Annotated in this window: 55 protein-coding genes and 1 tRNA gene (1 of these 56 running past the window's edge); 22 read left to right on the top strand and 34 right to left on the bottom strand. The window is 71.5% G+C overall.

Going from position 1 to position 54748, the window contains the following annotated elements:
- Positions 1-360, top strand: partial view of a VOC family protein gene (locus tag ACFXKZ_RS40515; RefSeq protein ID WP_380009039.1) — the 3' portion only. Its footprint begins 51 nt before the window's first position; 360 of the gene's 411 nt are visible here — the last part of the coding sequence; its start codon lies beyond the left edge, outside the window; the stop codon is at positions 358-360.
- A gap of 44 nt (positions 361-404) precedes the next feature.
- Here the strand turns inward: ACFXKZ_RS40515 and ACFXKZ_RS40510 are convergent, their stop codons facing one another.
- From ACFXKZ_RS40510 to tgmA, 7 genes are all read right to left on the bottom strand, one after another.
- On the bottom strand, positions 405-797 hold the full coding sequence (locus tag ACFXKZ_RS40510; RefSeq protein WP_380009036.1) for a helix-turn-helix domain-containing protein: 393 nt from the start codon (positions 795-797) through the stop codon (positions 405-407).
- A 115-nt stretch (positions 798-912) separates the two neighbouring features.
- Positions 913-1677: an SDR family oxidoreductase gene (locus tag ACFXKZ_RS40505; RefSeq protein WP_380009033.1), complete on the bottom strand. Its 765-nt coding sequence runs from the start codon at positions 1675-1677 to the stop codon at positions 913-915.
- A 200-nt stretch (positions 1678-1877) separates the two neighbouring features.
- A complete protein-coding gene (locus ACFXKZ_RS40500) occupies positions 1878-2507 on the bottom strand; it encodes a phosphotransferase (protein WP_380009030.1) in 630 nt (209 codons plus the stop codon).
- A 143-nt stretch (positions 2508-2650) separates the two neighbouring features.
- Positions 2651-2857, bottom strand: coding sequence for a hypothetical protein (locus ACFXKZ_RS40495; RefSeq protein ID WP_380009027.1), 207 nt, complete (start codon positions 2855-2857; stop codon positions 2651-2653).
- Between the two features lie 218 nt (positions 2858-3075).
- On the bottom strand, positions 3076-4197 hold the full coding sequence (gene tgmC, locus ACFXKZ_RS40490; protein ID WP_380009024.1) for an ATP-grasp peptide maturase system methyltransferase: 1122 nt from the start codon (positions 4195-4197) through the stop codon (positions 3076-3078).
- Entirely contained in the window at positions 4194-5129 is a 936-nt protein-coding gene (gene tgmB / locus ACFXKZ_RS40485) for an ATP-grasp ribosomal peptide maturase (protein WP_380009021.1), read from the bottom strand. Before tgmB ends, tgmC begins: the two co-directional genes overlap by 4 nt.
- 24 nt (positions 5130-5153) lie before the next feature.
- On the bottom strand, positions 5154-5414 hold the full coding sequence (gene tgmA, locus ACFXKZ_RS40480; RefSeq protein WP_380009018.1) for a putative ATP-grasp-modified RiPP: 261 nt from the start codon (positions 5412-5414) through the stop codon (positions 5154-5156).
- Positions 5415-5592: 178 nt separating this feature from the next.
- Between tgmA and ACFXKZ_RS40475 the strand changes: the two genes are divergently transcribed.
- Positions 5593-7176 (top strand): hypothetical protein, encoded by a 1584-nt coding sequence (locus ACFXKZ_RS40475; RefSeq protein ID WP_380009015.1) that lies wholly within the window; start codon positions 5593-5595, stop codon positions 7174-7176.
- On the top strand, positions 7177-7536 hold the full coding sequence (locus ACFXKZ_RS40470; protein WP_380009012.1) for a signal peptidase I: 360 nt from the start codon (positions 7177-7179) through the stop codon (positions 7534-7536).
- Positions 7537-7636: 100 nt separating this feature from the next.
- Here ACFXKZ_RS40470 and ACFXKZ_RS40465 read toward each other — a convergent pair whose 3' ends face one another.
- Positions 7637-8212, bottom strand: coding sequence for a TerD family protein (locus ACFXKZ_RS40465; RefSeq protein ID WP_380009009.1), 576 nt, complete (start codon positions 8210-8212; stop codon positions 7637-7639).
- A 252-nt stretch (positions 8213-8464) separates the two neighbouring features.
- Here ACFXKZ_RS40465 and ACFXKZ_RS40460 point away from each other — a divergent pair, with 252 nt between their 5' ends.
- On the top strand, positions 8465-8965 hold the full coding sequence (locus ACFXKZ_RS40460) for a flavin reductase family protein (RefSeq protein ID WP_380009007.1): 501 nt from the start codon (positions 8465-8467) through the stop codon (positions 8963-8965).
- Between the two features lie 16 nt (positions 8966-8981).
- On the opposite strand, the gene ACFXKZ_RS40455 is transcribed toward ACFXKZ_RS40460, so the two are convergent.
- From ACFXKZ_RS40455 to ACFXKZ_RS40440, 4 genes are read right to left on the bottom strand one after another with little or no spacing between them, the layout of a single operon-like run.
- Positions 8982-9614: a response regulator gene (locus tag ACFXKZ_RS40455; RefSeq protein WP_380009004.1), complete on the bottom strand. Its 633-nt coding sequence runs from the start codon at positions 9612-9614 to the stop codon at positions 8982-8984.
- A complete protein-coding gene (locus tag ACFXKZ_RS40450; protein ID WP_380009001.1) occupies positions 9611-10801 on the bottom strand; it encodes a sensor histidine kinase in 1191 nt (396 codons plus the stop codon). Before ACFXKZ_RS40450 ends, ACFXKZ_RS40455 begins: the two co-directional genes overlap by 4 nt.
- A 2-nt stretch (positions 10802-10803) precedes the next feature.
- Positions 10804-11574, bottom strand: coding sequence for an ABC transporter permease (locus ACFXKZ_RS40445; RefSeq protein ID WP_380008998.1), 771 nt, complete (start codon positions 11572-11574; stop codon positions 10804-10806).
- 23 nt (positions 11575-11597) lie between these two features.
- Positions 11598-12482 carry an ABC transporter ATP-binding protein gene (locus ACFXKZ_RS40440; protein WP_380008995.1) on the bottom strand — a complete coding sequence of 295 codons (885 nt, stop codon included), beginning with the start codon at positions 12480-12482 and terminating at the stop codon, positions 11598-11600.
- A 276-nt stretch (positions 12483-12758) separates the two neighbouring features.
- Here ACFXKZ_RS40440 and ACFXKZ_RS40435 point away from each other — a divergent pair, with 276 nt between their 5' ends.
- On the top strand, positions 12759-13814 hold the full coding sequence (locus ACFXKZ_RS40435) for a cupin (protein ID WP_380008992.1): 1056 nt from the start codon (positions 12759-12761) through the stop codon (positions 13812-13814).
- Positions 13815-14073: 259 nt separating this feature from the next.
- A complete protein-coding gene (locus ACFXKZ_RS40430) occupies positions 14074-14892 on the top strand; it encodes a BTAD domain-containing putative transcriptional regulator (RefSeq protein WP_380008989.1) in 819 nt (272 codons plus the stop codon).
- A gap of 113 nt (positions 14893-15005) precedes the next feature.
- Here ACFXKZ_RS40430 and ACFXKZ_RS40425 read toward each other — a convergent pair whose 3' ends face one another.
- Together ACFXKZ_RS40425 and ACFXKZ_RS40420 are read right to left on the bottom strand one after the other, a co-directional pair.
- Positions 15006-15710 carry an L-2-amino-thiazoline-4-carboxylic acid hydrolase gene (locus ACFXKZ_RS40425; RefSeq protein WP_380008986.1) on the bottom strand — a complete coding sequence of 235 codons (705 nt, stop codon included), beginning with the start codon at positions 15708-15710 and terminating at the stop codon, positions 15006-15008.
- A 183-nt stretch (positions 15711-15893) separates the two neighbouring features.
- The gene (locus ACFXKZ_RS40420; RefSeq protein WP_380008983.1) at positions 15894-17069 is read right to left on the bottom strand and encodes a 4-hydroxybenzoate 3-monooxygenase; all 1176 of its coding nucleotides are present in this window, start codon (positions 17067-17069) and stop codon (positions 15894-15896) included.
- A gap of 233 nt (positions 17070-17302) precedes the next feature.
- On the opposite strand from ACFXKZ_RS40420, the gene ACFXKZ_RS40415 reads away from it, so the two are divergent.
- Positions 17303-18007: a hypothetical protein gene (locus ACFXKZ_RS40415; RefSeq protein ID WP_380008980.1), complete on the top strand. Its 705-nt coding sequence runs from the start codon at positions 17303-17305 to the stop codon at positions 18005-18007.
- 137 nt (positions 18008-18144) lie between these two features.
- The gene (locus ACFXKZ_RS40410) at positions 18145-18747 is read left to right on the top strand and encodes a hypothetical protein (RefSeq protein WP_380008977.1); all 603 of its coding nucleotides are present in this window, start codon (positions 18145-18147) and stop codon (positions 18745-18747) included.
- Positions 18748-18771: 24 nt separating this feature from the next.
- On the opposite strand, the gene ACFXKZ_RS40405 is transcribed toward ACFXKZ_RS40410, so the two are convergent.
- From ACFXKZ_RS40405 to ACFXKZ_RS40375, 7 genes are read right to left on the bottom strand one after another with little or no spacing between them, the layout of a single operon-like run.
- Positions 18772-19581 (bottom strand): IclR family transcriptional regulator, encoded by an 810-nt coding sequence (locus ACFXKZ_RS40405; RefSeq protein ID WP_380008974.1) that lies wholly within the window; start codon positions 19579-19581, stop codon positions 18772-18774.
- 13 nt (positions 19582-19594) lie between these two features.
- The gene (gene pcaC, locus ACFXKZ_RS40400) at positions 19595-19963 is read right to left on the bottom strand and encodes a 4-carboxymuconolactone decarboxylase (RefSeq protein ID WP_380008971.1); all 369 of its coding nucleotides are present in this window, start codon (positions 19961-19963) and stop codon (positions 19595-19597) included.
- Positions 19960-20739, bottom strand: a complete 780-nt coding sequence (gene pcaD / locus ACFXKZ_RS40395; protein ID WP_380008968.1) for a 3-oxoadipate enol-lactonase — start codon at positions 20737-20739, stop codon at positions 19960-19962. The genes pcaC and pcaD overlap by 4 nt, the downstream gene beginning before the upstream one ends.
- Positions 20736-22124: a 3-carboxy-cis,cis-muconate cycloisomerase gene (pcaB, locus tag ACFXKZ_RS40390; protein ID WP_380008966.1), complete on the bottom strand. Its 1389-nt coding sequence runs from the start codon at positions 22122-22124 to the stop codon at positions 20736-20738. The genes pcaD and pcaB overlap by 4 nt, the downstream gene beginning before the upstream one ends.
- A gap of 10 nt (positions 22125-22134) precedes the next feature.
- Positions 22135-22719: a protocatechuate 3,4-dioxygenase subunit alpha gene (gene pcaG / locus ACFXKZ_RS40385; protein ID WP_380009226.1), complete on the bottom strand. Its 585-nt coding sequence runs from the start codon at positions 22717-22719 to the stop codon at positions 22135-22137.
- Positions 22720-22760: 41 nt separating this feature from the next.
- On the bottom strand, positions 22761-23492 hold the full coding sequence (gene pcaH / locus ACFXKZ_RS40380; RefSeq protein WP_380008963.1) for a protocatechuate 3,4-dioxygenase subunit beta: 732 nt from the start codon (positions 23490-23492) through the stop codon (positions 22761-22763).
- A 13-nt stretch (positions 23493-23505) separates the two neighbouring features.
- Entirely contained in the window at positions 23506-24693 is a 1188-nt protein-coding gene (locus ACFXKZ_RS40375; protein ID WP_380008960.1) for a thiolase family protein, read from the bottom strand.
- Between the two features lie 210 nt (positions 24694-24903).
- On the opposite strand from ACFXKZ_RS40375, the gene ACFXKZ_RS40370 reads away from it, so the two are divergent.
- Positions 24904-25569 (top strand): hypothetical protein, encoded by a 666-nt coding sequence (locus ACFXKZ_RS40370; protein ID WP_380008957.1) that lies wholly within the window; start codon positions 24904-24906, stop codon positions 25567-25569.
- Between the two features lie 57 nt (positions 25570-25626).
- On the opposite strand, the gene ACFXKZ_RS40365 is transcribed toward ACFXKZ_RS40370, so the two are convergent.
- Complete coding sequence (locus tag ACFXKZ_RS40365; RefSeq protein ID WP_380008954.1) at positions 25627-26613, bottom strand: zinc-binding alcohol dehydrogenase family protein; 987 nt, start codon at positions 26611-26613, stop codon at positions 25627-25629.
- A gap of 141 nt (positions 26614-26754) precedes the next feature.
- Between ACFXKZ_RS40365 and ACFXKZ_RS40360 the strand changes: the two genes are divergently transcribed.
- Complete coding sequence (locus ACFXKZ_RS40360; protein ID WP_380008951.1) at positions 26755-27099, top strand: ArsR/SmtB family transcription factor; 345 nt, start codon at positions 26755-26757, stop codon at positions 27097-27099.
- Between the two features lie 62 nt (positions 27100-27161).
- Here the strand turns inward: ACFXKZ_RS40360 and ACFXKZ_RS40355 are convergent, their stop codons facing one another.
- The 3 genes from ACFXKZ_RS40355 to ACFXKZ_RS40345 all read right to left on the bottom strand — a co-directional run bounded on the left by ACFXKZ_RS40355 (position 27162) and on the right by ACFXKZ_RS40345 (position 30278).
- The gene (locus ACFXKZ_RS40355) at positions 27162-27740 is read right to left on the bottom strand and encodes a pyridoxamine 5'-phosphate oxidase family protein (RefSeq protein WP_380008948.1); all 579 of its coding nucleotides are present in this window, start codon (positions 27738-27740) and stop codon (positions 27162-27164) included.
- Between the two features lie 152 nt (positions 27741-27892).
- The gene (locus ACFXKZ_RS40350; protein ID WP_380008945.1) at positions 27893-29422 is read right to left on the bottom strand and encodes a putative PEP-binding protein; all 1530 of its coding nucleotides are present in this window, start codon (positions 29420-29422) and stop codon (positions 27893-27895) included.
- A 352-nt stretch (positions 29423-29774) separates the two neighbouring features.
- Positions 29775-30278, bottom strand: coding sequence for a MarR family winged helix-turn-helix transcriptional regulator (locus tag ACFXKZ_RS40345; RefSeq protein ID WP_380008942.1), 504 nt, complete (start codon positions 30276-30278; stop codon positions 29775-29777).
- A 212-nt stretch (positions 30279-30490) separates the two neighbouring features.
- On the opposite strand from ACFXKZ_RS40345, the gene ACFXKZ_RS40340 reads away from it, so the two are divergent.
- Entirely contained in the window at positions 30491-31252 is a 762-nt protein-coding gene (locus ACFXKZ_RS40340; RefSeq protein WP_380008939.1) for an SDR family NAD(P)-dependent oxidoreductase, read from the top strand.
- Between the two features lie 100 nt (positions 31253-31352).
- Positions 31353-32666 carry a cytochrome P450 gene (locus ACFXKZ_RS40335; RefSeq protein WP_380009223.1) on the top strand — a complete coding sequence of 438 codons (1314 nt, stop codon included), beginning with the start codon at positions 31353-31355 and terminating at the stop codon, positions 32664-32666.
- A gap of 1108 nt (positions 32667-33774) precedes the next feature.
- Here ACFXKZ_RS40335 and ACFXKZ_RS40330 read toward each other — a convergent pair.
- Positions 33775-34593, bottom strand: a complete 819-nt coding sequence (locus ACFXKZ_RS40330; RefSeq protein ID WP_380008936.1) for a YidB family protein — start codon at positions 34591-34593, stop codon at positions 33775-33777.
- Between the two features lie 108 nt (positions 34594-34701).
- Complete coding sequence (locus ACFXKZ_RS40325) at positions 34702-35745, bottom strand: zinc-binding dehydrogenase (RefSeq protein ID WP_380008933.1); 1044 nt, start codon at positions 35743-35745, stop codon at positions 34702-34704.
- 173 nt (positions 35746-35918) lie between these two features.
- Between ACFXKZ_RS40325 and ACFXKZ_RS40320 the strand changes: the two genes are divergently transcribed.
- Positions 35919-36650 (top strand): acyltransferase, encoded by a 732-nt coding sequence (locus tag ACFXKZ_RS40320; protein WP_380008930.1) that lies wholly within the window; start codon positions 35919-35921, stop codon positions 36648-36650.
- Positions 36651-36814: 164 nt separating this feature from the next.
- Here the strand turns inward: ACFXKZ_RS40320 and surE are convergent, their stop codons facing one another.
- On the bottom strand, positions 36815-37768 hold the full coding sequence (gene surE, locus ACFXKZ_RS40315) for a 5'/3'-nucleotidase SurE (RefSeq protein WP_380008927.1): 954 nt from the start codon (positions 37766-37768) through the stop codon (positions 36815-36817).
- A gap of 694 nt (positions 37769-38462) precedes the next feature.
- Between surE and ACFXKZ_RS40310 the strand changes: the two genes are divergently transcribed.
- From ACFXKZ_RS40310 to ACFXKZ_RS40290, 5 genes are all read left to right on the top strand, one after another.
- A complete protein-coding gene (locus ACFXKZ_RS40310; protein ID WP_380008924.1) occupies positions 38463-39266 on the top strand; it encodes an HAD family hydrolase in 804 nt (267 codons plus the stop codon).
- Positions 39263-41647, top strand: a complete 2385-nt coding sequence (locus ACFXKZ_RS40305) for a glycoside hydrolase family 65 protein (protein WP_380008921.1) — start codon at positions 39263-39265, stop codon at positions 41645-41647. The genes ACFXKZ_RS40310 and ACFXKZ_RS40305 overlap by 4 nt, the downstream gene beginning before the upstream one ends.
- An 89-nt stretch (positions 41648-41736) precedes the next feature.
- The gene (locus ACFXKZ_RS40300) at positions 41737-42246 is read left to right on the top strand and encodes a MerR family transcriptional regulator (RefSeq protein ID WP_380008918.1); all 510 of its coding nucleotides are present in this window, start codon (positions 41737-41739) and stop codon (positions 42244-42246) included.
- A complete protein-coding gene (locus ACFXKZ_RS40295; RefSeq protein ID WP_380008915.1) occupies positions 42243-42590 on the top strand; it encodes a thioredoxin family protein in 348 nt (115 codons plus the stop codon). Before ACFXKZ_RS40300 ends, ACFXKZ_RS40295 begins: the two co-directional genes overlap by 4 nt.
- Positions 42591-42599: 9 nt before the next feature.
- Positions 42600-43367: an S-adenosyl-l-methionine hydroxide adenosyltransferase family protein gene (locus tag ACFXKZ_RS40290; RefSeq protein WP_380008912.1), complete on the top strand. Its 768-nt coding sequence runs from the start codon at positions 42600-42602 to the stop codon at positions 43365-43367.
- A 7-nt stretch (positions 43368-43374) separates the two neighbouring features.
- Here the strand turns inward: ACFXKZ_RS40290 and ACFXKZ_RS40285 are convergent, their stop codons facing one another.
- Together ACFXKZ_RS40285 and ACFXKZ_RS40280 are read right to left on the bottom strand one after the other, a co-directional pair.
- Positions 43375-44103: a hypothetical protein gene (locus ACFXKZ_RS40285; protein ID WP_380008909.1), complete on the bottom strand. Its 729-nt coding sequence runs from the start codon at positions 44101-44103 to the stop codon at positions 43375-43377.
- Positions 44104-44665: 562 nt separating this feature from the next.
- Entirely contained in the window at positions 44666-46285 is a 1620-nt protein-coding gene (locus tag ACFXKZ_RS40280; protein ID WP_380008906.1) for a diguanylate cyclase domain-containing protein, read from the bottom strand.
- A gap of 421 nt (positions 46286-46706) precedes the next feature.
- Here ACFXKZ_RS40280 and ACFXKZ_RS40275 point away from each other — a divergent pair, with 421 nt between their 5' ends.
- Complete coding sequence (locus ACFXKZ_RS40275) at positions 46707-47186, top strand: flavin reductase family protein (protein WP_380009220.1); 480 nt, start codon at positions 46707-46709, stop codon at positions 47184-47186.
- A gap of 2 nt (positions 47187-47188) precedes the next feature.
- Here ACFXKZ_RS40275 and ACFXKZ_RS40270 read toward each other — a convergent pair whose 3' ends face one another.
- A complete protein-coding gene (locus ACFXKZ_RS40270; RefSeq protein ID WP_380008902.1) occupies positions 47189-48082 on the bottom strand; it encodes an acyl-CoA thioesterase in 894 nt (297 codons plus the stop codon).
- Positions 48083-48139: 57 nt separating this feature from the next.
- Positions 48140-48403: a GlsB/YeaQ/YmgE family stress response membrane protein gene (locus tag ACFXKZ_RS40265; protein ID WP_380008898.1), complete on the bottom strand. Its 264-nt coding sequence runs from the start codon at positions 48401-48403 to the stop codon at positions 48140-48142.
- 173 nt (positions 48404-48576) lie between these two features.
- Between ACFXKZ_RS40265 and ACFXKZ_RS40260 the strand changes: the two genes are divergently transcribed.
- Positions 48577-48650 (top strand) — tRNA-Thr (locus ACFXKZ_RS40260).
- 130 nt (positions 48651-48780) lie between these two features.
- Here ACFXKZ_RS40260 and ACFXKZ_RS40255 read toward each other — a convergent pair.
- Complete coding sequence (locus ACFXKZ_RS40255; RefSeq protein WP_380008895.1) at positions 48781-49800, bottom strand: LacI family DNA-binding transcriptional regulator; 1020 nt, start codon at positions 49798-49800, stop codon at positions 48781-48783.
- Positions 49801-50033: 233 nt separating this feature from the next.
- On the opposite strand from ACFXKZ_RS40255, the gene ACFXKZ_RS40250 reads away from it, so the two are divergent.
- Together ACFXKZ_RS40250 and ACFXKZ_RS40245 are read left to right on the top strand one after the other, a co-directional pair.
- A complete protein-coding gene (locus tag ACFXKZ_RS40250; RefSeq protein ID WP_380009217.1) occupies positions 50034-51143 on the top strand; it encodes an ABC transporter ATP-binding protein in 1110 nt (369 codons plus the stop codon).
- A gap of 90 nt (positions 51144-51233) precedes the next feature.
- Positions 51234-51665 carry a PPOX class F420-dependent oxidoreductase gene (locus ACFXKZ_RS40245; protein ID WP_380008892.1) on the top strand — a complete coding sequence of 144 codons (432 nt, stop codon included), beginning with the start codon at positions 51234-51236 and terminating at the stop codon, positions 51663-51665.
- 128 nt (positions 51666-51793) lie between these two features.
- Here ACFXKZ_RS40245 and ACFXKZ_RS40240 read toward each other — a convergent pair whose 3' ends face one another.
- On the bottom strand, positions 51794-53083 hold the full coding sequence (locus ACFXKZ_RS40240; RefSeq protein ID WP_380008889.1) for a TQO small subunit DoxD: 1290 nt from the start codon (positions 53081-53083) through the stop codon (positions 51794-51796).
- Positions 53084-54748 lie beyond the last annotated feature (1665 nt).

The following is a 54748-nucleotide window of genomic DNA, read 5'->3' as shown; positions in this document are numbered from 1 at the left end:
GCACTCGACTTCTACGTGGGCAAGCTCGGCCTGGAGGTCAAGGCCGATGTCGACATGGGCTTCATGCGCTGGCTGACCGTCGGCATCCCCGGCGAGGCCGGCCGCGAGATCCTGCTGGAAAAGCCCGGACCGCCGTCGATGTCCGCCGAGACGGCCGACCAGGTGCGGGAGTTGGTGACCAAGGGGGCGATGGGCGGCTGGCTCATCTTCATCACCGCGGACTGCCGCAAGACCTACGAGACGCTGCTGGCCATGGGCGTCGAGTTCACCGAGGAGCCGACCGAGCGGCCGTACGGGGTCGACTGTGGGCTGCGTGACCCGTTCGGGAACCGGATCCGGTTCACCCAGCCGAACACCTGAGGACGCCGGCGCCCGGTCCGCCTCGGGCGGTCGGGCGCGGGCGGTCAGCCGCTCGGGCGGGACCAGGCCATCGTGAAGCAGGTCGGCACCCGGGCGGCCACCGCCTCCTTGCGATAGGCGCGCGGTGATCGGCCGACGATGTCGTGGAAGGTACGGCTGAACGTGCCGGGGCTGGCGAAGCCGACCTCGAAGCAGATGTCGGTCACGCTGCGGTCGCTCTCACGGAGCAGGAACATCGCCCGTTCGACCCGGCGCCGCTGGAGATAGCGATGCGGCGTCTCACCGAAGGTAGCCCGGAAGGTGCGGGTGAAGTGCGCCTCGGACACGTGCGCGATGCGGGCCAGGGCCGGGACGTCCAGCGGCTGCGCGTACGCGCGGTCCATCGCGTCGCGGGCCCGCAACATGCGGCGGTTGGTGTCCTCGGTGGCACGGCTCACGGGGCCATCCCATCACGGTTGCGTCCATGGCCGGTCGCGCGGTCGACACACTCCGCCGGCGAGCCCGCTCCGGCTCCCGCCGGGGCGGCGCGCTCGTCGGTGTGTCGGTCGGGTGTCAGCGGCCGACGTGCTCGGCCAGGAAGTCCTCCCAGGTGCGGGTGCCGACGGTGGCCTTGTCGAGCGACAGATTGACGCCCGCCCGGTAGGCGCGGCCGATCTTGCCGGGGATGCGGACCGGGAGGTGGAGGCGGCGCTTGCCGGCCGCGGCGAGGTAGCCGCGCGCGAGTTCGCCCATCGTGTAGACCTTGGGGCCGGTCAGGTCGGCGACCAGGCCGGACGGGGCGCCGAGGGTGAGTTCGACCATGCGCTCCGCGACATCGCGGCCGTCGACGGGCTGGAAGCGCAGGCCGCCCGGGTTGGGCACCACCGGGAACTTGGTCATCGAGCCCATCATCTTCAGCACGAGCTCGTTGAACTGGGCGGCGCGCAGGGTGGTCCAGGGCAGCCCGGACGCGGTCACCGCCTGCTCGGCGCCGAGCTTGGCGCGGAAGTACCCGATCGGCATGGTGTTCGCGCCGATCACCGAGATGTACACGAGGTGCCGCACACCCGCGTCCTTCGCGGCGCGCACCAGGTTGCGGGTCGCCTCGTCGTCGCCCTTGGCGCCGCCGGCCAGGTGCAGCACGGTGTCGACGCCCTTCACCGCCTCGTCGATCCCCTCGTTCTTCAGCAGATCGGCGCGCACCTGCTCGACGCCGTCGGCCGAGGTGCCGCCGCGCCGGCTGAGCACGCGGACCTCGCGACCGGCCTCGCGCAGCTGCGGGACGATCAGGCTGCCGAGGGTGCCGGTACCGCCGGTGACCAGGATCGATGCGCTCATGACGACTCCTTCGGAAACCGCCCCGGCTCGTTCCGGGGCCTCTGCTTCCTTGACGGAGCCCCCGCGAAAAGTGTGACTACGAATTTCCGCGCGGGTTTCGACACCTGTTCGGGGACGCGTGACGAGCGACCGAGCCGAGGGGGCGGCCATCCCACCAATGACCGCCCGGCCCGGCCCCAGTAGGTGCAGAGAGGCACCCGTCAGCCTGCGATCGGGGCCTCGATCATGTTGAGCCACCAGGTCGACCGGCCGTTCGTGTGGTCGACCATCGCCTCGGCGAGGAGGCGCCGTGTCGTGTGCGGGGTGCGGCGCCATTCGGGAAAGCGCCACATCCAACGCCGTACCTCCCCGAGGTTGTGCCCCTCGTCCACCAGGTGCGACCCGACGAAGGCGACCTCCGCCCACCGCGGCCCGAGCGCCACCCGGCCCCAATCGACGACGGACAACCGACCGTCGGGCCGAATGATCATGTTGGCCGAGGTCAGATCGGTATGCAGGAGCCGATCCCCACACAGCGGCCCCGACCGCCCCGGCGGCAAATGCTCCCGCAACCGCCCGACCAGGGTCGGCAATCCGGCACTACGTCCGGGCCGGATCCGCCCGATTCGATCCATCGCACCGACCACCTGCACCAGATCCGGCGAATCGAGACACAACCGAACGGCCCGACCCTCCACGTACTCGAAGACCAACACCCGCCACCCATCGACGGCCCCGTAATGCAGCAGCCGAGGCGACAACACCCCCGTCACCGCACTCGCCGCAATCTCACTCGTCTGCGCCCGAGCCGAAAGCGGCGCGGTGGCCTCCTCGGCAGCCTTGACGAACACAGCCCCATCGGCAGTGCCGACAACAGCCGCAAAGGAACTGGTATACGGCCCGGCGACAGCCTGCACCGTGCCCACGACCCCAACCGACTTCTCCACGAAATCGCATACGCCCCAGGGAAGTTGGCCCCACCCCACCCCCGCACTCACGATGCCCTCCGCCCCGCGAGGATGGGCAGGGCAACCACCCCGACCTGCCGCCCGAGCGCATCCAAGCGCCACAACTCCCGTACGGCACCGGCCAACTCACTCCCGAGGTCGAGCACCACCAGATGCGCAACGGGACACAGGTACGGCGACCGCCCACCCTCCCGGGGCTGCACCACGGCCACCCGCTCCGAAGCGGCGGGCAACGCAACCACGGTCCCCTCCGGCAACTCGGCATGCCGCACCCGAGCCCCGACAACAACCGGCAGCCCACTCTCGAATCAATACTCTTGAATCTCCATCCCTGCCTCACGGTGGATAGATGGAAGACAGCGGCCGGGCGCCCGCCTCGAATCGAGACGCCCGACCGCTGTCGCTCGAAAAAGCGGCGACACGAAGCCGCCACCTTGGTCCTACGCCGGGGCTACTCCCACACGAGCCGCTGCCCTTCCGGTCCCACCCGGATCCGCAGGCTTTCCGTCGGGAGTTCGGCCGCACGCCATTCGGCCACGCGCTCGCTGATCGTGTCCCACAGCCGTTCGGGCCCACCCTGCCGCACACGTGGCCGACCGTTGCGTTCGTACACGCACGCCCACGCGCCGGCTTCGACGTCGACCAGGACCTCTTCCCGATGCCCGAGGCGATTCATCGTGAGCCGTTGCGCGCCGGGCGCGGCGAATTGGGCGACCCATCGGGTCGTGTGATCGTCCAGCGCATCCGGGCCGAGGTCCGTCGACTGTTCGTCGCCCGAGTCGAGATCGGGCAGCAGTCCGAGTGGCGGCGGCGTCTGCGGTCTCGCGATCATGAATCCGACCTGTCCGCCGAGCATCGGCCCCGCGGCGGTGCCGTCATCGGCGACCGTCAGCCGTACCGGTTCGCTCGCCCCCATCCACCCGCCGTACACCGGGGCCAGGATCTCGCCGCCGGGTCGGGTCTGTGCGATCCACTCGGTGGGCACGGTTCGCACCCCGCACGTAGCGATCACCCGGTCGTACGGTGCCCCGTCGGAGTGTCCGCCGAGTCCGTCGCCGGCGACCAGAGCGGGGCGATATCCCAGCCCGGCGAGTGCCACGCCGGCGGTTGCCGACACGGTTGGATCGACCTCGACACTGGTCACCAGGTCGTCGCCGAGTCGGTGAGCGAGAAGCGCCGTCGAATATCCGGTCCCGGTGCCGACTTCGAGCACTCGCATACCCGCCGACACCCGCAGTTCCTGCAGCATCCGAACGACCAGCCCCGGCATCGTGCTCGAGGACGTCGGCAGTTGTCGCACCCGCCCGTCGACATCGCGCGGCACGAGGACCCCGCCGAGCTGCGTGACGAGCGTGTCGTTCTCGTACGCCCGGGCAAGCTTGTCCGGGCCGTCCTCGACCGATGCCGGGCGGTACCAGCCCTCGTCCTCGTACTCGAACCACCCCCCGGCCAGGAATGCTTCACGAGGCACCGCGCGAACCGCCGCTTCCCACTCCGGCGTACGCACGATCCCGTCCTTCACTATCAATTCGGCCAGCCGGCCGCGAAGCACTGCGGCTTCGTCGTCGCTCATGCTCTGGTCACTCCGTTCTGGAGGAGATCGGCGAGTGCCGACGCGATCGGTTGTTCCGTCGCGCTTTCCAGCCACGCCCATTGGCCGTTGGGGTTGCACTCCAGGAACCACCAGACGTCATCGGCGGTCACGGCGAAGTCGAACGCGCCGAACACGAGCCCGAAGTATTCGAGAAAGGCGAGCATCGCCCGACGGATGCCGTCCGAACAGGAAACGGCCTCGTAGACAAGCGACTTGTAGGCCGCTCTCCAATCCGGCACGCCTGGCGGTGCGATGATCCGGACGCAGAAGACTCGATCACCGACGACAGTCGCCCTGATGTCGGCGATCTTGTCGATGTATCCCTGAAACAGGTGTGGGCTCAGGCTTACCGCACCGGTGATCTCCTCCGGATCGACGCTCGCGGCCCAAATCCCGGCGGGCGACCCGTCGACGGTGTACTCACCCGCGTGCAATGGCTTGTAGATCGCCCTGTGTTGCCGACAGAACGCCTTTGCTTCCGTCGGATCGTTGGTGATGATCGTCGGCGGTACCGGCATACCGAATCGCCCTGCCGCAACGAGTTGAGCGGTCTTGTACTCGGCGCGGGCAATCGCAAGGGGGTGACTCACATACAGACAGCCGGGCAACGAGCCGAGCACACCCCCGAAGCCGCGTCGGTGCTCCTGGGCCGCGAAACGCTCACCTTGCTCGCTTGCGGACACGGAGTACGGGGTCGGTCGGCGGTGATACAGGGCACGCACATTCGCGAGGTCGACCGAACGATCGCCGACGACCAGCCGACCGCTCCAGCCATCGCGGGTAGTCCGGGCCGCGAGCGTTGTCGTCCCTCGCCTGCCGGGATCGACGCGCAGGACGGGCACCCGGCGACGGTTGAGTTCGGTGATCACCAGATCGGCCGTCGGATCCAAATCCTCGGTGGCGACCAACACCGGGCGCCCATCCACGCGTATCCCCTAATCCTGCGTCGCGTCGTGGCCGGTGTCCCCGTCCTGCCGACCGTCCTTGCTGACCTGCGTGGGCGGGTACGAGTTCACCGACGTCCCGTGCTTGCCCATTTCGGCCCGCTTCGGCCGGCCATCCGCCCCTACCCAACGACCGGTCTGCGTCTCCGGGTCCACCCCGGCGTACCGAACGTCCGTCGCTCCGCCCACATTGTCGAGCGGAAGCATTCGACCGAACCCCCATGGGACAGCCTGCTGTTTGCTATTCACCATCGTTGTCAACTCCTCGTACGGATGATCGGTTTCGAAGACTTCGCCGGGTTCCGTCAGGTGATGGTCGATAGGCTGTCGTCTTCATGGTCACGAGTTAACTCGTTGTAGCGGTCGGCAGAAATGAACCGGCGATGCACCGGCGATGCACTGGTGATGCATCCGGGAAGGCGGATCAGCAGTGATCTTCATCGACAGGTGGACCGGTCGCGAGGCTGTCGCCCTTCAACGCGCGATGCGCTTGACCAATGAGGGATTCGCACAACATCTGGGAATGGCCACACGCACCGTTGCCGGATGGCACGCCCGGCCGGAAAGGGTTGTCGTTCCTGTCACCCAATCCATCCTGGACACTGCCCTCCATCAGGCGGAAGAGGCAGTACAGACCCGGTTTCGACACGTCCTGGACAACGTATTGGGCGCGGCACCAGGCTCGGCACACATCTCGTCCGTCATGGCAGAAGCCGAGGAGCGACTTACCTCGGATCCGGACGTTGCCGCAGCCTTGACATGGCTGGACCGTTGCACGGATGCGGACGTCGGCAGCAGTCGCGCCAAGGTAACCGATCGACTGACCGCTCTCGATCACGGAAGCCTGCACGATCGTGCATACCGACGCGGACGGATTCAACGAGGAGAGCTCGCGACCGCACTGTCCATCTACTACCGTCTCGGCGCCGGTCACCACCGCGCATACTCCGCCAAATGCGCGGACGACCTACTCGAGACCACCGTTCTCACGACACCCGAATGGCTGGACATCTCACAACCGGTCGCATCCGAGACTTCAAGGTTCAGTCTGTCCGGGCTGCACCAAGAGGCGAGACAACCATTGCCGGCCTTCGTGGCAAGTGCCGCCGTCGAGCGTTTGACCGAAGTAGTCGCCCACCGAACCAAGCTTGTGAACGCTCCGATCTATCGCCTCCTAGGCCATCGGATTTGCCAGGAACGGGTGGAAGCGGCGTTCGCACTGGCGGAGTTCGTGGAATACGCGTTGACCATGGACCTTCTCGAGTGGGAACTCGTCGACGCGTTGATCGACGGCAGGGAAGTGGCGCCGGGTTCCCTGCCACTCCGCGACCACTATCTGGGCGACGTCTCGGCTGTACTGGCCACGCAACGGCGGCTGTGCGTCGGCGGGCCGGTCGCGCTGTGCGCCTTCGCCAGACCCGGTCGGATGTCCCGGGGATCCCCTCCGGACTATGTGCTGTTGGTCCAAGAGCGGGGCAAAAACGTGCTCAACTCGGCACGTCGGCTCGCCGTCATCCCCAAGGCATTTCACGGACCTCTCGTGGACTACGGCGAGGACGCCCACGTGGCCGCCACACTCGAACGAGAGATGGAAGAAGAACTCTTCGGGCGAAGCGACGTCGATTCCACCATGGGCCACATGCGTCACGCAGATCCGATACACCCCAACCGACTCTCTCCACCGATGCGTTGGCTCTCGGAGCATCCGGATCACTGGCGCATGGAACACACCGGCTTCGGCATCAATCTCATAAGCGGAAACTTCGAGTTCGGCACCCTGATCGTGGTGGAGGACGAGGACTGGTGGACTCTGTTCGGCGGTGACATCCAGGCAAACTGGGAGTCGTCGGGGCTACGGCGGTACTCCAGTCTCGACCGACCCGGTCTCGCCGGCCTGGCGGGCGAACCGTCCTGGAGCAATGAAGGGCTCTTCGCGCTCCTCCAGGGTTTCCGACGGCTCTCGGAAATCGGGGGCGCCAGAGTGGACATGCCTAGCATCGAGGTGAGGTTGTAAGTGGCGGACAACTGGTACGGCGGCAACGCCAATGACGACGCCGAGCAGCATCGCGGGTGGCTTCTGGGGCACTTCGTCGATCCGGTGAATGGCGGCGTCCGCGCCACCGGCGATCTCGAAGTGAAGTGGGGCATCCACCCGGCGGGCCAGGCCCGCCCCGAATGGACCGCCGGCGATCAGCGCACCACGATGCTTCTGCTCGTGTCGGGGCGGTTCCGGCTGGATCTCACCACAGGCAGCACGACCCTGGCACGCCAAGGCGACTACGTCGTCTGGGGGCCCGGAATCGACCACTCCTGGGCGGCCGAGGAGGACTCGGTGGTCGTGACGATCCGTTGGCCGTCCATCCCCGGGCACTGAAGACCGACCCGGCGCCATCGACGCGAGGTCAGGGATGAAACGCCGAACGCCGGCCGGGGTGATCGGCTTGCCCGGCCGGCGTTCGAGGGGTGCTTTCGGGTCAGACGCTGACGCCGAAGTCCTTGGCGATGCCCGCGAGGCCGGAGGCGTAGCCCTGGCCGAGGGCGCGGAACTTCCAGTCGGTGCCCGCGCGGTACAGCTCGCCGAACAGCATCGCGGTCTCGGTGGAGGCGTCCTCGGAGAGGTCGTAGCGGGCCAGCTCGACGTTGTCCGCGGCGTTCAGCACGCGGATGAACGCGTTGCGGACCTGGCCGAACGACTGCTTGCGGTTCTCCGCGTCGTAGACCGAGACCGGGAAGACGACCTTGTCCACGTCGGCGGGCAGGCCGGCGAGGTTGACCTTGATCTGCTCGTCGTCGCCCTCGCCCTCACCGGTGCGGTTGTCGCCGGTGTGCTCGACAGTGCCGTCCGGGGTCTTCATGTTGTTGAAGAACACGAAGTGCTGGTCGGAATAGACCTTGCCGGTCGCGTTCACGACGATCGCGCTCGCGTCGAGGTCGAAGTCCTCGCCCGTGGTCGTGCGCAGGTCCCAGCCGAGGCCGACGACGACGGCGGTCAGGCCAGGGGCCTCCTTGGTGAGGGAGACGTTTCCGCCCTTGCTCAGGCTCACGGCCATGGATGGTGTCCTTCCAGAGGATGTCTGACGTCGCGGACGACGCTACTGCTACTGATCCGGACGTGCAGCAGGCACGCGTAAGTTCCCGAACACCCCGAAAGGGGCCGTCAAGGTGGCGGTGATCACGGGGTGCGACCCGGCGCCAGGTTATTGACGGTTCGTCAGATCAGCCGTTCAATGGCTGGAACAAACAGGGATACGACTATTAGTCATATCCGGCTCACATCCAGCTTCGCACCCCTGGGGGCAGCCATGTCCAGCGCAACGACGCCGTCGGCCGGGATCGATCAGGCGCGGATGCGCCAGGTCATGGGGCACTTCGCGACCGGAGTCACCGTGGTCACGGCGATCCACGACGGCGCGCCGGTGGGCATGGCCTGCCAGTCGTTCACGTCGCTCTCGCTGGAGCCGGCCTACATCTCCATCGCCCCGGCCCTCACCTCGACGACCTACCCGAAGGTGCGCACCGCCGGCCGCTTCGTGGTCAACATCCTGGCCGAGGACCAGCAGGACGTGTGCCGGGCGATGGGCCGCAGCGGCGGCGACAAGTTCGCCGGCGTCGACTGGTCGCCCGCCGGCAACGGCGCGCCGCGGCTGGCCGGCGCGGTGGCCTGGATCGAGTGCGACATCGCGCACGAGTTGCCCGGCGGCGACCACGTGATCGTGATCGGCGCGGTGACCGCCCTGGACCTGCCCCGGGACACCGCCCCGCTGATGTTCCACAAGGGCCGCTACGCCCGCCTGGCCGCATAGCCCGCCGGACGCGACCTCAGCCCCCGGCGCCCGGCAACAACCCGTCCGCCATCGCCACCGTGACCGCGGCGGTGCGGTCGTCGACGCCGAGCTTGTTGAACGTGCGCAGCAGGTGCGTCTTGACCGTGGCCTCGCTGATGTACAGCTCGCGGCCGATCTCGGCGTTGGTCATCCCGCGCGCGACCAGACCGAGCACCTGCGTCTCGCGCGGGCTCAGCGCGTCGCGCACCGGTGCCTTCATCCGGGTGACCAGCTTGGCCGCCACCGGCGGCGCCAGCACCGTCTCGCCGCGCGCCGCGGCCCGGATCGCGGCGGCCAGTTCCACCCTCGGGGTGTCCTTGAGCAGGTAGCCGGTCGCGCCCGCCTCGACCGCGCGCACGATGTCGGCGTCGGTGTCGTACGTGGTCAGGATCAGCACATGGACCCCGGGCAGTTCGCGCACGATCCGCCGGGTCGCGGCGACGCCGTCGGTCCCGGGCATCCGCAGGTCCATCAACACCACGTCGGGCCGCAGTTCGGCGGCCTCGTCCACGGCCTGTGCGCCATCCTCGACGGAGGCGACCACCTCGAAATCGGGCTCGGCCGCGAGCATGCCCGCGAGACCCTCCCGCACCACGGGATGGTCGTCGGCGATGAGCAGCCGGATCACTGCGGTACCTCCACGCGTACGGTCGTGCCCCGGCCGGGAGCCGAGACCACCTCGGCCTCTCCGCCGACCTGTGCGAGACGGGCTCGCATACCGGGAAGACCGTATCCCCCCTTCCCCGACCCCGGTTCGAAGCCCCGTCCGTCGTCCACCACGGTCAGCCTGGTGGCGAACGGCCGATAGGCCAGTTCCACCACCACGGACTTCGCCTCCGCGTGCTTGCGGATGTTGGCCAGCGACTCCTGGAGCACCCGGACCAGCACCACCTGCACGGACGAGGACAACTCGTACTCGGTGCCGGCGACCGCGAAGGACGCCGCCACCTCCAACTCCTCGCCGAGCGCGGCGACGGTGCGACCGAGCACCTCGGCGAGCGGTTCGGCCGGCTCGGCGCCCTCGGCCGGGCCCTGGGCGGCGACCAGCGCACGAGCCTCGGCGAGGTTGTCCCGGGCCACCCGCTCGGCCAGGTCCAGCCGTTTGCGGGTGGCCTCGGAGTCGGAGTCCACGGTGATCCCGGCCGCCTGGATCAGCATCAGGATGCTGGTGAAGCCCTGGGCCAGGGTGTCGTGGATCTCGCGCGCCATACGCTCGCGCTCGACCCGTACCCCCGCCTGGTGGTGCGTCTCGGCCAGCTCCGCGCGGGTGGCCTCCAACTCGCGCAGCAGTCGGCCACGCTCCTCCACCCGGTCGGCCAACCACTGGACCAGCCGGGCCATCAGGAAGCTGAAGCCGAGCACGACGACGACCTCCACCACGATGCCCGCCACCGCACCGTGCTCCCAGTGCGCCTTGCGGGCGCGCAGCGCGCCGTTCATACCGAAGACGTAGGTGCTCAGCAACATCGCGGGGATCGTCGCCTCGACGAAGGTGAAGGTCAGCGGCATCAGCACGTACATCAGCACGATTCCCTCGGGATCGTGGAGGCTGAGCGCGGTCACCGCGGCGTAGGCGATCGCGAGGTGGGCCCGGCCGCGCCGGTCCCACTGGGTCGGGTCCACGCCCGGCGGCACCATCACCCAGAACGACACGGGCATGACGAGCAGCACGGCGTAGCACCACGGCGGTGCGTCACGTCCGGCGAACTCGACCGCGGTGATCGCCGCGAGCAGGAAGTAGGCGCCGCGGTAGACGGTGGCCAGTTTGGCCCCGAAGGCCAACTCCTCCGCGTCCTGCGCGTCGGCGGTCGTCATGGTCACCGCTCGTTCTCGATCCACCTGAATGTCCTGATCCACACGACCAAGGCGACCACACCCCACGCGGCCAAGACCAGGGCCACCCGACCGTGCTCCCACGAGCCCGCCGGCTCCACCGCCTGGAATGTGTCCGGCAGGAAGACCGAGCGCATCCCCTGGGTGAGCCACTTCAGCGGAAACAGCGCAGCGAACTGTTGGACGCCCTGCGGCAGTTGGCTCGGCTCGACGAACACGCCCGAGACGAACTGAAGCACCGTGAAGGGCAGGATGATCAGCGCCCCGTTGGCGCCCTTGCGCATCAGCCCGCTCGCGGCCAGGCCCAGCAGTGTGGCCACGGTCACGCCCAGGACGAACACCCAGGCGAAGGTCAGCCACCGCGTCGGGTCGTGCGGAAGGGTCAGGTCCAGGCCCACCACCCCGACCACGAGCAGCAGCGCGACCTGGGCCAGGCTGACCACGATCACCTGGGCGATCTTGCCCAGGAGGTACGCCGCCGGCGGCATCGGCGTGCCGCGCAGCCGCTTGAGCGTGCCGTCCTGGCGTTCGGCGGCCACCGCGAGCGCCAGGCCCTGGAATCCGGCGGAGACGATGCCGACCGCGATCATGCCCGCCGCGTGCACCTGGCTCTGGGCCACACCGGTGCCCTCCACCGTGCCGCCGCTGATCAGCGCGAGCAGTACCAGGAGCAGCACCGGCATCGCGAAGGTCACCGCCATCTGCTCGCGGTGTCGGGCGAACATCTTCAGTTCGAGGCGGGTCCGCGCCGCCACGACGGTTCCCCTCGGCATCGACATCACCGGGCTCCGATCAGGTCGAGATAGACGTCTTCCAGGGACGGTCGGGTCACGGTCAGTTCGGGTACCTCGCCGCCGAACCTGGCTGCGAGCCGGGCCACGTCGGCGGTCGGTTCGGCGGTGGCGAGTTCGTGCGTGCCCTCGGCATCGCGCCAGCGCAGTACCGATCGGGCCAGGTGCCGGCCGCCGAGCCGCTCGGGGGTGTCCACGTCCACGACCCGCCCCGCCCGGATCACCCCGACCCGGTCCGCGAGGTGTTCGGCCTCGTCCAGGTAGTGCGTGGTGAGCAGGATCGTCGTCCCGGCCGCCCGCAGGCCCGCGATCAAGGCCCAGAACCGGCGGCGCACCTCGGGGTCGAACCCGGTGGTCGGCTCGTCCAGGAAGAGCAGCTCCGGCCCGCCCAGGATGCCGAGCGCGACGTCGAGGCGGCGCCGCTGCCCACCGGAGAGGGCGCCGGCCCGGGTGTCCCGCCTGTCGGTCAGCCCGACCGCCTCGATCACCTCGTCGGGATCGCGGGGCCTGGGGTAGTAGTGCGCGAAGTGCCGCACACTCTCGCGCACGGTCAGCCCGGACACGTCCGCCGACTCCTGGAGCACGATGCCGATCCGGGCCCGCCACCGCGCCCCGGCTCGCGCCGGATCCACGCCCAGGACGGCGACCTCGCCCGCGTCGCGCGAGCGGTAGCCCTCCAGGATCTCGGTCGTGGTGGTCTTGCCCGCCCCGTTCGGGCCGAGCAGTGCGAAGATCTCGCCCCGGCGCACGTCCAGGTCCAGTCCGTCCACCGCCCGATGTCCGCCGTACGCGCGCCGCAACCCGCGCACCCTGATCGCCGTTTCGGCGCCGCCCGCCTCGCCCGCCGGGGCGAGTGTCCGTTCCGCTGTCATGCCTCGACGATGGCGCAGCGGGCTCGGGCGCCGGGACGTACGAACGACGGACGCCGGGTGTCCACCGAACGACGGACAGCGGCGCGGGAGCGCTCGACGGGTCAGCCGGCGAGGCGTTCGCGCAACTCGCCGACGGGCTCGGCGGTTTCCGTGTGCGCGACGGGGCGCCGGGCGACCGGGGCGAACCGCGCGGAATGTGACCGATTCCGCAGTTTGCCGCAACCGGTTCGGTGGGAGCATGGCCGGGTCGGGGAATCGTTCGCGAAGGGATCTCGGATGACTGCGCAGGCTGAGGTGACGGCCGGTCGAAACCCGTCCGGAGCAGGGGAATCCACGCTCTTCGATCCGACCGTCGCGGCGCCGCCCCTGGTCGACGTGGCGCGCCTGGGGTTCGAGGGGCCGCTGGCGGCGAGCGCCGCCGCGTGGGCCGAGGACGCGGTGTACTGGGAATACACGAAGGCGGCCAACCCGATCGGCTCGGGCCACATCACACCCGTCCCGGTGCAGCGTTTTCCGGCCGAACTGCACACCGGCGGCGACACCCGGGTGGTCCCGCTCGACCTCGCCGAGCCGATGCGGATCGAGGGCGGCCCGGCGACCAGTCCGGCACTGCTGGCCAACTTCGTCCGGATCAACGCGGGCGACCGGCTCGCGGTGCGGCCCAACGCCACCTCGCAGCTGTACTACGTGCTGTACGGGCGGGGCCTGTCACTGGTCGGCGGCCAGGCCGTGGAGTGGGAGAAGGGCGACTTCCTGGTCCTGCCCGACCTGGGCGAGATCACCCACCACGCGACCCAGGACGCCGTGCTCTATTGGGTGCACGACGAGCCCCTGTTGCGCTACCTCGGGGTCGTGCCGAGCACGGCCCGGTTCCGGCCGACCAAGTTCGCCCGGCATCGTGCGGTCGAGGAGCTGACCCGGATCGCCGAGGCGCCCGGCGCCAACGCCAAGAACCGGGTCAGCGTGCTGCTGAACACCGTCGACCAGGACCGGACGTTGACCGTCACCCACACCCTGTGGGCGATGTTCGGCCTGCTGCCGGTGGACCAGATCCAGCGCCCGCACCGCCACCAGTCGGTCGCGCTCGATCTGATCCTGGACTGCGAGCCGGGCTGCTACACGCTGCTCGGCGACCGGCTGGACGAGCGCGGCGAGATCGTCGACCCGCTGCGGGTGGACTGGGAACCGGGCGGCGCGTTCGTCACCCCGCCCGGAAAGTGGCACGCCCACCACAACGAGTCGGGCAGCCCGGCACACCTGATCCCGATTCAGGACGCGGGACTCCAGACGTATCTGCGCAGCCTGGACATCCGCTTCAGCGACCGGCGCTAGATGTATCCACCCAGGGCTTCCCGGCCATGCCCCTCCGTGAGGCGGGAATTCCCTGACGGAGGCGCACGGTCGGGGCGAGGGTCCCTCAACCCTGGGCCGGCGCGGAACCCGCTCGGGCGGTGTGTCCGTCGTCTTCCACATGACGAGGGGGATTCCGTCGCGCGGGCAGGTTGGGGAGCCACCGCGCAGCGATGAGTCGGGGGGCCTGTCCTTCCGTGTGTCGGGGCCTACCCAGGTTTTGGGCCCCGACGGACGCGCGTTGAACATCGGACCCAGGCGGCAGCGGGAGTTGCTGACCCTGCTGCTGCTCCGGCCGGGGGTGGCCGTGCCGGTGGAGCGGCTGGCCGAGGAATTGTGGAACGGGCGTCCGCCGCCCGGGGCCCGGTCGACGCTGCACGCCTATCTGTCCGGCCTGCGCCGGGTGTTGGAGCCGGGGCGGCGGGCGCCCTACCGCCTGTTGACTACGCGCGATGACTCCTACGCCCTGGAGGTGCCGGCCGGGAGCCTGGACGTGGTGCGGCTGTGCGCGCTGACCGACGCGGGGCGCGCGGCGGGTGCGGTGGGGGCGTACGAGCGAGCGGACGAACTGCTCGGTGAGGCACGCCTGTTGTGGCGGGGCGAGCCGTTCGCCGAGCTGGCCGACCACGACGCGGCCGCGTCCGAACGGGCCCGGCTGGTCGAGGAGTACACCTCGCTGCGCGAGGAGGCGGCCGAGTACCGGTTGGCGATGGGCGCGCACGCGTCGGCGATCGGCGACCTGATGTCGCTGGTCCGGGCGTACCCGCTGCGGGAGCGGCCGAGGGCGCAACTCGTGCTCGCCCTCTACCGATCCGGTCGGCAGGCGGAGGCGCTGCAGGTCCTGGAGGCGGGTCGCCGGTTGTGCGCAGAGGAACTCGGCCTGGATCCGGGCCCGCGCCTGCGCGACCTCCAGGCGGCCATCCTGCGCCAGGACCCGGCGCTGAGCGCGCCCCCACGCCCGCCGGCGCCCGCGCCGATCTGCGGGCACCGCCGCCCCCTCGTGGGCGGCCGGGCCCATCACCCGCGCCCGCACCGGGATTCGCCGCACCGACGGCGCTGACGCGTGCCTTCACTGCTCCCGGCGGCCGAAAACGCACGGGTGGTGTCCGAGGCCGCGAGCCTCGGACACCCTCGCCCACAACCTTCACACACAGCCTGTGGACAACCTTGTCGTCAGCCTTCGTCGATCACGGGCGGCTCCGGCGGGTCGGTGCGGTGGAAGTGGAATGTGCAGTGGGTGTCGCCGTGGCCGATGGTGCCGGCGCGGTCGAAGCGCAGACCGTGTCGGTTCGGGTCGATGGCCCGGATCCAGTTCAGGTCGAAGGCGCACATCGCAGGCGTCAACTCCGGGGCGGAGTTGGCGACCAGCACGTCGTGGTAGAAGCAGCGGTGGATGTCGAGGAGGTAGCGCCGGTCGTCGTCCGCCGGGCGAACGAAGGTGAAGGTCCGTCCGAAGGACTCCTCCTCGCGGGACTTCGACAGCGCGACGATCGCCGCGAACGGGTCGGGCGCGGCATCGAGCATCGCCGCGGTGGCCGACTCGGTGATCGCGCCGAGCGGTTCGACGATCGCGTCCCGGACGAGGGCGACGGCGTCGTCGCGATCCAGGTGCGGCCGCAGGATCCGGTACGCCGCGACCAGCGCGAGGGTGATCCGCAGGTTGTGCCGGGACGGCTCGTCGTCGATCAGGTGCGCGTTGGCGACTTCGAGTTCGCGGTGCAGCGCGGTCGCATCGCCCGGGAGGCACTCCGGCAGGCCCCGCTCGCGAACCGCGTTCGCGATGTGCGCGACGAAGGCCTCCAGCAGGATCGTGGTGTCCCGCTCGGCGTCCGGCGTATACCCGCCGTCGCCGAAGGTGTCGTGGTCGGTGGTCATCATGGCCCTTCCGAGACAGGCCCGGATCCGGGAAACGACCGCACACCGCCGAGGCGGAGCCGCGCCGAACCCGCATGCCGAGCGAGCCCGACAGCACACTCCACCGACCGACCCGGCGCTGACGAACTTCCTTGTGAAGATGGCGTATTGCCGGTATCAGCCTACGACGTCCGGCCGGCTGCGGGGTCAGTCGGCCCAGGTGTAGCCGACATAGTTCTCGGCCAGCGTGGCCATCGCCGCATCGGAGTCGGCCAGATACGCCAACTGCGCCTCCTGGCACCGTCGTTCGAACGCGTCCGCATCCCCACGCGCATGCAACAACGTCGTCATCCAGTACGAGAACTGCTCCGCCCGCCACACCCGCCGCAAACACGCGTCGCTGTAGCCGTCGAGCCCCGCCCGCGACCCGGCCAGGAAAAACTCCTCACACGCCCGCGCCAGCACCCGCACGTCCGCCATCGCGAGATTCAACCCCTTCGCGCCCGTGGGCGGCACGATGTGCGCCGCGTCGCCCGCCAGGAACAGCCGCCCGAAGCTCATCGGCTCGGCCACGAAGCTCCGCATCGGGGTGATGCTCCGCTCCCTGATCGGCCCCTCGTCCAGCGTCCAGCCCGGCAGCGCCAACCGCTCGCGCAACTCCGCCCAGATCCGCTCGTCCGGCCAGTCGGCGAGATCCGCGTCCGGGTCCACCTGGAGATACAGCCGGCTCACCGCACGCGAGCGCATGCTGTGCAGCGCGAACCCCCGCTCGTTGTAGGCGTAGATCAGATCGTCGGTGGACGGCGCCACATCCGCCAGGATGCCCAGCCACGCGAACGGATGGACCCGCTCGTGAATCTTCAGCACATCCGCCGGAATCGCCCCGCGCGAGACGCCGTGGAACCCGTCGCACCCCGCCACCAGGTCGCACTCCAGCACCTCCTCCACACCGTCGCGCAGGAACCGCACGCGCGGCGCGTCGCCGTCGATGCCCTCGATCGCGGTCACCGGCGCGTCGAAGTACATCCGCGCGCCCTCGGCGACCCGCTTGGCGATCAGGTCCTTGACGATCTCGGTCTGCCCGTACACGGTCACCGACCGCCCCCCGGTCCGGCTCGGGAAGTCGATGTGCCGATCCCGACCGGCGAAGCGCAGATGGATCCCGTGATGGACCAGCCCCTCACGATCCAGCCGGTTCGCCGCGCCGGCCTCGCGCAGCACGTCGACCGTGGCCTGCTCCAGCATGCCCGCCCGCTGCCGGCCCTCGCAGTACGCGCGATCGCGCGCCTCCAGCAACACCGCGTCGATCCCACGATCGTGCAGCAGTTGCGACAGCAGCAGACCCGCAGGCCCCGCACCGATGATCGCGACCCGTGTCCGCATCCGCCCGCTCCTCGTCCCGCCCTACCCGATCCGCCTCAGGCTCGCCCATCGCGGGCCCGGCCGACCCGCCCGCCTTCCGGTGGCCGGAAGCCGGTGCACCCGGTCGAGTTTGCTCGGCGCGGACCCGGCAAGGGATGGGATGTCGAGCACGGCCGGATACCTCCGCTATGCGGAGTGCATCCGCTGTTCCACCGAAAGGCACGATCCGAGACCCGACACTCCTGGAGTCCCCCGTGAACACGGCAGCGACCATCGTCCTGATCGTGGTGATCGTCGTCCTCCTCGCCGGCGCGGCCGTCCTCGTGGGCCGCCCGATGATGCGACGCAAGCACCTGCAAGACCGCTTCGGCCCCGAGTACGACAAGGCGGTCGAACAGTACGGCGACCGACGCCTGGCCGAACGCCGGCTGGCCGATCGCGAGCGCAAGCACCGCGACCTCGACCTCAAACCCCTGGAGCCCGCCGCGCGGGAGCAGTACGCCACCGAGTGGACCAACGTCCAGGAACGTTTCGTGGACGCCCCCGGCGACGCGGTGGCCGAGGCCGACGCGCTGATCACCCGGCTGATGCACGAGCGCGGCTACCCCACCGGCGCACACGACACGCGGATCGAACTGCTGTCCGTGGAGCACGGCCACACCCTCGAGCACTACCGCCAGGCGCACGAGATCGCCCGACTCAACGAGGCCGGCCGCGCCGAGACCGAGGACCTGCGCCAGGCGATGATCCACCACCGGGCCCTGTTCGACGACCTGTTGGGGCAGACGTATCGCCCCAGGAACAGCGCCGCGTCCAGGGGCGCGCACAACCATCGGACCGGCACGACGGACCCGACGGGCACGCCCGGTACGACCGGTACGACCGGTACGACCACGACAGCGGCCGAATACGACACGCGGGCACCCCGATTCGACACCACGAAGCCGGAGACCCGCTGACCGGGTACACACCCGGGTAGGCATGGACAAAGCGGAAGACGAATCGGAAGACCGACCACACCGGAGCGGTCCCGAACGGGGGACGCTCGAAGGAACGGCGCCACGGCCAGTCGTACCGGACGAGAGGACCCAGACCGATGCGCAAGACGAACTCCCCGAACGCGCCGAGTACTTCCGGCGCCCCGCCGGAAGACGCGCCCGTCGTCGAGCGTGACGACCGCGACCGCGCCGCCCGCCAGGCCCGGATCACCGACGGCGCCGGCCCGATCCCGCCCGCGCCCACCGACCCGCCGCCGGCCCCGGCTGCCGATCTGCCGCACCGCCGGCACGACGACGTGGAGCCGTACGGGACCTCGGTCCTGCCGGTGCGCGGCGCGGGCAAGAGCAGCACGGCCGCGGCCGGTGCCGGGACGGCGAGTGCGAACGGTCGCCGGCCGGCGGCGCGGCGCACCCCCGCGCGCCGTACCGTCGCCGGCGACGCGCTGGTCGACCGGGACACCGGCGAGGAGTTGAACGCCCGCTTCCGGGACACCCTGTCGACCTTCGTGGACAGCCCCGCCGAAGCGGTCTCCGACGCCGACGAGGTGACCGCGCAGGTGGCCAAGCTGGCGACCGACGCCATCCAGGCCCGGCGCGCCGAGTTGGAGCAGCTGCGGCGCGAGGCCGGGGACGACACCGAGCAACTGCGGCTCGCCCTGCAGAAGTACCGGGCCTTCGTACAGGTGATGCTCAAGCTCTGAGGACGTGATCCCCGGTGGGGACTGTCACCCACGCGGGTGACAGTCCCCACCCGCGCCCTCGTCCGCGTCGGCGCCGATGTCCCCACTCCCGGACCAGTGCAGCGCCACGTCACGGGACAGTGCCCGAGCCGCCGTGGTCACCGTCGGCACCAGCCGCCGCAGGTCGGCCGTACGCCGCCCGGTCACCAGGGACAACGCCGCGACCACCGTGTCGTGCCGATCCCGGATCGGCGCCGCCACCGAGTGCGCGCCGACCGTCATCTCCCCCGACGTGGTGGCCACTCCGGTGCGCCGGACCTCGGCCAGGCACCCGCGCAGCCGCTCCGCATCGGTGATGGTGCGCTCGGTGTGCGCGGCCAACGGCTGTGCCAGCACCCGCTCGCGCAACTGTCGGGGCGCGTAGGCGAGCAACACCTTGCCGACCCCGGTGGCGTGCAGCGGCAACTCCACGCCCACGCGGGTGACGATCGGCATCGAGCGGGTGCCGCGCAGGCGTTCCAGATACAGCGCCTTGCCGTCGCGCAGCACCGCGAGCTGCACGTTCTCGTGGGTCGCCTCGTACAGGTCCTCCATGTGCGGCAGCGCCAGATCGCGCAGATCGGTCGCGGCGTGCGCCTGCGCGCCGATGTGCCACAGCTTGACCCCGACCCGATACGACCCGTCGTCCAGCCGCTCCAGAAAACCCCCGCCGACCAGCTCGGCGACGAGGCGATGCCCGGTGGCGAGCGCCAGATCGGCCCGCCTGCACACCTCCGTCAGGGTCAACCGGCCGTCCCCGGCCGCGAACGCGCCGAGGATGGCCATCACCTTGCCGGTCACCGTGACGGGCGTCATCGGCGGCCCTCCCTCACTCGCCCAGCTCGGCCCGGACCCGCTGCGCCACCGCGAAGGCGCTGTTCGCCGCCGGCACGCCGCAATAGACGGCGGTCTGCAACAGCACCTCCTTGATCTCGTCCCAGCTCAGGCCATTGGTCCGGGCCGCCTTCAGGTGCATCGCGAGTTCGTCCAAGTGGTGGCCGGCCACCAGGGCGGTGAGGGTGACGCAGCTGCGGGTACGGCGGTCCAGGCCGGGACGGGTCCAGATCTCGCCCCACGCGTAGCGGGTGATCAGGTCCTGGTAGTCGGCGGTCAGTTCGGTGGTACCCGCGACCGCCCGATCCACATGCGCGTCGCCCAGCACCTCGCGCCGCACCCGCATCCCGTCGGCGTGGCTCATCCCCGCACCCCCGCCGCCAGGTGCGCCAGCATCGCCGAGGTGACCGCCTCGGCCTGCTGGATGTTCGCCAGGTGCGCGGCGTCGGCGACCTCCACCAGCGTCGCGTCGGGGATGCCGGCGGCCAGCTCGCGGGCGTGTTCGAGCGGCGTGGACGGGTCCCGCTCGGCGCCGATCACCAGCGTGGGCGCGCTGATCCGGCCCAGCTCGGCGCGCAGGTCGTAGCCCGCGAGCGCGTCGCAACAACCGGCGTAGCCCTCCGGCGGGCAGGCGTACAACATCTCCAGGATCCGCTGCACCGCGGCCGGCTCGCGTTCGATGTACTCCGGGGTGAACCAGCGCCGGATCACCGTGTCGGCGAGTTGCCGCATGCCCTGCGCACGCACCGTCGCGGCCCGCTCCCGCCAGCCCTCGGGCTCACCGAATCGCGCCGAGGTGCAACACGCGATCAGCCCGGTCAGCCGCTCGGGATGATGCACGCCCATCCACAGGCCGACCGCGCCGCCGAGCGAGACCCCGGCGTAGGCGAACCGCCTGATCCCGTACGAGTCGGCCAGCGTCAGCACGTCGCCGACCAGGTCGGCGATCGAGTCGGTGCCCGGTACCGGGTGCGAGCGACCGTGTCCGCGCAGGTCGTAGCGCAGCACCCGGTGCTCCCTGGACAACTCCGGGATCTGCGCGTCCCACATGCCCAGTTCGGTGCCGAGCGAGGGGCCGAGGATCACCACCGGGGCGTCGGCCGGGCCGTCGAAGCGGTGGTTGAGCGTAGCGATCGTCATGTGACCTTCTCTTGGAACCGGAACACGGTGCGGTGGTGCGCGAGCGCCCGATCGATCAGGGCCGGGGTGGAGCCGAGATGGCCGGCGGGGTCGAACAGCGTCTCGTCAGCCTCCCCCAGCACATCACGAAGGTGCCGGCCGGTTCGCGCCGAGGTCCGGGAGGCGTCGGTGAGCAGCCGGCGAGCCTGCGTCGCGCCGTGCTCGGCGGTCAACTCGGCGACCAGCCGCTCGGACACGATCCGCCCTCCGGTCAGCTCCAGGTTGGCCCGCATGCGGTCCGGGAAGACGACCAGCCCCTCGGCCAGTTCGGCCGCCGTCGAGGCCGCGCCGCCCGCCAGGCGCAGTGCCGCGCGCAGCGGCTGCCACTCGGCGTGCCAGGCGCCGGCCGGGCGCTGGTACTCGGCGCCCGCCGCCGAGGCGGCCAGGATCGAGACGTGGCCGGGCACCTGCCGGGCGGCCGCGACGATCAGCACCGACAACACCGGGTTGTGCTTGTGCGGCATCGCCGAGGAACCGCCGCGCCCGGCACCGGTCGCCTCCGCCACCTCGCCCACCTCGGTCTGCCCCAGCAGCGCGACATCGCCGGCGAACTTGCCCAGCGCGCCGGTGATCCGGGCGAGCGCACCGGCCAGGTCCAGGACCGGGGCACGCAGCGTATGCCAGGGCAACACCGGTTCGGCCAAACCCAGTTCCTCGGCGAACGGGGCGAGCAGCGCGACCCCGTGCGCACCGAGCGCGGCCAGGGTGCCCGCCGCGCCACCCAGTTGCGCGGGCAGCGCGGCGCGGACCGCGCGGGTGTGCGCCCAGGCGTCGGTGACCGCGACGCACCAGCCGGCCGCGACCAGCCCGAACGTGGTCGGCACCGCGTGCTGGGTGAGCGTACGACCGGCCTGGAGCGTGTCGCGGTGGCGTTCGGCCAGGTGGGCCAGCGCGGCGGCGGTGCGGGCCAGGTCGGACAGCGTGATGTCCAGGGCGCGGGCGGCGACCAGCATCGCGGCGCTGTCCACGATGTCCTGGCTGGTCGCGCCCAGGTGCACCTGGTCGGCGGCGGCCGGGTCGAGGGCGCGCACCGCCGCTTGGAGGTCCTGGACGAGCGGGACCACCGGGTTGCCCGCACCGCGTGCGCGACGGGCCAGGTCGACCGGGTCGAACGTGCCCCGGGTGCCCGCCTCGATCGCGGCGGCGGCCTCGGCCGGGATCAGCCCGATCCGGGCCTGGGCCCGGGCCAGCGCGGCCTCCACGTCGAGCAGCGCCCGCAGGTACGCGGCGTCGCTCGTGGCCGCTTCGACGGGCGTCCCGGCCCGGACCGGTTCGAGCAGCCCCGCATCGACCTCGTCGTACGCGGGGTCCGGATCGTGGTCGGGCACGGCGTCACGACCGGCCACGGGGTCACGGTCACACGGCAAGGAAAACGGTCTCCTGTTCGCCCTGGATGTGCACATCGAAGCGGTAGGCTCCCGATTCCTCCCGCACGGCGATCAGCGTCTCATGCCGGCTCGCCGGAACCAGCGCGAACAGCGGGTCCGCGTGGCGGTCGTCCTCGGGGAAGTACACCCGGGTGACCACTCGGCGCAGCATGCCGCGCGCGAACACCGACATGGCCAGGTATGGATTCGCGTCGGCCCCGGGCGCACCGGGCCGAACCGTGCTGAACGCGTAGCGGCCGAGCCGGTCCACCGCCGCCCGCCCCCACCCCGTGAAGGTCACCCCGTCGCGCGCGAAGGAACCGGGCGCGCACGGGATCCGGCCCGCCGCGTCGGCCTGCCAGATCTCCACGACGGCGTCCGGGACGGGCACACCCGCGCCGTCGTACACCGTGCCGTGCACCCGGATCGCGCCGGGCGTGTGCGGCGGGACCAGGTCCGGGCCGCCGGCGAAGGGCAGCGCGTAGCCGAAGAACGGCCCGACGGTCTGCGACGGGGTGAGCCCGCCGTCCGGATTCGGCGTGCCGCCCTCGGCGCCGATCGGCCAGGTGTGCATCGGCGGGGTGTTCATCGGCCGGATGTCGATCGGCGGGGTGCTCATCGGTCCTCCGTCGGGGTCGCGCTCGCGCCGCCGAGCACGATGTCCCACCGGTAGCCGAGCGCCCAGTCGCTCACGGTGGTGTCCATGTCGAAGCCGGCGATCATCCGGCGCCGGGCCCGCTCGTCGCGGACCGAGTTGAAGATCGGGTCGTAGGCGAACAGCGGGTCGCCCGGGAAGTACATCTGGGTCACCAGGCGCTGGGTGAAGGCGGTGCCGAAGAGCGAGAAGTGGATGTGCGCGGGACGCCAGGCGTTGTGGTGATTGCCCCACGGGTACGCGCCGGGCTTGATCGTGACGAACCGGTAGCGGCCCTCGTCGTCGGTCAGACAACGGCCGGCGCCGGTGAAGTTGGGGTCGAGCGGGGCGGGGTGACGGTCGCCCTTGTGCGGGTAGCGGCCGGCCGCGTTGGCCTGCCACAGCTCGACGAGTTGCCCGCGCAGCGGCCGACCCGACTCGTCCAGCACCCGACCGCCGACCACGATGCGCTCGCCGAGCGGTTCGCCGACGTGTTGCGCGGTGAGGTCGGCGTCGAGCGGGTGTACGTCGGCGACGCCGAACACCGGGCCGGTGCGCTCGGTGGCGCCGCTCGGCGGGATCACCAACGGCCGCCGGGGGCTGCGCAGTTCGGTACTGCGGTAGGCGGCGAAGTCGAACTCGGGGAGGCGGCGCGGGGGTTCGGGTGCATGGCGGTCCGGTCGGCCGTCGGTGCGGTCGTACGGGATGGTCATCGGGCGACTCTCCTCAGTTCTCCACCGTGACGGCCAGGCCCTGGCCGACGCCGATGCACAGTGCGGCCATGCCCAGGCCGCCGCCCCGGCGGTGCAACCGGTGCGCGAGCGTGCCCAGGATCCGGGCGCCGGAGGCGCCGAGCGGGTGGCCGAGCGCGAGCGCGCCGCCGAGCGGGTTGACCACGGCCGGGTCCACCTCGGGCCATTCGCCCAGGCAGGCGAGCGCCTGGGCGGCGAATGCCTCGTTGAGTTCGACCGCGTCCAGGTCGGCGAGGCCGCGACCGGCCCTGGCCAACGCGCGGCGGCCCGCCTCGACCGGGCCGATGCCGAACCTGCGCGGGTCCACGCCGTGCACGCCGCTCGCGGTGATCCGGGCCAGCGGCTCGCGGCCGATGGCCCGCAGTCCCGCCGCGTCGGCCACGAGCAGCGCGGCGGCGCCGTCGTTGAGCGGCGAGGCGTTGCCCGCGGTGATCGTGCCGTCCGGGCGAAATGACGGCTTCAGCCCGGCCAACACCTCCGGGGTGCTGCCGGGCCGGACCGACTCGTCCCGGATCAGGTCCACGCCGGGGACCGGGATCACCTCGTCGGCGAACGCGCCGGCGGCCCATGCGGCGGCGGCCCCGGCGTGCGACGCGGCGGCGTAGGCGTCCTGCGCCTCCCGGGTCACGCCGTATTCCGCCGCCAGTTGCTCGGTCGCCTCGCCGAGGCCGACCGTCCATTCGGCGGGCATGCGCGGATTGACCATGCGCCAGCCGAGCGTGGTCGAGTGCAGCGTCTCGTGGCCGGTGGGATAACCCCGGCCGGGCTTGGCCAGCACCCACGGCGCGCGCGACATCGACTCGACCCCGCCCGCGACCACGATCGAGGCATCGCCGACCGCGACCGCGCGGGCCGCCTGGATCACCGCCTCCAGGCCGGATCCGCACAGCCGGTTCACCGTGACGCCGGGCACCGAGGCGGGCAGTCCGGCGAGCAGCACCGCCATCCGCGCCACGTCCCGGTTGTCCTCGCCGGCCCCGTTGGCGGCGCCGAACACCACGTCGTCGATGCGCTCGGGGTCCAGGTCCGGCGCCCGGTCGAGCAGGGCGCGCAGCACGGTCGCGGCCAGATCGTCCGGCCGCACCCCGGCCAGCGCGCCGCCGTGGCGACCGATGGGCGTGCGTACGGCGTCCACCAGATAGACGTCCTCGAGCCCGTTCATGCGCTCTCCCCTGCGGCGGTGATGTCGTACCGCCCACCGTGCCGCCTGCCGCCCGCCCGCCGGGCGCCCGGTTTCCGCTCAGCGGAAGCGCACACCCTCGATCGAAGTCGAACATTTGCCCGGATCGGGCCCCGTGGACGGCCCCCACGGGACTAGCCTTCGATCGCCCGCCGCGGCGGCGCGCGGCACACCCACGGGGAGGACCGACACATGGCAATGCGCAAGGCGACCATGCAGCGACAGGTCGCGGAGGTGGTGGCCGCGGCCGTGCCCGGCGACGAACCGCTGTGCACGATGTTCGTGGTCCGCGGGCCGAACCCGATGTTGTTCGCGCTCTTCGGCGGCATCGGCGCGCTGATCGGGGCGTCGATGTCCGACTACTACTTCTTCACGGTCACCCGCCAGGGCGTGCTGTTCCACCGCGCGAGCTCGCTGAGCAGCAGGCCGAAGGAGGTGGCCTACGCGCTGACCCACGCGGAGGCCGGGGCACTGCTGAGCGGGTTGGAGACGAAGACGACCTGGAGCCGGATGTTCTTCCACTTCCCCGGCAAGGACAAGCCCGCCAAACTCAACTTCCCGCGCCCGTGGCGCACCGAGGGCGAGTGGATCTTCCGCTACCTCACCGACGCGTACGCGGCGTCCGGCGGCGTTCCGCACGGCGGCGGCCACCCGGGCCGGATGCCGAACCAGTACGCGCCGCAGGCGGCGAGCCAATACCCGGGTCAGACACCGCAGCAGTACGCCGGCCAGGTGCCGCAGCAATACCCGGGCCAGGCACCCGGCCGGTACGCACCGCAGCCGCCCAACCAGCCGCCGGGCCGGTACGCGCCGCAGCCTCCGCACCAGCCGCCCGGCCAATACCCGGTACAGGGCTGATCCGCCCCGGCGCGCGCCCGATTGAGGTCGGCCCGGCGCGCCGGGGATGACGGCCCGTCAGCCGGTGACCCGAACCACGTACTTGCCCGCGCCCCGCCCCGCGGCGAGCAGGTCGTGCGCGGCCGGAACCTCGGCCAACGACGACAGTTCGGTGACCGGGAAGTCCAGCCGGCCGCCCGCGAGCAGGTCCAGGGTGCCCCGGATGGCCCGGGCCACCCGCCGGGGCGCGCCCGCGACCAGGCCGCGATGGCTGAAGCCGGTCACGGTGATGTTGCCGCCGATCAGTCGACCGGCCGCCGGCATCGGGTCGAGCGCGCCGCCGGAGGCGTTGCCGAACAGCACGATCCGGGCACCGGTCGCCGCCGCGTCCAGGTCCAGGGCCAGCGCACTGGTGCCCAGCGGGTCCAGGATCACATCCACGCCGTGGCCCTCGTTGGCCGCCCGGATGGCGTCCGCGTCCGCCTCGTCGCGCACGAACACCTCGTCGTAGCCGCTCTTCCGGGCCGCCTCGACCTTCTCCGCCCGGCCCACCGTGCCGATCAGCCGACCACCGCCGAGCAGCGGGACCAGTTGCGCCAGCGCACTGCCGATGCCACCGCTCGCGGAGTGCACCAGGACACTGTCCCCCGGGGCGAACCGACCCGCCTCGGCCAGCAGCAACATCGCCGTGGCCAGGCCCAGTGGCACCGCCGCCGCCGTGCGCAGCGACACCTCGGCGGGCACGGTCATGGTCAACCCGGCGCGGGCAATGGCCACTTCGGCGAGGCCGCCGCCGTCGGGCACCGCCGCGACCCGGTCGCCGACCGCCAAGCCGACCACGTCCGCGCCGACCTCGCGCACCGTGCCGGCGACCTCCAGGCCGGGGCGATACGGCCAACTCCGGACATATCCCGGATCGCCGCGCCGGGCCATCACGTCCATGAAGTTCAGCCCGGCGTACGCGACGTCGATCGCCACCTCGCCCGGGCCCGGACGGGGCACCTCCACGTCCACGATCCGCGACCGGCGCGCGTCCCCCGGCTCGGTCATCAGCAATGCGCGCATGTCCGTCCCCGTCCACGGTTACGATGTTCGACGTACGTCGAAAGTAGTACCACGATGATCGGGGACGCCGGGCAAAATCACCGCCAAGGCGGTCGGGGAAACCCTCCGCGCGCCGGGACCCGTGGAGAAGAGGAGCCGCCCGTGCCCCGCTCGCATCGACGGCGCCCGGCGCCGGTCCACGTGGCCACCGCCGAGATGAACGTGCTCGACGTACTGCACGCACTGTCCGACCCGACCCGGATGACCATCACCCGCACACTCCACGCCGACCCCGAGCGCGCGTGCGGCACCTTCCCGGTCGAGGTGGCCCCGTCCACGCTCAGCCACCACTTCCGGGTGTTGCGCGAGGCGGGCGTGATCCATCAGCGCGAGGACGGCAACCGCCGGCTGACCACGCTGCGGCAGGCGGATCTGGAGGAACGCTTCCCGGGATTGCTCGCGGCGATCCTGGGAGCGTACGAGCGGCAGGCGACCGGGGACGGCTGAGCCCTGCGGGCCCGGGTCGCCACCCGCCACCCGGCCGACCGCCATCCCCCACCCGCTACCCGCTACCCGCGCAGCGGCAACGGCATTGGTATGGCAGGCAGTCCGTCAATGCTCGCGATGTTGTACGGCTTGGTGCCGACGTACTCGACGAACTCCTCGTCGGTCTTGCGGGCCATGTACTCCTCGTGCAGAGTCCGCTCCTCGCGATAGTCCATGAACGGGACGGCGAACCCGCACGTGTCGCTGATCAGCTTCGCCCGCACCACCACCACCGCACGCAACCCGGCCGCATCCGCGTCACCGAAGCGGGCCACCAGGTCCACGAAGCGCGGGTCGTCGCGGAAGACCGGCTCGCCCACACCGTGCACCCGCACGATCTTCGGCGGCCCCTCGAAAGCGCACCACATCAGGGTGATCCGGCCGTTCTCCCGCAGGTGCGCGATGGTCTCGGCGTGGCTGCCGCCGAAGTCCAGGTAGGCCACGGTCTGTTCGTCCAGCACCAGGAGGGTGCCGGCCCGCCCCTTGGGCGACACGTTGACATGGCCGTCGTCGGCGAGCGGCGCGCTCCCCACGAAGAAGACGGGTTGGTCCTCGATGAACTTGCGCAGTCGGTCGTCGATCCGCTCGTACGTTTTTCCCATGTCCGCATTATCCGACGTGGGTCGTTCCACCCCGGGCAATATCCGGGCCGTCCCGATCCGCGGACGCGTATCCCACCATGTGGCCACCCGCAGTGCACGCGACCTGCACCGATCCGTCGCCGTCGCCGTCGCCCACGGAGGCACCCGTGCCGTCAGTACGACCGGACCGCCGCCCGCACCCCCGCGAGCGCGGTCGGCGCCACCGAGACCGCGTCGCAGCCGAGCCGGACCAGATGCGGCAGGACCGCCGGATCCGCCGCCGCGTCGCCGCACAGCGACACCGCGCGCCCGTGCGCATGGCCCGCCCGGATGGTCTGCGCGATCGCGTCCAACACCCTCGGGTCCGCGGCGGAGGCGGGCGTCAGTCGGGGGTCGTCCCGGCTCAGGCCGAGCAGCCGCGAGGTGAGGTCGTTGGTGCCCAGGGACAGGAAGTCGGCGTGCTCGGCGAGATCGTCCACCTGGTTCAGCACCTGGGGCAGTTCGACCATCGCGCCCAGTGGCGGCGGGAGCAGGCCCAGACTCGCGCACGCGTCGGCGAGCAGGCCGCGCACGTGCTTGATCCGCCGGGGGTGGTCGACCATCGGCAGCAGCAGCGCCACCTCGACCCCCGTGTCGCTCGCCGCGCGCATCACGCCGCGCAGTTGTGCGGTCAGCGCGTCGGGTCCGGGCAGCGTGATCCGCCGGTCGCGCAAAAACGGCGGGCGTTTGTCGCCGGTGAAGTCCAGCGTGCGCACCACCACCAACCCCGGCGGCACCGCGGCCAGCACCGGGGTCAACATCGCCACGTGCCGTTCCTCGTCCGGCCAGCCGGACTCCTCGGTCAGGAAGGGCAGTTCGGTACGCAGCAGGCCCACTCCCTCGGAGCCGGCCTCGCCCGCCGCGAGCGCGTCCGTCACGGTCGCCACATTGGCCCGCACCCGGATCCGGCGCCCGTCCCGGGTGATCGCCTGCCCCGCGCCGCCACCGGGTACCCGCCGCGGCGCCGGGATGGTTCGTACGCCCGCGCCCGCGTTGGCCTCGACCGTACCCGCCTCGCCGTCCACCAGGATCAGGTCCTCGGCCAGCTCGGCCAGTGCCGCCACCGGGATGCCGAGGACCAGCGGGATGCCCAACGAGCGTGCCACGATGGCCAGATCCCCGGTCGGCCCGCCCCGCTCGGACACCGCCGCCGCCGGCCGCGCGCCACGCAGCAGGTCCATCGCGGCCAACTCCTCGCCGACCAGCACCGCCGGCGCCCCGCCCGGCGGTGCACCGCCCGTCGGGTCCTCGCCGCGCAGCAGCGCCTCGGCCTGGCGGCCGATATCGCGCACGTCCACCGCCCGCTCGGCGAGCAGTTCGTCGTCGAAACCGGCCACCACGTCGGCGAATTCGCGCACCGCCTCGGCGAGCGCGTCGATCGGCGCCAGGCCCGCCGCGAGCTGTCGGGCCGCGCCGTCGCGCAGCTCGCGGTCCCGGGCGATCAGCGCGGCGAACTCGACGATGTCGGCCTCCGCCGCCCGGCCGCGCGTGCGCAGCGCCCCGGCCAGGTCGTCCATGTGCCGGGCCACGGTGTCCAGCGCGGCCGGGATGTCGGTCGGCGGCACCGGGTCCGGCCGGGCCGCCGGTGCGCCGACCCGGGCCGCCACGAGGCGGCCGACCGCGGACCCCGGCGCGGCTCCCGTGCCGCGCAGTACCGCGCTCACGCGACCCGCATGCGGTCGCGGCCGGCGCAGTGCAGCTCTCCCACGGTGCGTCCTCTTCCTTCCACGTCGTCCCACCCGCCGCAGACCGGCACGCGTGCCCGCGGGCACGCGAGTTCGACCCGGCGGACGACAAACCGCCCGGTCCAGGCACACAGTCTGATGGACACGCGGACGCTGTCCAGCCGAGCCGCCCACAAAGGAGCCGGCGGAGCACGGCGTAGGAAGAGGCGGGATGCGCCGAACGGGGCCCGCCAACCGCTCGAGCGGCCTTCTCGGCTCACGCGACAGCCGCGCGCGACGGCCGGGCCGAGGCGTCGCGTCGGCCGATCCGACGAACGAGCCGACGGCCGGCTCAGGCAGTGTCGTCGGCCTCGCGGTAGCGAACGGCGGAGAGGTCGTCGACGAAGCGGCCCATCAGCGCGCCGAGGGCGGCGAGGTCCTCGTCGGACCAGCCCGACAGCGCGTCCTCGAAGTGCCGGTCCCGCACCCGACGCAGCCGGCGGACCACACCGCGACCCTTGGGGGTGAGGCCGACCCGGGTGATCCGGCCGTCGCGCGCGTCGGTGGTGCGGGTGACCAGCTCGTCCGCCTCCAGCTTGCGCAACTCCCGGCTGACCAGCGACATGTCCATCCGGGCGAGCTTGGCCAGATCGCCGATCGCCAGGCCGCCGCCGCCCGCCTGCAACCGGGCCAACAACACCACGGCCGGCTGGGAAACCTGGGCGCGCGAGGCGCTGGTGAGTTCACCGTGCACACGACGGCTCTGCTGGAGCCGGATCAGGCGTTCGAGCGCGGTCTGGACGTGGTGCCGCGACTCGTGTCGTTCCGGAGTGGGCGACTCGGCTGACGGGGGCACTGGACGAGTCCTCCGGGAGGGAAACAACGCCGTACGGTTTCGTATGGCGGAGGCGGGCGTTCCACAGTCTAGGTGCGCGCCCCTACCGGTCGAAGGTAATTGATGGAGTCCAGCATTGACACGTGTAGGGGCCGGTGGTTGGCTGCGCGCGTCATGATCGACGCCGGGCCCAGGACCGTCGTCGAACCGATCGATTCCCCCGGGAGACCAGCGTGTTCGCACTCGACGGCAGGGCCGCGCTGGTGACCGGCGCGGGGCAGGGCGTCGGCGCGGGCATCGCCCGACTGCTCGCCGCGCAGGGCGCGATCGTGGCCGTGAACGACCTCGACGCCGAGCGCGCCGAGCAGACCTCGGCCACGATCCGGGACGCCGGCGGCCGGGCATACCCCGCCGTGTTCGACGTGACCGACCCCAGGGCCGCACTCCTGGCGATCCGCGCCTTCGAACGCGCCGTCGCACCGGTCGACATCCTGGTCAACAACGCCGGCAACGGCGGCGCCGCGGCATTTCGCCCGACCCGGTTCCGGGAGACCGTGCCCGAGGACTGGCAACGCTTCGCCGACGTCAACCTGTTCGGCGTGATGGCGTGCACCAAGGCGGTGCTCGACGGGATGTGCGCGCGCCGCTTCGGACGGGTGATCACCATCGCCTCGACCGCCGGGGTGAGCGGCCAGGCGTTCGGCATCTCGCTGTACGGGGCCGCCAAGGGCGGCGCCATCGCCTTCATGCGCCACCTCGCGATGGAGACCGCACGCGACGGCGTGACCGCGAACACGGTCGCGCTCGGCCTGATGGACCCACGCCCCAGCGGACGCGAACTCGCGCACACCGCCGGACAGGCCGAGCGCATACCGGTGGGCCGCCTGGGCACCCCCGAGGACGCCGGGGCGATCTGCGCGTTCCTCGCCTCGACCGAAAGCGCCTGGATCACCGGCCAGACCCTCCAGGTCAACGGCGGCGCGATCACCACCTGACCCCCGCGAAATCGCGCGCGCACCCCTGGATCGCTCGACGCATGTGTGCTGCACTGATTACCGAACCCGCGAGTAACAATGCGCGATCGGAGTGAGCGGCATGACGGCCGAGGCGGCTGAACCGAGCACGACCGACCCGAACCCCAGGACCTGGCCAACCGACGTCCCACTCGCGGACCTGGACTTCTGGTCGGGCCCCCTGGCTGCCCGCGAACAGGGCTTCGCCCGGCTGCGCGCCACCTGGCCGATGCCCTACTACCCGGAGCCGGAGAGCCCACTGGAGCCCGGCCCCGGCTTTTGGGCACTGACCCGGCACGCCGACGTCGCGGAGGCGACCCGGCGCCCGGAGGACTTCTGTTCGGGGCAGGGCTCCACCCACATACCCGACTTCCCGCCGGGCTTCGGCGAGTTTTTCGGTTCCATGATCGAAATGGACGATCCCCGGCACCAGCGGCTGCGCCGGATCGTCGCCCGCGCCTTCACTCCCAGAATGATCAAGCAGTTCTCCGAGGACGTGGACCGTACCGCCCGAACCATCGTCGACGACGTTGCCGAACGCGGCTCCTGCGACTTCGTCACCGACGTCGCCGCCCGCCTGCCGCTCGACGTCATCTGCGACATGATGGGCGTGCCGAGCACGGACCGCCGCTTCGTCTTCGAACGCTCCAACGTGATCCTCGGCGTCGCGGACCCGGAATACGTGCCCCAGGAGGGCGGCGGCCACATCGAGGCGCTGCTCACGGCCGGTGCCGAACTCGCCGAACTGATGCGGGATCTGGCCGAGTTCCGGCGCGGCACCCCCACCGACGACGTGACCTCCGCGCTGGTCAACGCGGAGATCGACGGGGAGAGCCTGAGCGCGGACGAACTGGCCTCGTTCTTCATCCTGTTGCTCGCCGCCGGCAACGAGACCACCCGCAACGCGATCTCCCACGGACTATGGCTGCTGACCGAGAACCCCGACCAACACCACCTGTGGCGCTCGGACTTCGAGCGGTACGCCCCAACCGCCGTCGAGGAGATCGTCCGCCTGGCCTCGCCGGTGGTATGGATGCGGCGCACCGCCGTCCGGGACACCGAATTGAACGGCAAGCAGGTCCGAAAGGGCGACAAGCTACTCCTGTTCTACTGGTCGGCAAACCGCGACGAAACGGTATTCACCGCCCCGATCCGGTTCGACCTCACCCGCGACCCGAACCCCCATGTCGGCTTCGGCGCACGCGGCCCACACTTCTGCCTCGGCGCACACCTGGCGCGCCGCGAAATCACCCTGCTGTTCCGCGAGTTGCTACACCGCCTGCCGGACATCCGAGTGGTGGGCGAGCCACAACGCCTGCGCTCGATGTTCATCAACGGCATCAAACACATGACCTGCGAATACACCCCCACCCCACGCCCCCACCCGGGAACCTGACCACGCCATCGTGCCGAGCAGCGGAGCACAGCGGAACCAAAACCACGCCCCACCCAGCAGCAACACCGGTGAGCCCCACCCCGACCCCGGCCCGCCCCCGCAGCGGAGCCGCAACCCACCACGCCCCGGCAAAGCACAATGGAACCGAAACCACGCCCACCCAGCGGCAACGCCCCTCGGGCCCCACTCCGGGGGCTCTCACGAACCTGGCCCGTCCTTGCCGCCCCCAGGCCACCCCGGCGGCGGTGGGGCGCAGCGGAGCCGCAACCCACTGCGTCACCGGTGAAGCGCAGCGGAACCGGAACCACATCCCCCCAGCGGCAACGCCACCGGGCCCCACTCCGGGAGCACTCACGAACCTGGCCCCACCCCCGACCCCGGCCCGCCCCCGCAGCGGTGGAGCGCAGCGGAGCCGCAACCTCGCTGCGTCACCGGTGAAGCGCAGCGGAGCCGGAACCCGGCGCCGCGCAGCGGCAACGCCCCCCTTCCGCCCCCCGACGGAGCGCAGCGGAGGAGAAGCCACTCCGCCTCCGGTCACGAACCCGGCCCCCGCCCAGGCGCGGCCATGGTCGTGAGGGCCGGCAGGTGAGCCGCGCCGGGGTCGGGCCCGCGCCGGGGTCGGGCCCGCGCCGGGGTCGGGCCCGCGACCGGGCAAAGCCCCCATCGGGGAGGAGGCGAAGTGATTCTCCTCCGCTTCGCTCCGTCGGGGGGCGGAAGGCGGGGGGGCGTTGCCGCTGCGCGGCACCGAGGGGGTTCCGGCTCCGCTGCGCTCCACCGGTGACGCAGCGAGGTTGCGGCTCCGCTGCGCTCCACCACCGCCGAGGCGGCCTGAGGGCGGCACGGAGAGGCCAGGTTCGGCAGCGCCCCCGGACTGGGGCCCGAGGGGCGCTGCCGCTGCGCGGCACCGGGACCCGGTTCCAATGCGCTTCACCAGGCGCAGCGGGTTGCGGCTCCGCTTGGCTCCACCGCTGCCGGGGCGGTCCGAGGGCTGAGGCGGGGCCAGGTTCGTGAGAGCCCCCGAAGTGGGGGCCCGGGGCGTTGCCGCTGCGCGGCACCCGGCTCCGGTTCCGCTCCGCCGGCGGCGCAGCGCGTTGCGGCTCCGCTCGAATCAGCGCTCGGACTCGGGCGGCCCGGCCTCGGTCGCGGACCCGGCTGCCGTCCCGGGCTCGGACTCATCCTTGGGCGCGGGGTCGTCCTTGAGCGTGGGGTCGTCCTTGGGCGCGGACTCGGCTTCGCTGTCCGGCCCGGCGTCCGACCCAGGCTTAGGCGTGCCGTTCGACGCAGGCTTGGACGCGGACTCAGGCCCGGCATCGGCTCCAGGCGCGGGCGCAGGCGCGGCCTCGGCCTCGCCGTCGGATTCGTCCCCCGCCCCCGCCGCGGCGCCGGTCGGGGCATCGTCCCCCGACCCCGCCCCGGTCCCGGCCTCCGTCGCAGCCGACTCGTCCCCCGACGCCACCCCCGCACCCGGCTCCGCACCCGAGCCGCCCTCGGGAGCCCCCGGCGCCCCCGGCACCGACGTCGGGTCGATCAGCGCGTCGATCCGCTCGGCGGCCGGCAGCTCGCCTCCGGGGGTCACCGCGTCCACCACACTCGGCAGCGTCGCGGCGAGCGCGGCTGCGGTTTCCTCCTTGGTCAGGCCCGCCCGACCCGCCAAGCGGACCATCTCGTCCTCGCCGAGCGCGTCGGTGAGTTCCTTGCCGCTCACCGGCTGATTGCGCCCGGTGTCCACCCACGACTGGGCCTGCTCGTCGAGTCCGCCGTCCCGCAGCCGCTGCACCAGCGCCCCCAGGCCGCCCGAGCCGCCCCGTCGACTCAGCAGACCGAGCAGTACTCCCGCCAGCGCCCCGTTTCGACCGCCGCCCGGCCCACCGAGCAGGTTGCCCAGGATGCCGCCGAGTCCGCCGGGGAGGCCCATTCCGCCGCTCATCCGTCTTCTCCCTGCGCAGGTAGCCCAATCAGGCTCCCATAGTGGGGTAAATGGGACAGCAGTTCGCGGTGGGCACGTCGGCAGTACGCCCATCGGGCGACGAGTCGATCAGCGGGTCGGGTCGAACAGCACCTTGAGACAGCCGTCCGTACGATCCGCGAAGGTGCGGTATCCGGCCGCCGCCTCGCTCAGCGGCATCCGATGGGTGAACACGTCGACCGGGACCAGTCGGCCGTGCCGGATCAGCGGGATCAGCGTCGGCCAAGTGGCCGCCACCGGCGCCGTGGTGAAGCGCAGCGTGACATTGCGGATCAGCAGCAGCGGCACGGCGATCGGGAACGCGAAGTTCGCGTCCACCCCCACCACCGAAACGGTGCCCGAACTGCGCACCGAAGCGATCGCCGCGCTCAGCGTCGCGTCCTGCCCGACCGCCTCGATCACCGCATCCGCCCCGAGCCCGCCCGTCGCCGCCCGCACCTGCTCGGCCACGTCCGCCCGGGTCGCGTCGATCGGCTCCGCGCCGAGGCGTTCGGCCATCGCGAGTCGTTCGGGCACCCGGTCGGCCGCCAGGATCCGCCCCGCGCCGAGCACTTGGGCCGCCTGCAGCGCGTACAGCCCCACCGGCCCGAGCCCGATCACCAGCACCGTGGCACCGGGCGTGATGTCGGCCCGGGTCGCCGCCGTCCAGCCGGTCGGCAGCGCGTCGGTGAGCAGCACCGCGTGGTCCACGGAGACGTCCTCGGGCACCGGCAGGAGCCACGCGTCGGCGGCCGGCACCGCCACCGCCTCGGCATGCCCGCCCGGCAGCCCGACGTCGCCGCCCAGCACCCGCACGCCGCCGCCCACACAGTCGATCGGATTGCCGGCCCGACACCCCGGACACCGCCCACAGCCGATCACCGGCGACACCAGCACCCGGTCGCCCACCGCGATCCGGCCCACGTCCGCGCCGATCTCGATCACCGTGCCGACCACCTCGTGCCCCGGGCGCAGCCCGACGGCCGGGAACTCGCCCTCGTAAAAGTGCAGATCGGAGCCACACAGGGCGCTCGCGGTCACCTGGACGATCGCCCCGTCCGGACCGGCGAGCACCGGGTCCGCGACCTTTTCCACGCTCACGTCCCGGGTTCCGTTGACGACAACGGCACGCATGTCCACTCCCTGGCTGGTTCGAATACCCGACCTGCGGCGTCACACCCGACGCCCCCGGTAACACTGTTACAGAAGCCGTGTGAAGCCAACCCTCGACGGCCCCGAAACCGCCCGGCGTGACGTTCGTCCCACGGCCCGCCGAGCCGCGCGCGCACGTCGGTACGGTGATCTCCATGTCGCTGTCGCAAGCCCTGCGCGGGCACGCCCGGGGCGCCCTCTCCCGCGCCGCGCACCGAGGCTGGCGGGCACTGCAACGGGCGGGCGCGATCACCTCCGAGCAGCCCGGTCCGTACCGCTTCCGGCGGCTGGGCGCGGACAGCAAACTCGCCTTCCCGGTCGGCTCGGTGTTCGGCGAGGAGTGGATCACCGTGGGCGCCGGCTGCATCATCGGCGAGCACGTCACGCTGTCCGCCGGCCTGGCCCCGGGGCACGACCTGGGCAGCGCTGCGGTGGTCACCATCGGCGACCGGTGCACGATCGGGCGCGGGAGCCACATCGTCGGTCATCGCTCGATCACCATCGCCGACGACGTGTGGACCGGGCCGTACATCTACATCACCGACCAGAACCACAGCTACGCCGACCCGGATCGGCCGATCGGCACCCAGTGGCCGATCAACGAGACCGTGGAGATCGGCCCGGGTAGTTGGCTCGGCGCGGGTGTGATCATCCTGCCCGGCGCCAAACTCGGCCGGAACGTGGTGGTCGCCGCCGGCTCCGTGGTGCGCGGCACGGTGCCCGACCACAGCGTGATCGCGGGCGTGCCCGCGAAGGTGGTCCGCCGACGCACCGAAGCCGGCTGGGACCCGCCGCTGCGGCACACCCCCACACCGCTCCCGGACGGGATCACCCACGACGAACTGGTCGCCCTGCTCACCGAGTACGACGCCTCCGGCGGCCAATAGGCCGGGTCGGTGGGACCCACCGGGTTCCACGTGAAACCGTCGACCCGGGCCGGACGTACCGCGCCGGCGCGCGAGGTCGCCCCCACCACCCGACCCCGCACGCCCGACCCGACGCGACCCGAGTCACGCCATCACCCGGTCACGAGCTCACACACTCGCTCGTCTCACGCCTTCAGCCCCGACAACCGCAACTGCACACCCACCGCGTCCAGCACCCGCGACTGCTGCCCCCACTGCCATCCCGGCACCGTCCAGTCGGCGTCGAGCATCGAGATCGACACCGAGCCCTTGCCGATCGCGGTGGTGTCCGCGTTGCGCACCGGCTCGTCCACGTTCGGCGCCAGGCCCAGGTCCAGCTTGTAGCAGGTGTCGCAGGACGGGTCCTTGACGTAGCTCACCGCCAGGAAGTCGGCCTCGCCCACGTTCGTCATCTCCACCCGACCGGTCGGCTTCGCCGGGTAGTTCACGTTGAGCGTGGTGTGCGCGGGCAGCAGCGGGCCGGTCCGGCGCGCGGTGGCGGCCAGTCGGTTCACCAACTGCGTCGCGAAGGCCGTCGCCTGCGGCATCTGCGGGAACGGGTTGCGCGGATCGGCGGTGCTGTACTCGGCGCTGAACGCCACCGCCGGGATGCCCTTCTCCGCGGCGGTGATCGACGCGCCGACCGTGCCCGAGTGGTTCGTGGTGGCGCCGATGTTCTGCCCGGGGTTGATCCCGGTGACCACCAGGTCCGGCTTGCGGTCGCGGAAGACGTTCGCGAGCCCGAACGAGACCGAGTCGGCGGGCGTGCCCGCGACCGACCAGATGCCGGGCTCCACCTCGGACGCCTTGACGATCGAGCCGGGCGTGGCGTTGATCCCGGTGCCCTTGCCGGACTGGTCGGTGGCGGGCGCGACGATCACCGCGTCGTGCCCGGCCGCGCGCAGCGCCTTCTGCAGGGCTCGGATGAACGGTCCCTGGTGCCCGTCGTCGTTGCTGATCAAAATGCCGAGTTTGCGCGGCGCCTGCGCACCGCGCGCGTCGTCGCTCGCGACCGCCACGGGCGCGCTCGCCGCGAGCAGCGCGGCGGCGGTCGCCCCCACCGCGAGGGTCACCACACGTTTTCCACCGAATATGGCCATCTCGTCCTCCGTAGGCAAGAAGGTCTGCACGCGCCGAACCGCCCCGCGCGACCGACGGAATCGGTGTCGCGGGTTCCCCGTGCGCAACGCGGAACGGCTGGGCGAAACCCGCGTCGACCCGACCTGGAACGGTGGGCGAAGTACGGGTCGAACGACGTGTACGGAGGGGTGAATCGGACGGAATGCACCCTGCGATTCGACACGTGTCAGCCGGCGGATAGCGAAACTAGGGTCATCGGTCGGACATTGCAATGGGCACGGGCGGGCGATTCGGCCCACCTTGCACTGCCGGGCCAAACCGACCGGGCTCGGCCGAACTCCTGGTGCACCACCGTGATCTGACGCCGCATCAGTCGACTGGCGGGCCGGCCGGGCCCCGGGCGCACCCGCGCGCGCCGGGTCCGGCCGGACCGTCGGCGTCGACGGTCCGGGCCGTAACGGTCACCGACGCCGACGCGGCCGACGCCGACGTCCTCCTCCGTTCGGACCACGCCGAGACCGCACCGACCGGATGCCTCCGGTCGATGCGGGCGGTGGTCCGGTAGCCGCCCCACGCGTGCCACTTCCGGAATTCAACATCATTTCGGTCAAAACGTGCTCAAGCACCACACGTGACACGCCATCTCGTCCCAGGTGTCATCCGAAAAGATCACCGCACGGATAACACCCCGGTATCGGGGGCAGTAAACCCGCCATGTTGGGGCTGCCGAACACCATCCACGCGCTTCTCTTCGACCTCGACGGGGTCCTCACCCAGACCGCCAAGGTGCACGGCGTCGCCTGGAAGGAGACGTTCGACCACTTCCTGCGCGAACGCGACGGCGCCGACTTCACCCCGTTCGACCCCAGACGCGACTACGACACGTTCGTGGACGGCAAGCCGCGCCTGGACGGCACCCGTTCCTTCCTGGAGTCGCGCGGCATCGAACTGCCCCTGGGCGACGAGGGCGACCCGCCGGGCAGCGCCACCGTGTACGGCCTGAGCAACGCCAAGAACGAGCTGGTGTTGCGGCTGATCCACGACGGGGGTGTCGAGGTCTATCCCGGCTCGGTGCGCTACGTACACGCCGCCCGCGCGGCGAAGCTGCCGTGTGCCGTGGTGTCCTCCAGCGCCAACTGCGAGGACGTGCTGCGCGCCGCGAACATCCGCCACCTGTTCGACACGATCGTCGACGGCCTGGTGGCCAAGCGCGACCACCTGAAGGGCAAACCGGCGCCCGACACCTTCCTGGCCGGGGCGAAGGCGCTGGGCGTCGCCCCCGCGCACGCGGCCGTGTTCGAGGACGCGCTGGCCGGCGTCGCGGCGGGCCGGGCCGGTGACTTCGGCCACGTGGTGGGCGTGGACCGGGTCGGACAGGCCGAGGAACTACGCAGGCACGGCGCGGACGTGGTGGTATCGGATCTCGACGAACTCCTCGCCGACCCGAGCAACGACACCGCCGGCGACCGAAGCGGTGACCCGGCGGCCGGGCGGCCCTCGGCGGAAGGCACGGCATGAGCACCGAACACCCCTACACCGTCGAGCCATGGGGCATCACCGAACAGACCCTGGACCCGGACCACCTGCCCCAGTCCGAGTCGGTGTTCGCGCTCTCCAACGGCCACATCGGACTGCGCGCCAACCTCGACGAGGGCGAACCGCACGGCCTGCCCGGCACCTACCTCAACGGCGTCTTCGAACTGCGCCCGCTGCCCTACGCGGAGGCCGGATACGGCTACCCCGAGTCCGGTCAGAGCGTCATCAATGTCACCAACGGCAAGATCATCCGGCTCCTGGTCGACGACGAGCCGTTCGACCTGCGCTACGGACAGACCCAGGACCACGAGCGCTCGATCGACTTCCGCGAGGGTGTGCTGCACCGCCGCGCGTTGTGGACCTCGCCCGCCGGCCGCACCGTCCGGGTCACCTCCAAGCGGCTGGTCTCGCTCACCCAGCGCTCGATCGCCGCGATCGAGTACGAGATCGAACCGATAGACGGCCCCGCCCGGATCGTGCTCCAGTCGGAACTGGTCACCAACGAGGAACTGCCGCTGCCGAACGCCGACCCGCGCGCCGCCGCCGTCCTGGAGGCGCCGCTGCGCCCCGAAGAGCACACGCACAACGGCGGCAAGGCGATCCTGGTACACCGCACCGAGCACAGCGGGCTGCGCGTCGCCGCCGGCATGGACCACGAGATCGACGGTCCCGAGGGCATGTACATGGAGACCGAGAGCGCCGCCGATCTGGCCCGGTTCAGCGTGACCACCGTGCTCGACCGGGGCGCCAAGCTGCGGATCGTCAAGTACATCGCCTACGGCTGGTCCTCCACCCGCTCGCTGCCCGCGCTGCGCGACCAGGTGGCCGCCGCGCTGACCGCCGCCCGCTACACCGGGTGGGCCGGCCTGGTCGCCGAACAGCGCGGCTACCTCAAGGAGTTCTGGGACAACTCCGACATCGAGGTCGAGGGCGACGTCGAACTGCAACAGGCGGTGCGCTTCGCGATGTTCCACGTGCTCCAGGCGGGCGCGCGGGCCGAGGAGCGGGCCATCCCGGCGAAGGGGCTGACCGGGCCGGGCTACGACGGGCACTGCTTCTGGGACACCGAGGTGTTCGTCCTGCCGGTGCTCACGTACGGGCTCCCACACGCGGTCGCCCAGGCGCTGCGCTGGCGGCACTCGACGCTGCCGCTTGCCCGCGAGCGCGCCGCCCAACTGGGCCTGCGCGGCGCGCTGTTCCCGTGGCGGACGATCCGCGGCGAGGAGTGCTCGGGCTACTGGCCCGCGGGCACCGCCGCGTTCCACATCGGCGCGGACATCGCGGTCGCCGTCGCGCGCTACGTCCGGGCCACCGGCGACCGGGACTTCGAGCGCGACTTCGGCCTGGAGATCCTGGTCGAGACCGCGCGGATGTGGCGCTCGCTGGGCCACCACGACGCGGAGGGCCGATTCCGGATCAACGGGGTCACCGGCCCGGACGAGTACAGCGCGCTCGCCGACAACAACGTCTACACCAACCTCATGGCGCAGTCGAACCTGCTCGCCGCGGCCGACTCGGTGGGCCGCCACCCGCACGAGGCCCGCGCCCTGGAGGTGAACACCGAGGAGGCGGCGAGCTGGCGCGACGCGGCGAGCGCGATGTACATCCCCTACGACGAGGACCTGGGGGTGCACCCGCAGGCCGACGGCTTCACCAAGCACCGGATCTGGGACTTCGAGAACACCCCGCCGGACCACTACCCGCTGATGCTGCACTACCCGTACTTCGACATCTACCGCAAGCAGGTGGTCAAGCAGGCCGACCTGGTGCTGGCCATGCAGGTGCGCGGCGACGCGTTCACCGACGAGCAAAAGCGCCGCAACTTCGACTACTACGAGGCGCTGACCGTACGCGACTCGTCCCTGTCGGCCTGCACCCAGGCGGTCATGGCGGCCGAGGTCGGCCATCTCGAACTGGCCCTGGACTACACCGCCGAAGCGGCCCTGATGGACCTGCACGACCTGGCCAAGAACACCAAGGACGGCCTGCACATGGCCTCCCTGGCGGGCACCTGCGTGGCACTGGTCGCGGGCTTCGGCGGGCTGCGCGACCACGGCGAGCGCATGTCCTTCAAACCGCGCCTGCCGGTCGGACTGACCGCGCTGCGCTTCTCGTTGTCGGTGCGCGGCGCGCGGCTGCGGGTGGAGACCACCCACGAGCACACCACGTACACGCTGCGCGAGGGCGCCGAGATCCCGTTCCTGCACCACGGCGAGGAGCACACGCTGATCCCCGGCAAGCCGATAACGCTCGACATCCCGGAGCTCACCCGGGACACCCCGCCGGGGCAGCCCGCGGGTCGGGCCCCGGTGCGCCGCCAGGGCGTCCCGGAGACCCACCCCACCGGGTCCAGCCCGGGCTGATCGGGCCGGGGGCCGCGACGCCGGCCGCGCCGGTCTCGACGCGCGCACCTCTGGCCTTGACGTCCACGTCAAGGTCTACCGTTTCGAACATGCGCATCGGAGAACTGGCTGAGCGCGCGGGGACCAGCACGCGGGCCCTGCGCTACTACGAGCAACGCGGCCTGCTGTCGGCCCGCCGGACCAGCAGCGGCTATCGCGACTACGACGAGGACGACGCCCGACAGGTGCGCGAGATCCGCGCGCTCCTGGACATCGGCTTCGATCTGGAGGAGACCCGGCCGTTCGTGGAGTGCCTGCGCGCCGGGCACGACGCGGGCGACGAGTGCCCGGCGTCGCTGGCGGTTTATCGCCGCAAACTGGCCGAACTCGACGCGTGCATCGACCGCATGCAGGCCATCCGGGCGCACCTGGCCGGCCAACTCGAACAGACCGAGCGGGCGCACGCGGGTGGCTCCGCCGAGCGGGCGCCCGGGCCGGCCACGCCGGCGCTCGCCGCCGGCGCGACGCTGCCCGAGGCGCCGGAACCCCGCTGCGCGCTGACCTCGGGGTCGGCCGCCGCGCCCGCAGCGCCCACCACGCCCCTCAAGGAGTCCCGATGAGTGCTCACGTCCCCGATGTCCAGGACGCCGATTTCGACACCGCCGTGTTGCGCGCCGACCGGCCGACCCTGGTCGAGTTCACCGCCGACTGGTGCCCGCCGTGCCGCCAGATGGTGCCGGTGCTCGAACAGATCGCGATCGAGCGGCCGAACCTGGGCGTGGTCAAGCTCGACGTCGACCGCAACCCGGCCACCGCGGCCCGCTACGGCGTGTTGTCCATGCCGACGTTCCTGCTCTTTCGCGACGGGGAGCCGGTGAAGCAGTTCGTCGGGGCCCGCCCCAAGCGCTGGATCCTGGCCGAACTCGCCGACGTGATCGACGCCGGGCCCGCCCGCGCCCGGTAGATTCCGAGGATGGCCGGCGCCCCCAGGATCACCTTCACCACCGACTACGGCCTCGCCGACGCTTTCGTGGCCGCGTGCCACGGAGTGATCGCCGGCATCGCGCCTGCCGTACCGGTGGTGGACGTGACCCACCAGGTGCCGCCCGGTGACATCCGGCGCGGCGCGCTGGTGCTGGCCCAGACGGTGCCGTGGTTCCCGGTGGGCAGCGTGCACGTCGCGGTGGTCGACCCCGGTGTGGGCACCGCCCGACGGGCGATCGTGCTGCGGGCGGGCGGGCACCTGCTGGTCGGGCCGGACAACGGGCTGCTGATGTGGGCCGCGCGCGAACTCGGCGGGCCGGCGCAGATCCGCGAGATCGCCAACCCCGCGCTCACCCTGACCCGGATCTCGCGGACCTTCCACGGCCGGGACGTGTTCGCGCCCGTCGCCGCCCACCTCGCGGCGGGCACCCCGTTCGCCGAGGTCGGGCCGGCCGTGACCGACCCGGTCGCACCGGCCGAGCCCGTGTCGGGCGAGGTGTTGACCGTGGACCACTTCGGCAACGTGCAACTCGCGCACTCGACGGCCGAGTTCGCCGGCGCCGACACGCTGCGGATCGAGGTCGGCGGGCGCGTGCTCACGGTTCCCCTGCGCGGCACCTTCGGCGAGGTGGCGGCGGGGGAACTCGTCGCGTACGCGGACTCCGCCGGCTTCCTGGCGATCTCGCTCAACCGGGGCGACGCGGCGACCCTGCTCGGAGTCCGCGCCGGCGACCGGATCGAGGTCCGTCCCGGGTGAGGACCGCCTACTTCAGGGTGGGCTGCTGGTTCTCGAACCAGACCTGGTCCAGGGCCGCCTTGCAGCTCTCTCCGGCGGCACAGGTGAGCGCGACGTCGTTCGAGCCCTCGTTGAGCTGCACCATGTTCCAGGTGCCGGTGACGGTGTTGGTGCCGTAGTTCTTGAGCTTGGCCTTGTTCGTCGTGTCCTTGCCGTTGACCAGGATCGACAGGTTCTGCTGCTCGGAGGTCGTGTTGAGGAACTTCACCGCCAGGTAGTAGGTGCCCTTCTTCGGCACCTCCACCTTCCAGGTGATCGTCGACCCGGGGGCGGACATGTCGATCAGGCCCTTGCCCGAGGACGACGCCACGCCGGCCACCGCGACCGCGCCGCCGGAGGGCGAGGCGTCCTCCGCCTCCACCATCGCGAACTTGCCGCCGGGCGCGGTGGTCGGAGCCGTGGACGGCGACGCAGTCTGCGACGGGCCCGCGCTGGTCTGCGTACCGGCGCTCGTGGCCGGCGTCTTCGCCTTGTCGTCCTTGCCGTTGTCACGGGTCAGCAACAGGCCGGCGACCACGCCGATCACCACCAGGACCGCCACCGCCGCGCCGATCATCACGCCGCGACCACCACCGCCGCCGCCCCCGCCGCCGTGCGATTGCCGGGGCTGTTGCGGAGGTTGCGCGCCGCCCTGCTCGTGCTGGGCCGGGATCGCCGCCTGCGGCTGGGTATGCGCGGGCGGCTGGGCGTAATTCATCTGCCCGACCTGCACATATTGCGGCATCATCCGATTGGCGGAAGAACCGTACGCACCGGTCGTCCCTGTCCCGTCGCCCGCTTCCTCACCCGGCGCCGGCCGATAGAGGTACCCGTACGGGTCTTCAGGTTCACCGTTGGTACCCGCCGTCATCGGGTAGTCCTCCCTACGTGCGCCAGGCCAAGCTTTGTCAATACCAGGCATCACACTAACGGGCGACGGGTGCGACAAGTGGTGTTGTCCGCGTGACGGGACTGTCACGAAAACGCCCTACTGAGGCGTACGGCAGCCGGCCACCCCAGGAACATGCCCGAGCCACCGAACCCACAAAACCCACCCATCAGGTGACCGAATTCACCCGAGACAACCAAAATCGTAAGCAAAAGCCGCTTCGGCAGAGCACTCGGCTACGGGGCCGAACCAGCCTCACCCGATGCCTTCAAACCCCAGCGCGTACGCCCAACGCCACAGGCGGAGCGGGCGGAGCGGGCGGAGCAGGCGAGCACACCAAATCAAGCCAACCCAAGACACACCCGCGGCCCGCACGCGACAAGCGCCGCCCCTAACCGGCCCTGCGCTGCGCCCGATCGCGCCGACGCTTGTTCGCGTACATGTGCTCATCAGCGATCCGCAACAAATCCTCGGGCTCGGCCGCCTCCTCCGCCCAGCCGATCCCGAAGCTCGCCCCCTCCAACGGCACCGCCAACCCCTCGGCCGGAATCGGCACGGAGAGCGCACGGCGCAACCGCACCGCCATCTCCTCCGCTTCCTCCCGTCCGATCCCATCGGCCAGCACCACGAACTCGTCGCCGCCGAGCCGGGCCACCGTGTCCCCCTCGCGCACCGCGGCCGTCAACCGCTCGGCGACCGCCTTGAGCACCACGTCGCCGATGTGGTGGCCGAAGTTGTCGTTGATGTGCTTGAACCCGTCCAGGTCGCAGAACAGCAGCGCGACGCCGCGACGTTCGGCGGCGGGCGGCTCGTCGACGACCACCACCGCGCCCTCGGGCATGCTCAGGATCGCGCCCGTGGGCACGGCCCACTCGTCCGCGTACGGCTCGTGCACGTCGCCGCCCGGACCGGCGGCCGGGAGCCCGGCCTTGAGGCCGAACCGGGCGGCGAGCCGGGCCCGCAGCTCGCGCCCGTTCGGCAGCCCGGTGAGCGGATCGTGGCTGGCCTCGTGCACCAGCGCCTGCTCGCGCTGCTTGCGGTCCTCGATGTCCTCCACGTGGGTCAGCCCGAACCGAAGATCGCCGAGCCCGTCGGCGACCTGGGAGGTGCGCAGCGAAACCCACCGGTACGTTCCGTCGCTGCGGGCCAGCCGCAGCTCGGTACAGCCCGCCACCGGCACCGTCCCGCCCAGGTGCCCGCCGAGCAGCGGCCGATCCTCCGGGTGCGCCAACGCGCCCAACCCGAGCCGCTTGAGCACCGGCGCCGGGTAGCCCAGCATCCGGCACAGCGCGTCGTTGGCGCGCAGCAGCTGGCCCTGCTCGTGGCCGCGCACGCCGGTCATCACCATGCCGCTGGGCGCGTACTCGAAGGCCTGCCGGAAACTCTCCTCGCTGGCCCGCAACGCGAGCTGCTCGCGCTCCAGGCGGGCCACCGCGCGCTGCATGTCGCTGCGCAGACGCGCGTTGTCCACCGCGATCGCCGCCTGTGCGGCGAACATGCCCAACACCTCGCGCCGCCACGGGGCGGGCCGCAGGCCGTCCACCGGCAGGTCGACCGACAACACGCCGACCAGGTCGCCCTCGGGCGTATGCAGCGGCGCGAGCAGCGCATCGCGCGGATGCCACGCCTCGGGGTGGTCGGGGATCGGCAGGTCGGGTATCCAGCTCGGGATGTCGCCCACGTCGGCCTGCCCCGAGCGGTGCCCGAGGAAGCGCAGTGGCCCCCAGGGCTCGGCGGCGGCCAGGATGCGGTCCCAGCCCTCGCGCGAGCCGATCTGGCCGGCCATCGCCTTGCGCAACTCGTCGTTGCCGGCCACCGCGGCGACCTCCAGATCGGCGTCGGCGCGCACGAGATTGACCGCTGCCACGCCGAACCCCAGGCCCGAGACCACGCCGTCGACGACGGCCTGCAGGGTGTCCTTGAGGTCACGCGTGGCGTTGAGGTCGGCGACGACGCGGTTCAAAAGGCGCAAAGTCGCCAACCGGACGTGGGTCTCCGTCTCGGCTGTCATGGGTCTCCCCCAGGGGTCGACGCCGGTGTCTTCTGAACAGATATCGTCCGTTTACCAGAGAAACTGAATCACAGCGGGCTTCGCGTTGGCGACGTTCCGTCATCGATCAGACTGTCACTGTGAGCCACCTCACGCTTCGTACCGTATCGAGTCGGACCGCCGAACCGCCCCGGAATCGCACCCTCCGCCGGCATCCAAGGCGCATCGTACGAGGTCGGCGCCCATTTACGGGAAATAACCCCAGGGTTCGCGGGATACACCTGACGACCAATCAGAAACCAATCGCAAACCGATCGGGCGCTCGGGTGTGCGTCAGCACATTGATGCACAGCACATCCGGGCGCGGTCCGACGCCGCATACCCTTGACCCGTGTCTCCGCCACTTCCCCCTCCCGTCGATCCGGCCGACTTCAAGGCCGCGATGTCCCGATTCGCCGCCGGCGTGGTGCTGATCACCGCGATCGAGGGCGACCCCGACGACGGCGGGCCCGTGGACGACGTGGGGATGACCGCGACCGCGTTCATGTCGGTCTCCCTGGAACCCCCGCTGGTGCTGATCAGCCTGCGCCGCGAGGCGCGGATGCGCGACGTGCTGGACGAACAACCGCTGTGGGCGGTGTCCCTGCTCTCGCAGAGCCAGCGCCACGTCGCCGGCCGCTTCGCCATCCCCGGCCGGATCAGCGACCGGCTGATGTTCGCCGACATCCCGCACCGTCGCGGCCCGGTGTCCGGCGCGGCCCTGGTCGGCGGCGCGCTGGCGACCCTGGAGTGCCGCACCGACCAGGTCGTCGAGGCGGGCGATCACATCCTGTACGTCGGCGAGGTGCTGCGCGTGGACCTGCCCAGCCCCGAGGGCCTGCCCCTGACGCACTACCGGGGCCGCTACCGAAGCCTGGGCTGACGCTACGCGCCCGGCCGCGGTCCCGGGCGCATCAGCCCGTCGGCCGTCACCGAGGCGACCGGTCGGCCGGCCCGGGTGAACACCCGGATCCGCCCGTGCATGCGCCCGTCGCCCGCGTACTCGCTCGCGCAGCGCAGCAGCAGCCACTCGTGCGCCGAGAACGGCTCGTGGAAGGTGATGTTCTGGGACAGCGCCACCGACATCGACCGCCCGCCGCGCCGCTCCAGTTCGGCGCGCGAGTACGGCCGCAGCGCGACCGGGCCCAGGAAGCCCTCGGTGGACCAGGCCAGGATCGCCCGGGCCGTGGTCGCGGTGTCCGGGACCGACGTACAGCGCGTCCACAGGTCCAGGCGCGGCGGTCCCACCGCGTCCGGCGCCAACGCCGCCGCGCCGCCGGCCGTACGCACCTCCCACGGCAACATCGGCACCGACACCTCGGCGCACTCCTCCGGCCCGGCCACCCCGGCCGGCAACGCGTCGGCGTGCCGCACCAGTTCGGGGCCGGCCACGCCCAGCGTCACGAACGCCCGGTAGTGCTCGGCGGCGCCCTGCCGAAAACCCACCTGGAGGATCGCCGCCGACCGCCCCTCGTGCAGCCGCTCGACCCGTACGTCCACGGGCGCGGTCGGATCCCCGGCCCGGGGAAAGACCCCCTGGAGGGTCTGCACCGCCATGTGGGGGACCACTCGCTCGGCGGCCACCACCGTCTGCGCGAGCACCTGCGCGCCGAGCGTGCGCGGGATCGGGGTCACCAGGTTGCGCGCCCGGAACCGGGTGAGCGCCGTGTCCGGGGCGGCGGCATCCGCCGGATCCGCCGCCGCGAGCCGGTCCAGGTCCAGCACGTCCACCAGGTCGGCCGCCGCGATCGTCGGCCATGTCGCCACTCCACCGGTCATCCGCGCATGATCGCAGTCCGCGGCCGGATCTGATAGACCGTCAGGTACGTCGAACGATCACCGCGTCGCGCCTCTCCCGGTGAACTTGACCACCAGCGAGACCAGGAACGCCGCGACCGCGATGCTGATGATCCAGCGAAGCCAGTCGATCCCCTTGGTGTCCTCGACACCCAGCCCGGCGGCGATGCCGTAGCCGATCAGGGTGCCCACGATGCCGACCGCCATCGTGGCCAGGAAGCCGATCTTCTGTTTGCCCGGCAAAAACAGTCGGCCCAACGCGCCGATGATGATGCCCGCGATGATCAGACCTACGAACGTCATGGGATTCCTCCAGCCGGCCGGCAGTCGTACAAAGTACGACGACCCGGACTTTTCCGGGCAGGTGTCTCCTGTTCCCCACGTTCCCCGCGCGTTAACGCGAACGCACCCACGTCACAAAGCTCTAAGGTGGTTGCGTCCGCCGGGTGACCACGGTGCAAAATGGTCCGGTACACGCCCCGATAGCTCAGTTGGCCAGAGCACGCGCCTTGTAAGCGCGGGGTCGTCGGTTCGAACCCGACTCGGGGCTCCCAGGGGCCGTCATCCGCGCGATCGCCGGATGGCGGCCCGCTTTCGTCGGCCCGCAGGGCGCGGCGGGGTGGGGTGGGGGAGGCAGGGCCTGCTCGCCGGTCGGCGGCGGGGCTCGGCGGCGACGAGGCTCAGCGGCGGCGGTCCGGCGCCGGACCGGTCGAGCCGCGGACCACCAGTTCGGGGCGGTAGATCAACTCGGTACGCGGAGCGCGCCCCCCGCCGATCTCGTCGAGCAGCGCGCGCACCGCCGCCGCACCCATCGCCTGCACCGCCTGGCGCACCGTGGTCAGCGGCGGGTCGGTGAAGGCCACCAGCGGCGAGTCGTCGTAGCCCACCACCGAGACGTCCTGCGGCACCCGCAACCCCCGCTCGCGCGCGGCCCGTACCGCGCCGAGCGCCATCAGGTCGCTGCCGCACACGACCGCGGTCGCCCCCCGGTCCAGCAGCGCGCCCGCCGCCGCCTGGCCGCCCTCCACGGAGAACAACGACCGCTCGATCCAACCGTCGGCCTCCGTCACCCCGAACCGCTCGGCGAGCCCGTGCCGAAAACCCGCGATCTTGCGCGCGGTGGGCACATACCGCTCGGGCCCGACCGCGAGCCCGATCGCGGTATGCCGCAGCGAGGCCAGGTGTCCTATCGCCAACTCCACCGCGACCGCCTCGTCGCTGGAGATGAACGGCGCGTCCACACCCGGGGCGAAACCGTTGACGAACACCATCGGCAGGCCGCGCTCGACCAGCCGCAGGTAGCGCGACATGTCCGCGCCTGAGTCCGAGTGCAGGCTGGAGACGAAGACGATCCCCGACACCCCGCGCTCCAGGAGCAGTTCGGTGTAGTCGTCCTCGGTGACCCCGCCCGGGGTCTGTGTGCACAACACCGGGGTGTAGCCGTGATGGGCCAGCGCCCGCTCGATGACCTGTGCGAACGCCGGGAAGATCGGGTTGTCCAACTCCGGGAGCAGCAGCCCCACCAGGCCCGCGCTGCGCCGGCGCAGCCGGGCGGGCCGCTCGTATCCGAGCACGTCGAGAGCGGTCAGGACGGCCCGCCGAGTGTCGTCCGCAACCCCGGGTTTGCTGTTCAGAACCCGACTCACGGTCGCCTCGCTGACCCCTGCCTGCGTTGCGATGTCCGCCAGCCGAGCCTTCATACGCAGAGCCTAGTGACACTTTCAGCAGGATTTCGCAGGGCTTTGCGGGTCCCGCAAAACATTTCGGGCGAAGCCGACTGCTGACAGATCACGTGCGCCCGGGTACGGTGAAGCGCAGTCCGTCCTCGAATGGACTAGACCACTGTCCGCCGTCACGGGCAGGCACCGCACGGGTACTTCACCCTCCACTCGGATCGTCCGGCACGTTCCTGCCGGTGGAAGGACACATCACCATGGCCACGGTCAGCTACAAGCAGGCGACCTGTACCTACAAGGGCGCCGAGCGCCCGTCCGTCAACGCGCTCGACCTGGAGATCGCGGACGGCGAGTTCCTGGTCCTGGTCGGCCCCTCCGGTTGCGGCAAGTCCACCTCCCTGCGCATGCTCGCGGGTCTCGAGGAGGTCACCGGGGGCTCGATACACATCGGCGACCGCGAGGTCACCAACCTGGAGCCCAAGGACCGCGACATCGCGATGGTGTTCCAGAACTACGCGCTCTACCCGCACATGACGGTCGCCGAGAACATGGGCTTCGCGCTGAAGATCGCGGGCGTCGACAAGAAGCAGATCCGGGCCAAGGTCGAAGAGGCCGCGAAGATCCTCGACCTCACCGAATACCTGGACCGCAAGCCGAAGGCCCTCTCGGGCGGTCAGCGCCAGCGTGTCGCGATGGGCCGCGCGATCGTCCGCGAGCCCCAGGTCTTCCTGATGGACGAGCCGCTGTCCAACCTCGACGCCAAGCTCCGCGTCCAGACCCGCACCCAGATCGCCGGCCTCCAGCGCCGCCTGGGCATCACCACCGTCTACGTCACGCACGACCAGGTCGAGGCGATGACCATGGGCGACCGCGTCGCGGTGCTCAAGGACGGCCTGCTCCAGCAGGTGGACACCCCGCGCAACATGTACGACCGCCCGGCCAACGTGTTCGTGGCCGGCTTCATCGGCTCGCCCGCGATGAACCTGATCGAGGTCGACCTGGCCGAGGACGGCATCCGCTTCGGCGACGCGGTCGTCCCGGTCTCGCGCGAGGCCCGCGAGGCGGCGGTGGCCGAGGGCACGGGCAAGGTGACGCTGGGCGTGCGCCCCGAGCACCTGAAGATCAACTCGGCGGAGGGCCTGAGCAAGGAGGGCAAGGGCCTCGCGGTCTCCGTCGACGTGGTCGAGGAACTCGGCTCCGACGCCTTCGTCTACGGCTCGGTCACCCTCGACGGCGTGGACAAGCCCCTGGTGGTCCGTGTCCCGGGCCGCAGCGTTCCGGAAAAGGGCTCGGTCCTGCACGTGGTCCCGACGGTCGGCGAGACCCACCTGTTCTCCACGAAGAGCGGCGAGCGCCTGCACGACTGACCGGCCCGACACGCTCGCCGGCGGCGCCCGACGGCGCCGCCGGCGAGTGTCGTCCCGGACCGGGAGGCCGTCAGGGGTGAGACTCGGTCCATGGAGCGTATGACCGAGACCGAGTGGCGGGGCTTTTTGTTGGCGGGGCCGCCGCGCACCGGAAAACTTGCCACCGTACGTCCCGACGGTCGGCCGCACGTGGCGCCGGTGTGGTTCGACCTGGACGATCGCGGCGACACGGTGGAGCTGGTGTTCACCACGTTCGCGTCATCGGTCAAGGGGCGCAACCTCGCCAACGATCCGCGCGTGAGCCTGTGCGTGGACGACGAACGGCCGCCGTACGCCTATGTGGTGGTCGAGGGCGAGGCCCGACTCTCGGTCGACCCGGTCGACCTGCGCGTATGGCCGAGCCGGATCGCGGCCCGCTACATGGGCGCCGACAAGGTGGTCGAGCGCGAGCCCGTGGAGGGCGAGCAGGTGGTGCACGTGCACATCCACCACGTGGTGGCGGACCGGAACATCACGGGCTGAGCAGGCCTTTCGCACATTCGTTCCGCGGGACCCGTACACCTCGCACACTTCGCACACCCCGCACGCCACAGGACCCGCACATGTCGTGCGGGTCCTGTGGGTGGGGCGGGGCTTCGATGCCCGGGGGATCAGCCCAGCAGGCCGCCCAGGGGCTTGGTGCCGCTGCCGCCGGATTTCGGGGTGCTGCCGGAGCCGCCGGAGCCGCCGGGGTTCGCACCGGCCGAGCGGGGGGAGCCGGAAGCGGTCGGGGCCGGGGCCGAGGTCGGCTTCCGGTCGGTGGCATCGGCCGGGGCCGACTTGGCCGCGCCGGTGGAGGCACTCGGCTGCGGGGTGGTCGCCGCACGCGGGGTGGCCTGCGCGGCGGTGCCCTCCTTGGCCGGGCCGGCCGCCGCCGAGGGTTCGACCACCGGCGGACGGGGTTGACCGGCGACCGCGCCGGCCGGCTGCCCGGCGGCGGGGACGACCGGGGCCGAGGACTCGGCGGGCCGACCCGGCTCGCCGACCCGCCCGGTGTCCGACTCGTCGGGGTGCCGGTGGCCGCCGCCGAGCAGCGAGCCCGCGAGCAGCGTCGCGCCGACGCCCGCGAACGCCAGCATCGAGCCGTAGCCGAGCTTGCGCCGCCGGGCCCGGACGGGGGTGACGATCGGACCACGCCAGGTCCGCAACGACAACCACGCGTCCGCCGAGTACATCGGCGCGCCCGCGAGCGCCAACGGGCTGAACGCGGCCAGGAAGACCAGGTAGGGCGCGTGGTACGGCGAGGACCCGGTACCCACCGCGATCAGCACGCCCAGCGAGAGCAACATCCCGAGCAGCCCGGCGAGCCGGGTCCACAACCCGAGCACCACCGCGAAGCCGACCACCACCTGGCCGAAGGCGAACAACAGCCCCGCCCCGATCGCGTGATCGGCGGCCAGGTCCATCACCGACGGCGACAGACTCCCGTCCCGCAGCACGCCGATGCGATGCCCGAACGAATCGCTCGACCCCGGATCCAGGAAGCCCGGCGCATAGAGCTTGCGCAGCCCCTCGACCAGGAACGCCCCGCCGAGGAACAGCCGCAACGGCAACAACACGGTGCCGGCCTGCACACTCCCCCGGCGCGCGTGCGTGGGCGCCGGGGCGGTCCCGTCCCGCTCCCGCACACCCGCCCCCGGACCACGCCGGGCAGGCGGCACCCGCCGCCGGGGCCCGTCGTCACGAATCACCGGGAGCCGCGTGGTCGCGTCGTCATCCGCCCGGTCACGCGGCCCGGGCACAGGTTTGGGGGCGGTGCCGATCCGGGGGCCGGCGATCACCACCCGCAGGGTCTTCGTGGGGGTGGCGACCGCCGCCGGATCGCCGGGATCACGCACCGCCGCGGGCGAGGGCAACAGCCCGACAGCACCGCCGAAGCTGCCTTCCGATCTGGTGTCCACGCACCACTAACCGCCCAAGGTCCCCCAAGGATGCGGCCCACCACGTATTACCCCATGCAACCCACAAACCCCCAAACCTCCCGCTACACTCCGCCCCGCGACGCGACGCGGCGCGCGGCGCGGCTACACAAACGCAGGACTCCCACCGAGACCGCCACATTCAGCGACGGGGTGAAAGGCCGCTGGGTCGTCCCGAGTGAGCCGGGCGCTCCCGGCGCAGGTTGCACCTGTGGTGACGGCCGGCCGATGCGGGGTTCATCCGAGCCGGTGATGGCCCGCCACCGGCGTGCGGGGCTGCGAAACCCCGGCTTTTGGCGCGACGGGCACGTTGCTCGGCGAAAACCGGCCTGCAGCGGCGGGATGGGTGGGCGCTCGGGTCGAGTCCGCCGGGGTGCCTTCCCGAGGGGGCCGGGCGTCCTCGGCGAGCGTTGCGCTGTTGGTGGCGGGTGGCGGGTGGACGGTCCGGGGCCGGTCCGAGTCGGCGATGGGCCGCCGCCAGCGTGCGGGGCTCCGAGACTTCGAGGTCTCGACGAGGCGGGTGTGTCGGTCGGCCTAAAAGCGACCGGCGGCGGCGGGCAGGGAGGGCGCTCGGGTCGGGTTCGCCGGGCGTGCGTTCCCGAATGGGCCGGGCGTTCCCGGCGTGCGTCGCGTCTTGGGTTGCGAGTTGCTGGTGCGGGGCCGGTCAGAGTCGGCGATGGGCCGCCGCCGGTGTGCGGGGTTCCGAGACTGCGGGGTCTCGACGAGGCGGGTGTGTTGGTCGGCCTAAAAGCGACCAGCGGCGGCGGGCGGGGTGGGTGCTCGGGTTGGGTTCGCCGGGCTTGCGTTCCCGGGTGGGTCGGGTGTTTTCGGCGGGGGTTGCACTTGTGGTTGCGGGTGGCTGGTGCGGGGCTGGTCGGAGTCGGTGGTGGGCCGCCGCCGGCGTGCGGGGCTCCGAGACCGGGGTTTTTGGCGAGGCGGGCGTGTTGCTCGGCGAAAACCGGCCGGCAGCGGGGGAGGGAGGGCACTCGGGTCGAGTTCTCCGGAGGGCCTTCCCGGGTGGGCCGGGCAGGAGCATTTCGAGGTGCTGTGGGCGGGTGGGGGGCGAGAGTTCACGAAACCGGACGGCGTGAGGTGCCGGGGACTCGGAGCGAGAGAAAACCGCAGGCCAACGCACGGCGGGTGCGCCTGCAGTGCCTCGGGATCCGGTTTCGACTCCCACTGGGCACTTTCGGTCACCTCGACAGCCTCTGCGAGGTCGCAGCGCTCGAAACCGACCCCGACCGGGCAGTTTCGGTCTCTTCACCGGCGCCGAGGAAGCCGGAGCACACGAAACCGGCACTCCACACCCGACTTTCCACTCCGACCCCGCAAAACCGCAGGTCACCGAAGCTCGAAGCCCACAACCACCCACCGCGATCCGGTTTCCAACCCCAACTCCCCTCCAAACGCCCTCGAAGCACCCCGACCCACCCGGGAAGGCTGCCTGGAAGACTGAACTCGACCGCCTATCTGCTCCCCGCTTCCGGCCGGTTTTTTCGCCAAGCAAGGCACCCGTCTCGTCGGGAGCTTCGGGGCTCGCAGCCCCGCACGCCGGCGGCGACCCATCGCCGACTCTGACCGGCCCCGCACCAGCAACTCGCAACCCAAGATGCAACGCACGCCGGGAACGCCCGGCCCATTCGGGAA

Origin of the sequence: Embleya sp. NPDC059237, assembly GCF_042754105.1 — a bacterium.
GTDB lineage: Bacteria > Actinomycetota > Actinomycetes > Streptomycetales > Streptomycetaceae > Embleya.
Note: the sequence above shows the minus strand (reverse complement) of the source record. Positions and strands in the feature narration are given on the sequence as shown.

Bases quoted from the DNA above. Each gene is read 5' to 3' on its own strand.
- ACFXKZ_RS40435 (WP_380008992.1), top strand. From the start codon at position 12,759: ATGACTGCGCAGGCTGAGGTGACGGCCGGTCGAAACCCGTCCGGAGCA.
- ACFXKZ_RS40460 (WP_380009007.1), top strand. From the start codon at position 8,465: ATGTCCAGCGCAACGACGCCGTCGGCCGGGATCGATCAGGCGCGGATG.
- ACFXKZ_RS40405 (WP_380008974.1), bottom strand. From the start codon at position 19,581: ATGACGCCCGTCACGGTGACCGGCAAGGTGATGGCCATCCTCGGCGCG.
- pcaD (WP_380008968.1), bottom strand. From the start codon at position 20,739: ATGACGATCGCTACGCTCAACCACCGCTTCGACGGCCCGGCCGACGCC.
- ACFXKZ_RS40325 (WP_380008933.1), bottom strand. From the start codon at position 35,745: ATGCGTGCCGTTGTCGTCAACGGAACCCGGGACGTGAGCGTGGAAAAG.
- ACFXKZ_RS40305 (WP_380008921.1), top strand. From the start codon at position 39,263: ATGAGCACCGAACACCCCTACACCGTCGAGCCATGGGGCATCACCGAA.
- surE (WP_380008927.1), bottom strand. From the start codon at position 37,768: ATGGCCATATTCGGTGGAAAACGTGTGGTGACCCTCGCGGTGGGGGCG.
- pcaG (WP_380009226.1), bottom strand. From the start codon at position 22,719: ATGCACACCTGGCCGATCGGCGCCGAGGGCGGCACGCCGAATCCGGAC.
- ACFXKZ_RS40375 (WP_380008960.1), bottom strand. From the start codon at position 24,693: ATGAACGGGCTCGAGGACGTCTATCTGGTGGACGCCGTACGCACGCCC.
- ACFXKZ_RS40410 (WP_380008977.1), top strand. From the start codon at position 18,145: ATGCGCAAGACGAACTCCCCGAACGCGCCGAGTACTTCCGGCGCCCCG.
- ACFXKZ_RS40335 (WP_380009223.1), top strand. From the start codon at position 31,353: ATGACGGCCGAGGCGGCTGAACCGAGCACGACCGACCCGAACCCCAGG.
- tgmC (WP_380009024.1), bottom strand. From the start codon at position 4,197: ATGAGCGACGACGAAGCCGCAGTGCTTCGCGGCCGGCTGGCCGAATTG.
- ACFXKZ_RS40365 (WP_380008954.1), bottom strand. From the start codon at position 26,613: ATGCGCGCATTGCTGATGACCGAGCCGGGGGACGCGCGCCGGTCGCGG.
- ACFXKZ_RS40310 (WP_380008924.1), top strand. From the start codon at position 38,463: ATGTTGGGGCTGCCGAACACCATCCACGCGCTTCTCTTCGACCTCGAC.
- ACFXKZ_RS40300 (WP_380008918.1), top strand. From the start codon at position 41,737: ATGCGCATCGGAGAACTGGCTGAGCGCGCGGGGACCAGCACGCGGGCC.
- ACFXKZ_RS40285 (WP_380008909.1), bottom strand. From the start codon at position 44,103: ATGAATTACGCCCAGCCGCCCGCGCATACCCAGCCGCAGGCGGCGATC.
- ACFXKZ_RS40450 (WP_380009001.1), bottom strand. From the start codon at position 10,801: ATGACGACCGCCGACGCGCAGGACGCGGAGGAGTTGGCCTTCGGGGCC.
- ACFXKZ_RS40320 (WP_380008930.1), top strand. From the start codon at position 35,919: ATGTCGCTGTCGCAAGCCCTGCGCGGGCACGCCCGGGGCGCCCTCTCC.
- ACFXKZ_RS40265 (WP_380008898.1), bottom strand. From the start codon at position 48,403: ATGACGTTCGTAGGTCTGATCATCGCGGGCATCATCATCGGCGCGTTG.
- ACFXKZ_RS40425 (WP_380008986.1), bottom strand. From the start codon at position 15,710: ATGATGACCACCGACCACGACACCTTCGGCGACGGCGGGTATACGCCG.
- ACFXKZ_RS40250 (WP_380009217.1), top strand. From the start codon at position 50,034: ATGGCCACGGTCAGCTACAAGCAGGCGACCTGTACCTACAAGGGCGCC.
- ACFXKZ_RS40420 (WP_380008983.1), bottom strand. From the start codon at position 17,069: ATGCGGACACGGGTCGCGATCATCGGTGCGGGGCCTGCGGGTCTGCTG.
- ACFXKZ_RS40370 (WP_380008957.1), top strand. From the start codon at position 24,904: ATGGCAATGCGCAAGGCGACCATGCAGCGACAGGTCGCGGAGGTGGTG.
- ACFXKZ_RS40330 (WP_380008936.1), bottom strand. From the start codon at position 34,593: ATGAGCGGCGGAATGGGCCTCCCCGGCGGACTCGGCGGCATCCTGGGC.
- ACFXKZ_RS40245 (WP_380008892.1), top strand. From the start codon at position 51,234: ATGGAGCGTATGACCGAGACCGAGTGGCGGGGCTTTTTGTTGGCGGGG.
- ACFXKZ_RS40355 (WP_380008948.1), bottom strand. From the start codon at position 27,740: ATGGGAAAAACGTACGAGCGGATCGACGACCGACTGCGCAAGTTCATC.
- ACFXKZ_RS40255 (WP_380008895.1), bottom strand. From the start codon at position 49,800: ATGAAGGCTCGGCTGGCGGACATCGCAACGCAGGCAGGGGTCAGCGAG.
- ACFXKZ_RS40275 (WP_380009220.1), top strand. From the start codon at position 46,707: ATGTCCCGATTCGCCGCCGGCGTGGTGCTGATCACCGCGATCGAGGGC.
- pcaH (WP_380008963.1), bottom strand. From the start codon at position 23,492: ATGACCATCCCGTACGACCGCACCGACGGCCGACCGGACCGCCATGCA.
- ACFXKZ_RS40290 (WP_380008912.1), top strand. From the start codon at position 42,600: ATGGCCGGCGCCCCCAGGATCACCTTCACCACCGACTACGGCCTCGCC.
- tgmA (WP_380009018.1), bottom strand. From the start codon at position 5,414: ATGGTGAATAGCAAACAGCAGGCTGTCCCATGGGGGTTCGGTCGAATG.
- ACFXKZ_RS40465 (WP_380009009.1), bottom strand. From the start codon at position 8,212: ATGGCCGTGAGCCTGAGCAAGGGCGGAAACGTCTCCCTCACCAAGGAG.
- ACFXKZ_RS40270 (WP_380008902.1), bottom strand. From the start codon at position 48,082: ATGACCGGTGGAGTGGCGACATGGCCGACGATCGCGGCGGCCGACCTG.
- ACFXKZ_RS40295 (WP_380008915.1), top strand. From the start codon at position 42,243: ATGAGTGCTCACGTCCCCGATGTCCAGGACGCCGATTTCGACACCGCC.
- ACFXKZ_RS40440 (WP_380008995.1), bottom strand. From the start codon at position 12,482: ATGACAGCGGAACGGACACTCGCCCCGGCGGGCGAGGCGGGCGGCGCC.
- pcaC (WP_380008971.1), bottom strand. From the start codon at position 19,963: ATGAGCCACGCCGACGGGATGCGGGTGCGGCGCGAGGTGCTGGGCGAC.
- ACFXKZ_RS40505 (WP_380009033.1), bottom strand. From the start codon at position 1,677: ATGAGCGCATCGATCCTGGTCACCGGCGGTACCGGCACCCTCGGCAGC.
- ACFXKZ_RS40280 (WP_380008906.1), bottom strand. From the start codon at position 46,285: ATGACAGCCGAGACGGAGACCCACGTCCGGTTGGCGACTTTGCGCCTT.